At 62.3% G+C, this 55,983-nt stretch carries 53 protein-coding genes, 1 tRNA gene and 5 pseudogenes (1 of these 59 cut by a window edge); 31 read left to right on the top strand and 28 right to left on the bottom strand.

The genetic code is table 11. From position 1 onward, the window contains the following. Positions 1–180: the 3' portion of a dienelactone hydrolase family protein gene (locus tag QN219_RS28870; RefSeq protein WP_284003748.1), read on the top strand. 480 nt of this gene lie to the left of the window's left edge; 180 of the gene's 660 nt are visible here — the last part of the coding sequence; the start codon falls outside the window, past its left edge; it ends in the stop codon at positions 178–180. Between the two features lie 4 nt (positions 181–184). Beyond that, complete coding sequence (locus QN219_RS28865) at positions 185–850, top strand: phosphoribosyltransferase (RefSeq protein WP_284003747.1); 666 nt, start codon at positions 185–187, stop codon at positions 848–850. Between the two features lie 179 nt (positions 851–1,029). On the opposite strand, the gene QN219_RS28860 is transcribed toward QN219_RS28865, so the two are convergent. Further along, positions 1,030–2,208, bottom strand: a complete 1,179-nt coding sequence (locus QN219_RS28860; RefSeq protein ID WP_284003745.1) for an AI-2E family transporter — start codon at positions 2,206–2,208, stop codon at positions 1,030–1,032. 180 nt (positions 2,209–2,388) lie between these two features. Continuing rightward, positions 2,389–3,591 carry an MFS transporter gene (locus QN219_RS28855; protein ID WP_284003744.1) on the bottom strand — a complete coding sequence of 401 codons (1,203 nt, stop codon included), beginning with the start codon at positions 3,589–3,591 and terminating at the stop codon, positions 2,389–2,391. Between the two features lie 349 nt (positions 3,592–3,940). On the opposite strand from QN219_RS28855, the gene QN219_RS28850 reads away from it, so the two are divergent. Further along, complete coding sequence (locus tag QN219_RS28850; protein WP_284003742.1) at positions 3,941–5,641, top strand: long-chain fatty acid--CoA ligase; 1,701 nt, start codon at positions 3,941–3,943, stop codon at positions 5,639–5,641. A gap of 209 nt (positions 5,642–5,850) precedes the next feature. Further along, on the top strand, positions 5,851–7,476 hold the full coding sequence (pgi, locus tag QN219_RS28845; RefSeq protein ID WP_284003741.1) for a glucose-6-phosphate isomerase: 1,626 nt from the start codon (positions 5,851–5,853) through the stop codon (positions 7,474–7,476). A gap of 132 nt (positions 7,477–7,608) precedes the next feature. On the opposite strand, the gene QN219_RS28840 is transcribed toward pgi, so the two are convergent. The 7 genes and pseudogenes from QN219_RS28840 to QN219_RS28810 form a co-directional block, all read right to left on the bottom strand. Further along, the gene (locus QN219_RS28840) at positions 7,609–8,535 is read right to left on the bottom strand and encodes a carbohydrate kinase (protein ID WP_284003739.1); all 927 of its coding nucleotides are present in this window, start codon (positions 8,533–8,535) and stop codon (positions 7,609–7,611) included. An 81-nt stretch (positions 8,536–8,616) separates the two neighbouring features. Then, the gene (locus tag QN219_RS28835; protein ID WP_284003738.1) at positions 8,617–9,315 is read right to left on the bottom strand and encodes an orotate phosphoribosyltransferase; all 699 of its coding nucleotides are present in this window, start codon (positions 9,313–9,315) and stop codon (positions 8,617–8,619) included. An 82-nt stretch (positions 9,316–9,397) separates the two neighbouring features. Then, a complete protein-coding gene (gene pyrC / locus QN219_RS28830) occupies positions 9,398–10,435 on the bottom strand; it encodes a dihydroorotase (RefSeq protein ID WP_284003737.1) in 1,038 nt (345 codons plus the stop codon). Positions 10,436–10,584: 149 nt separating this feature from the next. After that, complete coding sequence (locus tag QN219_RS28825) at positions 10,585–11,205, bottom strand: nucleoside triphosphate hydrolase (protein ID WP_284003736.1); 621 nt, start codon at positions 11,203–11,205, stop codon at positions 10,585–10,587. Further along, the gene (locus tag QN219_RS28820) at positions 11,202–11,984 is read right to left on the bottom strand and encodes an ATP-binding cassette domain-containing protein (protein ID WP_284003734.1); all 783 of its coding nucleotides are present in this window, start codon (positions 11,982–11,984) and stop codon (positions 11,202–11,204) included. Before QN219_RS28820 ends, QN219_RS28825 begins: the two co-directional genes overlap by 4 nt. Beyond that, a complete protein-coding gene (locus QN219_RS28815; RefSeq protein ID WP_284003732.1) occupies positions 11,984–13,066 on the bottom strand; it encodes an ABC transporter permease in 1,083 nt (360 codons plus the stop codon). The genes QN219_RS28820 and QN219_RS28815 overlap by 1 nt, the downstream gene beginning before the upstream one ends. A 196-nt stretch (positions 13,067–13,262) precedes the next feature. Then, positions 13,263–14,288: pseudogene (locus QN219_RS28810) on the bottom strand (sugar ABC transporter substrate-binding protein). A 385-nt stretch (positions 14,289–14,673) separates the two neighbouring features. Between QN219_RS28810 and QN219_RS28805 the strand changes: the two are divergent. Both QN219_RS28805 and QN219_RS28800 read left to right on the top strand, forming a co-directional pair. Then, on the top strand, positions 14,674–15,906 hold the full coding sequence (locus QN219_RS28805) for an ROK family transcriptional regulator (protein ID WP_284003731.1): 1,233 nt from the start codon (positions 14,674–14,676) through the stop codon (positions 15,904–15,906). Beyond that, on the top strand, positions 15,906–16,334 hold the full coding sequence (locus QN219_RS28800; protein ID WP_284003730.1) for an RbsD/FucU family protein: 429 nt from the start codon (positions 15,906–15,908) through the stop codon (positions 16,332–16,334). Before QN219_RS28805 ends, QN219_RS28800 begins: the two co-directional genes overlap by 1 nt. 153 nt (positions 16,335–16,487) lie before the next feature. Here QN219_RS28800 and QN219_RS28795 read toward each other — a convergent pair whose 3' ends face one another. Beyond that, on the bottom strand, positions 16,488–16,928 hold the full coding sequence (locus QN219_RS28795) for a DoxX family protein (protein WP_284003729.1): 441 nt from the start codon (positions 16,926–16,928) through the stop codon (positions 16,488–16,490). A gap of 263 nt (positions 16,929–17,191) precedes the next feature. On the opposite strand from QN219_RS28795, the gene QN219_RS28790 reads away from it, so the two are divergent. Then, positions 17,192–17,896: a Crp/Fnr family transcriptional regulator gene (locus QN219_RS28790; RefSeq protein ID WP_173511040.1), complete on the top strand. Its 705-nt coding sequence runs from the start codon at positions 17,192–17,194 to the stop codon at positions 17,894–17,896. A 5-nt stretch (positions 17,897–17,901) separates the two neighbouring features. Then, entirely contained in the window at positions 17,902–19,779 is a 1,878-nt protein-coding gene (locus QN219_RS28785) for an adenylate/guanylate cyclase domain-containing protein (protein WP_284003727.1), read from the top strand. A 112-nt stretch (positions 19,780–19,891) separates the two neighbouring features. Here the strand turns inward: QN219_RS28785 and QN219_RS28780 are convergent, their stop codons facing one another. Then, positions 19,892–20,509: a FecR family protein gene (locus tag QN219_RS28780; protein WP_284003726.1), complete on the bottom strand. Its 618-nt coding sequence runs from the start codon at positions 20,507–20,509 to the stop codon at positions 19,892–19,894. Between the two features lie 218 nt (positions 20,510–20,727). On the opposite strand from QN219_RS28780, the pseudogene QN219_RS34070 reads away from it, so the two are divergent. Both QN219_RS34070 and QN219_RS34065 read left to right on the top strand, forming a co-directional pair. Next, a pseudogene (locus QN219_RS34070) lies at positions 20,728–21,273 on the top strand (sel1 repeat family protein); the annotation flags it as partial. Beyond that, positions 21,250–21,588: a tetratricopeptide repeat protein gene (locus QN219_RS34065; protein ID WP_309486638.1), complete on the top strand. Its 339-nt coding sequence runs from the start codon at positions 21,250–21,252 to the stop codon at positions 21,586–21,588. The pseudogene QN219_RS34070 and the gene QN219_RS34065, both read left to right, overlap by 24 nt. Before the next feature lie 48 nt (positions 21,589–21,636). Here QN219_RS34065 and QN219_RS28770 read toward each other — a convergent pair whose 3' ends face one another. Then, positions 21,637–22,671: a proline racemase family protein gene (locus QN219_RS28770; protein ID WP_284003724.1), complete on the bottom strand. Its 1,035-nt coding sequence runs from the start codon at positions 22,669–22,671 to the stop codon at positions 21,637–21,639. A gap of 239 nt (positions 22,672–22,910) precedes the next feature. Between QN219_RS28770 and QN219_RS28765 the strand changes: the two genes are divergently transcribed. The 10 genes from QN219_RS28765 to QN219_RS28725 all read left to right on the top strand — a co-directional run bounded on the left by QN219_RS28765 (position 22,911) and on the right by QN219_RS28725 (position 32,451). Next, positions 22,911–23,717, top strand: coding sequence for a phosphodiesterase (locus QN219_RS28765; RefSeq protein WP_284003722.1), 807 nt, complete (start codon positions 22,911–22,913; stop codon positions 23,715–23,717). Between the two features lie 40 nt (positions 23,718–23,757). Beyond that, positions 23,758–24,072: a YkgJ family cysteine cluster protein gene (locus tag QN219_RS28760; protein ID WP_284003720.1), complete on the top strand. Its 315-nt coding sequence runs from the start codon at positions 23,758–23,760 to the stop codon at positions 24,070–24,072. A 289-nt stretch (positions 24,073–24,361) separates the two neighbouring features. Then, positions 24,362–28,069 (top strand): trifunctional transcriptional regulator/proline dehydrogenase/L-glutamate gamma-semialdehyde dehydrogenase, encoded by a 3,708-nt coding sequence (gene putA / locus QN219_RS28755; protein ID WP_284003719.1) that lies wholly within the window; start codon positions 24,362–24,364, stop codon positions 28,067–28,069. A 212-nt stretch (positions 28,070–28,281) separates the two neighbouring features. Next, on the top strand, positions 28,282–28,866 hold the full coding sequence (locus tag QN219_RS28750) for a YigZ family protein (protein ID WP_284003718.1): 585 nt from the start codon (positions 28,282–28,284) through the stop codon (positions 28,864–28,866). Positions 28,867–28,931: 65 nt separating this feature from the next. After that, complete coding sequence (locus QN219_RS28745; protein WP_284003717.1) at positions 28,932–29,918, top strand: aldo/keto reductase; 987 nt, start codon at positions 28,932–28,934, stop codon at positions 29,916–29,918. A 47-nt stretch (positions 29,919–29,965) separates the two neighbouring features. Continuing rightward, positions 29,966–30,394, top strand: coding sequence for a DUF1810 domain-containing protein (locus tag QN219_RS28740; RefSeq protein ID WP_284003715.1), 429 nt, complete (start codon positions 29,966–29,968; stop codon positions 30,392–30,394). A 399-nt stretch (positions 30,395–30,793) separates the two neighbouring features. Beyond that, positions 30,794–31,471 carry an isoprenylcysteine carboxylmethyltransferase family protein gene (locus QN219_RS28735; protein WP_284003714.1) on the top strand — a complete coding sequence of 226 codons (678 nt, stop codon included), beginning with the start codon at positions 30,794–30,796 and terminating at the stop codon, positions 31,469–31,471. 34 nt (positions 31,472–31,505) lie between these two features. Next, entirely contained in the window at positions 31,506–31,640 is a 135-nt protein-coding gene (locus QN219_RS28730) for a hypothetical protein (protein ID WP_284003713.1), read from the top strand. Between the two features lie 20 nt (positions 31,641–31,660). After that, positions 31,661–31,891, top strand: a complete 231-nt coding sequence (locus QN219_RS34310; protein WP_405052280.1) for a class I SAM-dependent methyltransferase — start codon at positions 31,661–31,663, stop codon at positions 31,889–31,891. Positions 31,892–31,935: 44 nt separating this feature from the next. Next, positions 31,936–32,451, top strand: coding sequence for a hypothetical protein (locus QN219_RS28725; RefSeq protein WP_284003767.1), 516 nt, complete (start codon positions 31,936–31,938; stop codon positions 32,449–32,451). 483 nt (positions 32,452–32,934) lie between these two features. Here QN219_RS28725 and QN219_RS28720 read toward each other — a convergent pair. The 5 genes from QN219_RS28720 to QN219_RS28700 form a co-directional block, all read right to left on the bottom strand. After that, positions 32,935–33,011: transfer RNA gene (locus tag QN219_RS28720), tRNA-Arg, on the bottom strand. 158 nt (positions 33,012–33,169) lie between these two features. Next, complete coding sequence (locus tag QN219_RS28715; protein WP_284003766.1) at positions 33,170–34,651, bottom strand: HAMP domain-containing sensor histidine kinase; 1,482 nt, start codon at positions 34,649–34,651, stop codon at positions 33,170–33,172. A gap of 230 nt (positions 34,652–34,881) precedes the next feature. After that, positions 34,882–36,306, bottom strand: coding sequence for an FAD-dependent oxidoreductase (locus QN219_RS28710; protein ID WP_284003712.1), 1,425 nt, complete (start codon positions 36,304–36,306; stop codon positions 34,882–34,884). 16 nt (positions 36,307–36,322) lie between these two features. Beyond that, the gene (locus tag QN219_RS28705) at positions 36,323–37,120 is read right to left on the bottom strand and encodes a TVP38/TMEM64 family protein (protein WP_284003711.1); all 798 of its coding nucleotides are present in this window, start codon (positions 37,118–37,120) and stop codon (positions 36,323–36,325) included. 230 nt (positions 37,121–37,350) lie between these two features. Beyond that, complete coding sequence (locus tag QN219_RS28700) at positions 37,351–39,342, bottom strand: methyl-accepting chemotaxis protein (RefSeq protein ID WP_284003709.1); 1,992 nt, start codon at positions 39,340–39,342, stop codon at positions 37,351–37,353. A 465-nt stretch (positions 39,343–39,807) separates the two neighbouring features. Between QN219_RS28700 and rpmH the strand changes: the two genes are divergently transcribed. The 6 genes from rpmH to QN219_RS28670 all read left to right on the top strand — a co-directional run bounded on the left by rpmH (position 39,808) and on the right by QN219_RS28670 (position 44,647). Beyond that, complete coding sequence (rpmH, locus tag QN219_RS28695; protein ID WP_012706673.1) at positions 39,808–39,942, top strand: 50S ribosomal protein L34; 135 nt, start codon at positions 39,808–39,810, stop codon at positions 39,940–39,942. 21 nt (positions 39,943–39,963) lie between these two features. Continuing rightward, positions 39,964–40,362 carry a ribonuclease P protein component gene (gene rnpA, locus QN219_RS28690; protein WP_284003707.1) on the top strand — a complete coding sequence of 133 codons (399 nt, stop codon included), beginning with the start codon at positions 39,964–39,966 and terminating at the stop codon, positions 40,360–40,362. Then, positions 40,362–42,140: a membrane protein insertase YidC gene (gene yidC / locus QN219_RS28685; protein ID WP_284003706.1), complete on the top strand. Its 1,779-nt coding sequence runs from the start codon at positions 40,362–40,364 to the stop codon at positions 42,138–42,140. The genes rnpA and yidC overlap by 1 nt, the downstream gene beginning before the upstream one ends. A 155-nt stretch (positions 42,141–42,295) precedes the next feature. Then, complete coding sequence (locus QN219_RS28680) at positions 42,296–43,210, top strand: DMT family transporter (protein WP_284003705.1); 915 nt, start codon at positions 42,296–42,298, stop codon at positions 43,208–43,210. A gap of 100 nt (positions 43,211–43,310) precedes the next feature. Then, the gene (yihA, locus tag QN219_RS28675; RefSeq protein ID WP_173511060.1) at positions 43,311–43,967 is read left to right on the top strand and encodes a ribosome biogenesis GTP-binding protein YihA/YsxC; all 657 of its coding nucleotides are present in this window, start codon (positions 43,311–43,313) and stop codon (positions 43,965–43,967) included. Positions 43,968–44,107: 140 nt separating this feature from the next. Then, positions 44,108–44,647 carry a DUF1269 domain-containing protein gene (locus tag QN219_RS28670; RefSeq protein WP_284003703.1) on the top strand — a complete coding sequence of 180 codons (540 nt, stop codon included), beginning with the start codon at positions 44,108–44,110 and terminating at the stop codon, positions 44,645–44,647. Between the two features lie 80 nt (positions 44,648–44,727). Here QN219_RS28670 and msrB read toward each other — a convergent pair whose 3' ends face one another. The 4 genes from msrB to QN219_RS28650 form a co-directional block, all read right to left on the bottom strand. Then, positions 44,728–45,222 (bottom strand): peptide-methionine (R)-S-oxide reductase MsrB, encoded by a 495-nt coding sequence (gene msrB, locus QN219_RS28665; RefSeq protein ID WP_284003702.1) that lies wholly within the window; start codon positions 45,220–45,222, stop codon positions 44,728–44,730. Positions 45,223–45,388: 166 nt separating this feature from the next. Continuing rightward, positions 45,389–45,946: a fasciclin domain-containing protein gene (locus QN219_RS28660; protein WP_284003701.1), complete on the bottom strand. Its 558-nt coding sequence runs from the start codon at positions 45,944–45,946 to the stop codon at positions 45,389–45,391. Between the two features lie 196 nt (positions 45,947–46,142). Continuing rightward, complete coding sequence (locus QN219_RS28655; protein WP_284003700.1) at positions 46,143–46,856, bottom strand: anti-sigma factor domain-containing protein; 714 nt, start codon at positions 46,854–46,856, stop codon at positions 46,143–46,145. Then, entirely contained in the window at positions 46,853–47,392 is a 540-nt protein-coding gene (locus tag QN219_RS28650; protein ID WP_284003698.1) for a sigma-70 family RNA polymerase sigma factor, read from the bottom strand. Before QN219_RS28650 ends, QN219_RS28655 begins: the two co-directional genes overlap by 4 nt. A gap of 173 nt (positions 47,393–47,565) precedes the next feature. On the opposite strand from QN219_RS28650, the pseudogene argB reads away from it, so the two are divergent. Then, positions 47,566–48,369 (top strand): annotated as a pseudogene (gene argB, locus QN219_RS28645) (acetylglutamate kinase); the annotation flags it as partial. Here the strand turns inward: argB and QN219_RS34305 are convergent. The 5 genes and pseudogenes from QN219_RS34305 to QN219_RS28625 form a co-directional block, all read right to left on the bottom strand. Further along, positions 48,342–48,461 (bottom strand): annotated as a pseudogene (locus tag QN219_RS34305) (hypothetical protein); the annotation flags it as partial. The pseudogenes argB and QN219_RS34305 overlap by 28 nt on opposite strands. 13 nt (positions 48,462–48,474) lie before the next feature. After that, positions 48,475–49,251, bottom strand: a complete 777-nt coding sequence (locus tag QN219_RS28640) for an isocitrate lyase/phosphoenolpyruvate mutase family protein (RefSeq protein ID WP_284003695.1) — start codon at positions 49,249–49,251, stop codon at positions 48,475–48,477. Next, on the bottom strand, positions 49,248–50,327 hold the full coding sequence (locus tag QN219_RS28635) for a trifunctional transcriptional activator/DNA repair protein Ada/methylated-DNA--[protein]-cysteine S-methyltransferase (RefSeq protein WP_284003694.1): 1,080 nt from the start codon (positions 50,325–50,327) through the stop codon (positions 49,248–49,250). The genes QN219_RS28640 and QN219_RS28635 overlap by 4 nt, the downstream gene beginning before the upstream one ends. A gap of 64 nt (positions 50,328–50,391) precedes the next feature. Then, entirely contained in the window at positions 50,392–51,306 is a 915-nt protein-coding gene (locus tag QN219_RS28630; RefSeq protein WP_284003693.1) for an EamA family transporter, read from the bottom strand. A 60-nt stretch (positions 51,307–51,366) separates the two neighbouring features. Next, positions 51,367–52,158 carry a sterol desaturase family protein gene (locus tag QN219_RS28625; RefSeq protein WP_284003692.1) on the bottom strand — a complete coding sequence of 264 codons (792 nt, stop codon included), beginning with the start codon at positions 52,156–52,158 and terminating at the stop codon, positions 51,367–51,369. Positions 52,159–52,306: 148 nt separating this feature from the next. Here QN219_RS28625 and QN219_RS28620 point away from each other — a divergent pair, with 148 nt between their 5' ends. Further along, a complete protein-coding gene (locus QN219_RS28620; RefSeq protein WP_284003691.1) occupies positions 52,307–53,020 on the top strand; it encodes a pyrimidine 5'-nucleotidase in 714 nt (237 codons plus the stop codon). Positions 53,021–53,240: 220 nt separating this feature from the next. After that, positions 53,241–53,762 carry a hypothetical protein gene (locus QN219_RS28615; RefSeq protein WP_284003689.1) on the top strand — a complete coding sequence of 174 codons (522 nt, stop codon included), beginning with the start codon at positions 53,241–53,243 and terminating at the stop codon, positions 53,760–53,762. Positions 53,763–53,813: 51 nt separating this feature from the next. Here QN219_RS28615 and QN219_RS28610 read toward each other — a convergent pair whose 3' ends face one another. Beyond that, on the bottom strand, positions 53,814–54,713 hold the full coding sequence (locus QN219_RS28610; protein ID WP_283975349.1) for an LOG family protein: 900 nt from the start codon (positions 54,711–54,713) through the stop codon (positions 53,814–53,816). After that, positions 54,679–54,939 (bottom strand): hypothetical protein, encoded by a 261-nt coding sequence (locus QN219_RS28605; protein ID WP_284003687.1) that lies wholly within the window; start codon positions 54,937–54,939, stop codon positions 54,679–54,681. The genes QN219_RS28610 and QN219_RS28605 overlap by 35 nt, the downstream gene beginning before the upstream one ends. A gap of 81 nt (positions 54,940–55,020) precedes the next feature. Here QN219_RS28605 and dapD point away from each other — a divergent pair, with 81 nt between their 5' ends. Further along, positions 55,021–55,878 carry a 2,3,4,5-tetrahydropyridine-2,6-dicarboxylate N-succinyltransferase gene (gene dapD, locus QN219_RS28600; protein ID WP_284003686.1) on the top strand — a complete coding sequence of 286 codons (858 nt, stop codon included), beginning with the start codon at positions 55,021–55,023 and terminating at the stop codon, positions 55,876–55,878. A 4-nt stretch (positions 55,879–55,882) separates the two neighbouring features. Beyond that, positions 55,883–55,983, top strand: a pseudogene (locus QN219_RS28595) (DUF805 domain-containing protein); the annotation flags it as partial.

The following is a 55,983-nucleotide window of genomic DNA, read 5'->3' as shown; positions in this document are numbered from 1 at the left end:
GACGGGCCGGTGATCGACATGAACGAACGCGCCTTTGAGGTACTGACGTGCGAGAAGCGGCTCATCATTGTCGATGGTGCCGGCCACCTGTTCGACGAGCCTGGCACTATGGATCAGGTGATCCGGCATGCAACAGACTGGTTCCTGATCCATCTCGGCAGCACTCCAGGAAGGACATGAGATCATGGATTATCCCCCGCGGAAATTTGTAGATCGCCGGGATGCGGGACGGCAACTCGCAGACGTTCTGGCGAAATATGCCCAATCGGAGCCGTTGATCCTGGCATTGCCGCGCGGCGGCGTGCCCGTGGCTTTCGAGATAGCCAAAGCCTTGCATGCACCGCTCGAATTGGTTCTGGTGCGCAAAATCGGCGCGCCCGGACACTCCGAATATGGCATAGGCGCTGTGGTGGACGGCAATGATCCGCAATTCGTCTACAACGAGGACGCGATCCGCATCGTCAATCCTCCGGCTGGCTACATCGAGGCCGAGAGCCGCCGCCAACTCGCCGAGATCGAGCGGCGACGCGAGGTCTATCAAGGAAATCGGCCTCCGACACCAACCGAGGACCGCACGGTGATCGTCGTGGACGATGGCGTCGCGACGGGCGGCACTGTCAAGGTCGCACTGAAGGCGTTGCGCAAAGCGGGAACCGGCAAGATCATTCTTGCTGTTCCCGTGGCAGCCGGCGACGCCCTCGAACAACTCGAAGCGGAGGCCGACGAAGTCGTCTGTCTGCAAACACCGGATCCGTTCCGGGCTGTCGGCATCCACTATATCGACTTCGACCAGACATCGGACGACGAGGTCATCCGGCTTCTCGAAGAGGCTCGCGAAGGCGAGGCTTGAGCAAGTAGCAACGGCCGATCGTCACCCCCGCGCCGAAGGCGCCATCGCTGCGGTCCCTCGGCCCTTGGCGACGCCCGCCGGGCCGCTCCGACAACGTACTGCGTGGACGAGAACGACTGTCGGTATTTCGCTCGGCTGATTGCCGATCGTTCGTCTGGCTCGCAACCGGCCGGTAACGGTCACTTCACCGACACGTCGCCCCGCGAGATTTGGTTGACGGCCGGAGGGTCGGGCTGCGTGGTCACTTCGTGCAGCCATTCCCGCCAGATGGCGACGAGCAGCGCCATGAGCACGGGGCCGACGAACAGGCCGAGGAAGCCCATTGTCTTCACGCCGCCGATCAGACCGAAGAAGGTAGGCAGGAAAGGCAACTTGATCGGTCCGCCGACGAGTTTCGGCCTGAGCGTCTTGTCGACGATGAACAGCTCTGTCGTGCCCCAGGCGAAGAGCGCGACCCCCTGCACCGGCGAACCGCTCGCCACGAGATAGATTGACACCAGCGTGAAGCAGAGAGGCGCGCCACCGGGCACCATCGCCATGATGCCGGTGATGATACCGAGCGTCACCGGCGACGGGACGCCGGCCAGCCAGTAAGCGACGCCGAGAACGATACCTTCGCCGATTGCAATGATGCCCATGCCGGTTACCGTCGAACTGATGGTCAACGGCACGACTCGGGACAGACGCTCCCAGCGCATCGGAAAAATCCGCTCGCCGAAATGGTCGAGCTGCTTCGAAAAGGACTGGCCGTCGCGATAGACGAAGAACAGCGTGATCAGCATGAAGAGCAGCGTCAGGAAGGACTGGAAGGCGGAAGCGCCGATCACCAGCACGCCGCGATAGATATTGCCGATGTTGGAGCCGCTGACGAGTTGCACCAGTTCGCCCAGCGCACCCGGATGACCGACATATTTGACCCATTGCTCTCCGAGCCAGCTGCCAGCGGCCGGTATGGTCGTCAGCCAGGCGGGCACCGGCGCCCCGTTGGCATTGGTTTCGACCGCCCAGACGAGCCAATCGCGCACTTCGTCCACCGCATAGACCGCGGCGATCGAAATCGGCACCACGATGAAGGCAACCACGGCGACGATGGCGATCGTTGCCGCCAGCGTGCGGTTGCCGTCGACCGCCTGGAGCAGCCGACGGTAAATCGGCCAGCTCGCGAAGCCTATGACGACGGCGGCGAGCACCGGCACCACGAAGCCATGGAAGAAATAGACGCCTGCCAGCAGAACGAGGACGAGCAGCCAGCGGGCAGCCGAGATCGGCAGGACGAGGGCAGAGCGTGAATGGGCCGGCTGCCCGAAGAGCCTCGGCTCCGCGGGAAGGTTTTCTCGCTCACGATTGCCCAATTGCACCTGTCATCCTCCGTCTTTTAGAGACCTTACATCAAACCCCGGACCTTGCCAGCCCATCTGCTGCGTCGACGCTCAGTTTCCGATGGGTGGCGATGGCCGCGGACGTTAGCGGCGGGACATGACAGATAAATTTAGGCGTACTCAAGATCGTCGCGCGAAAATTCGGGTCTCTTCGCAAACTCATGCTGCCTGCCGCGCCCTGCCGTCGACAAGAACCGAGACGAAGAAGATGGCAAAACCGGCAAGACCGAGAACAGCACCGACCAGCCCCGTCGAGGTCCAGCCGTAGCCTGCAGCGATCGACACACCGCCGAGCCAGGCGCCGAGCGCATTGGCGAGGTTGAAGGCGGAGTGGCTGAGGGCTGCGGCCAACGTCTGCGCCTTGCCCGCCACGTCCAGCAAACGCGTCTGCACGCCGGGCACGACGGCGAAACCTCCGCCGATGAACAGCACGTTGACGATCGCCATCCACGGGTTCGTCATGGTGAAATAGAACAGGATGTAGGCGAAGATGTTGAAGGCGATTGCAATGCCGATCGCCGGCAGCAACGACCAGTCGGCGAGCCGCGAGCCGACGATGTTGCCGAGGATCATGCCCGCCCCGAAAACGGACAGCATGATCGGCACATTCCCAAGGGAGACGCCTGCGACTTCCGTCAGCGCCGGGGTGATGTAGCTGAAGACCGCGAACATGCCGCCGCAGCCGATGGCGCAAATGCCGAGCAGCAGCCAGACCTGCAACTTTCCGAGCGCGCCGAGTTCCCGAAGCGGCGTTGCCTGCGGGTCACCCTTGTCCCGCGGCACGTGGAGCCAGCTCAGGACCATGGTCAGCAGGCTGATGCCGCCGACGATGGCAAAGGCGGTCCTCCAGCCAAGCGCCTGGCCAAACCACGCGGCGAGCGGCGTGCCGAAGAGCGTGGCGATCGTCAGCCCCATCATCACCCGGCCGATCGCCCGCGCCCGCTGGTTAGGCGCGGCGAGGCCGGCGGCGACGAGCGCCGCAACACCGAAATAGGCGCCGTGCGGCAGCCCGGCGAGGAACCGCGCCGCGACCAGCGTGTGAAAATCCGGCGCCGCGGCGCTTGCAAAGTTGCCAAGAGCGAACAGTGCCATCAGGACGAGAAGAACGTGAAAGCGGGCGAAGCGGGCGGCAAGAACGGCAATCAACGGCGCACCGACCACCACACCCAACGCATAGGCGCTGATCACGGCGCCGGCTTTCGGTACCGAAACGACAACATCTTCGGCGACCTGAGGCAGCAGACCCATGATCGCAAATTCACCGGTACCGATACCGAACCCGCCGACTGCAAGCGCGATTTCTGCCGCCGACACCCTGCCGCGATGCGTGACAACGGTGGAGGGGAGGACGTCGTCGGACATGGAACAGCCTTGCTGCGGCACTTCAACCGCTGCTCGAAAATCGATATCTGGAAATGCCGCGAACGGCGTCGGCACCGACGATGCCGCAGGGAGGTGTTTATTGCGGTGCAATATAAATTGTTTGCCAGCTGCCGCAAGGATTTATGCTGCGGCGCATATCAAAATCTCGCGCCTTCTGCCGGTGCATGAAGCCGTTGCCATTGTTGACGTTTACGTCAAAGTCATATAAGCGGATTCACGGCTTGAAGAGACGCTGTAAAAGCTTCATCTTCGACGGAGAGGAAGATCGGGAGGGATTTTTCTTCGCCGTGAGCACGGCCGGTCAATGGCGACCAGAGGGAGAGAGATCATGGCGGAAGCAAGCACGCAGCAGGCGGGCTCCAATACAGGGAAAATCTGGCTCAAGTCCTATCCGCCAGGCGTGCCGGCCGAAATCGGCCCGTTGCCCTACCGCTCGATCGGCGAATTCTTCGATCATGCGGTGGCGCAATATTCCTGGCGCCCGGCCTTCACCTGCATGGGCAAGTCGCTCACCTTCGCCGCTCTCAACACGCATTCGGCCGCGGTCGGCGCATGGCTGCAATCGCTCGGCCTGGCCAAGGGTGATCGCGTCGCAGTGATGCTGCCGAACATCCTGCAGAATCCGGTCATCGTCTACGGCATCCTTCGTGCGGGCCTGACGGTGGTCAACGTCAATCCGCTCTATACGCCGCGCGAGCTCGAGCACCAGCTCGTCGATGCCGGCGCCAAGGCGATCTTCGTACTGGAGAACTTCGCGCACACGGTCGAGCAGGTCGTCGCCCGTACGGCGGTAAAACATGTGGTGGTCGCCAGCATGGGCGACATGCTCGGCGTCAAGGGAGCAGTCGTCAATCTCGTCGTGCGGCGCGTCAAGAAACTCGTGCCCGACTGGTCGATCCCGGGACATATCTCGTTCAAGACCGCACTTGCAAAGGGTGCAAAACTGAGCCTCACGAAACCCCATCTGGCGCCCTCCGATGTCGCCTTCCTGCAATATACCGGCGGCACCACCGGCGTCTCCAAGGGCGCCACCCTCACTCATTCCAACCTGCTGTCCAACATGGCGCAAATGGAGCTGTGGCTGGAAACCGCCTTCCGGCGCAAGGCGCGCCCGGAAAATCTCACCTTCATGTGCGCGCTGCCGCTCTATCATATTTTCGCGCTGACGGTGAATTCGCTGATGGGTCTCTCGACGGGCGGCAACAACATTCTCATCCCCAACCCGCGTGACATTCCCGCCTTCGTCAAGGAACTCGGCAAGTACCGGACGAACATCTTCCCCGGCCTCAACACGCTGTTCAACGCGCTGATGAACAACGCCGAATTCAAGAAGCTCGACTTTTCGTCGCTGGTGCTGACCTTTGGTGGCGGCATGGCCGTGCAGCGACCGGTCGCCGAGCGTTGGCTGGCGATGACCGGCTGCCCGATCCATGAAGGCTACGGCCTTTCCGAGACCTCTCCGGTCGCCACCGCGAACCGGCTCGATACAGGCGATTTCACCGGCACGATCGGCATGCCGCTCCCCTCCACCGAGGTCGAAATTCGGGACGAGGACGGCAACACGCTGCCCGTCGGCGACATCGGCGAAATCTGCATCCGCGGCCCACAGGTCATGGCCGGTTACTGGCAACGGCCGGACGAGACGGCCAGGGCGATCTCGCCGGACGGCTTTTTCCGCACCGGCGACATCGGTTTCATAAACTCCGAGGGGCTGACGAAAATCGTCGACCGCAAGAAGGACATGATTCTCGTTTCCGGCTTCAACGTCTTCCCGAACGAGATCGAGGAAGTCGCGGTAACCCACCCCGGCATCCTCGAATGCGCGGCCATCGGCGTCGCCGACCCACATTCCGGCGAGGCCGTGAAGCTTTTCGTCGTGCGCAAGGACCCAAACCTCACCGAAGAGGAAGTGAAGCGCCACTGCGCCGCCAACCTCACAAACTACAAGCGGCCGAGGCATGTGGAATTCCGCACCGAGTTGCCGAAGTCGAATGTCGGCAAGATCCTGCGCAAGGATTTGCGCGGCTAGCAGCAGCGTCGGCTCTGATTGCGCCTCCTCCTGACCTCTCCCCGCTCGCGGGGAGAAGGTGCCGGCAAGCGGCAACGGGCCTCATCGCGCGTGACGCAGCGAAGGCTCTCGCGCACGGCCTTTTTTCGCTGCAGCGCACACATGCCCTTGATTTACCGCAAACAAACCGACTAGCTATCGCAGCCAATTTCCGATGCAAGGAGCCTGCGATGAAAGCGCTTGTCGAACACCTGAAAGCCACTGCACGCGAGACCAATGCAACCGACATTCGCGCCGCCTTCGCGGCCGACCCGAACCGCTTCTCCCGCTTCAGCACGACGCTCGACGACCTACTCTTCGACTATTCGAAATGCGCGGTGAACGACCAGATTCTCGACGGCCTCGAAACGCTCGCCAAGGTGGCGAAGGTCGAAGAGAAGCGGGACGCCATGTTTCGCGGCGACATCATCAACATTACCGAGGGCCGCGCCGTGCTGCACACGGCGCTCAGGAACCGCAGCAACCGACCGGTCCTCGTTGACGGCAAGGACGTGATGCCCGACGTCAACGCGGTACTCGACGCGATGGGTGCCTTTGCCGATGGCATCCGTTCGGGTGCTTTGAAGGGCGCCACCGGCAAGGAGATCACCGACGTCATCAATATCGGCATCGGCGGCTCCGACCTCGGCCCAGTGATGGCGACGCTGGCGCTCGGCCCCTTCCACGATGGTCCGCGGCTGCATTTCGTTTCCAATATTGACGGCGCGCATATCGCCGACACGCTGAAGCTCGTCAATCCGGAAACCGCGCTCTTCATCGTTGCCTCGAAGACCTTCACCACCATCGAGACAATGACCAACGCGGCAACTGCCCGCGCCTTCATCGCCGACAAGCTCGGCGAAGCGGCGGTCGGGCATCACTTCGCCGCCGTCTCCACCGCGCTCGACAAGGTCGCCGCTTTCGGCATCGATCAGGCACGCGTCTTCGGCTTCTGGGACTGGGTCGGCGGGCGCTATTCGATCTGGTCCGCGATCGGCCTGCCGCTGATGATCGCGATCGGCAAGGAAAATTTCGGCCGCTTCCTCGATGGCGGCCATGCCATCGACGAGCATTTCCGCGACGCGCCGCTGCGCCAGAACATTCCGATGCTGCTCGGCCTGGTCGGCTTCTATCATCGCATCGTGCTCGGCTATCCATCGCGCGCGATCCTGCCCTACGATCAGCGCCTTGCGCGTTTCCCGGCCTATCTGCAGCAGCTCGACATGGAATCGAACGGCAAGGGCGTCACGATGGACAGCACGCCGGTCGAGTTCTCGACGGGGCCTGTGGTCTGGGGCGAACCGGGCACCAACGGCCAGCACGCCTTCTACCAGCTCATTCACCAAGGCACCGACATCATCCCCGCCGAGTTCATGATCGCGGCTAACGGCCATGAGAAGGAGCTGCGGCACCAGCATCAGCTGCTGATGGCAAACTGCCTGGCGCAGTCGGAAGCCTTGATGAAGGGCCGCACGCTTGCCGAAGCCAAGGCGCAGCTCGCGTCGAAGGGAATGGATGACGCCAAGGCCGACAAGATCGCCCCGCACCGGGTCTTCACCGGAAACCGGCCGTCTCTCACCTTCGTCTACGACCGGCTCGATCCCTTCGCGCTCGGCCGCCTGATCGCGCTCTACGAACATCGCGTCTTCGTCGAAGGTGCGCTCTTCAACATCAATTCCTTCGACCAATGGGGCGTCGAGCTCGGTAAGGAATTGGCCACCGGATTGCTGCCGGTGGTCGAAGGCAGGGAAAGCGCCGAAGGCCATGATTCATCGACCGCCGGCCTTGTTGCCGCGCTGTTGAAGGCGGTACGCTGAGCGAAAGCGGCGAACGCTACCCCCTCTGCCCTGCCGGGCAGAGGGGGTAGCGACGATTCCGGTCCCGATTTTCCGTGCTGCAATCAAACGCCGATCATATCGGCTGATAGCACAGCGCCGCAGGTATCAACGTCAAAGCCCGAGCTCATGCCGCCATGGCGGATTTGCGCCGGCGCGCGAAACGGTAACGGCCGCGGCCTTGGCGCCGAGCGCCAGAGCCTGACGGACTGCCGCGTCGCTGAGATTTGCCACGCTGTGCTTGGTCAGCAGGTTGTTGAGCTTCAACGACGCCAGCACGCCGGCATCGAACGTGTCTCCGGCACCGACCGTATCGACGACCGTCACCCGTTCACCGGCGACCTCGACCTTATGGTTCCTGGTATAACCAACCGCGCCATCGGCGCCCTTGGTGATCAGCACCAGCTTGGGGCCGCGCTTCAGCCATTCGGCAGCAAGCTCGTCATGGCTGCCTTCCATGCCGAACCAAGCGAGGTCCTCGTCGGAAAACTTGATGATGTCCGACATTGCCGCCAGGCGGTTCATGCGGCCGAGATGCGCCTCGCGATCCTTGATGAAGCCGGGGCGGATGTTCGGGTCGAAGGAGATCACGCGCTTTTCGTGCTCGCGCATCATCAAGGCTTCGTAAGTCGAGCCGCACGGTTCCGGAATGAGGCTGATCGCACCGAAATGCAGTGCTTCGCAGAAATCACCGAGCGCCGGGAGATGATCCTTGGTGATCATCCGTCCGGCGGTGTTCTCGTCGAAGAAGGCGTAGCTCGCGTGACCGTTGACAAGCTTCACGAAGGCAAGCGTCGTATGCAGCGGCAGGGTCGCGCAAGGGCCGAAATCGACGTTCGCGGCCTTGAGGGTCGCGCGCAGGATATCGCCGAACATGTCGTCGGAAAGGCCGGTGAAGAAGCCGGTCGGGATGCCGAGCCGCCCGAGCGCAATGGCGGTATTGAAGATCGCTCCGCCGGCATAGGGCGCAAAGGCGCCCTCCCCGGCCGCCGTGTCGCGCGGCAGCATGTCGATCAAGGCTTCCCCGCAGCAAACGATCATCGGCGTTCCTCCCCTGAGCTTTTTTCTTGACGGCTATTCAATCGATTTAAATCAGATTTCCGACCAATGCCAGTGGAAAGCTCACTGGGCTGCGAGCGTGCTGGCGCCGCCGTTGCGGCCGGACCAGGCGAGCGGAGCATCGAGAAACGCTTCGACTTCGTTCAGCGTCTTCTCGTCGAACAGCGCCTGCTCGCGGGCAACCGCGAGCACATTGCGCCAGGTGGCAATGAAGTGCAGGTCGACGCCCTTGGACTTCATGTTGCCGCGCGCTTCCGGGAAGATGTCGTAGTAGAAGAGCGCGATGCCGTGGTTGACCACGCCGCCGGCCGCGCGGATCGCATCGATGAACTTGAACATCGAACCGCCGGCGGTCGTCAGATCCTCGATGACCAGAACACGCGCCCCTTCCGGCATATGACCTTCGATCTGGGCATTGCGGCCATGGCCCTTCGGCGCCTTGCGCACATAGATCATCGGCAGACCGAGGCGCTCGGCAAGCATGGCGGCGAAGGGGATGCCGGCCGTCTCGCCGCCGGCGACCACGTCGAACTGCTCGAAGCCGGCCTCGCGGAGGATCGTCGCGGCGGCGAAATCCATCACCGCGGAGCGGATACGCGGATAGGAGATCAGCTTGCGGCAGTCGATATAGACGGGGCTCGCCATGCCGGAGGACAGCTTGTAGGGCTCGTCGGCACGAAAATGCACCGCCTTAATCTCCCAGAGCATTTTCGCGACCAGCTCGGCCATCACCGCCTTGTCGGTGAACGCGTTGGAAAACATCAATCTCTCCTTCCTGGCGTGACCCCGAAAAGCGGGAACCGGTTTTCGGACTCAGTCACACGGCAAAACAACCCCTCGTTAATCAGACGACGGCCCAATAAAGCGGGAACATCGGATCGAAAACGGTGACCGGGCCGGCCTCGGTCTCAACCTTGGCCGGATAGCGGACCGGCTGTTCCTGCTTGCGCAGCGTGATCGTTTCCTCGTTCACCGGCAGGCCGTACCAAGCGGGACCATTCAAGGATGCGAAGGCCTCCAGACGATCGAGCGCCCCCTCCTCTTCGAAGACATGGGCAAGGCAGCTCATGGTGTTGATCGCCGTATAGATGCCGGCGCAACCGCAGGCGCACTCCTTCAGCGGATCGACATGGGGCGCGGAATCGGTGCCGAGGAAAAAGCGTGCATCTCCGGACGTCGCCGCCGCACGCAGCGCCAGGCGGTGCTTCTCGCGCTTGGCGACCGGCAGGCAGTAGTAATGCGGCTTGATACCGCCGACGAGGATGGCGTTGCGATTGATGATCAGGTGGTGGGTCGTGATCGAGCCGGCGAGATTGGCTTTCGACGCGTTGATGTAGTCGACACCATCCTTGGTCGTTACGTGCTCCATAGTGACCCGAAGCTCGGGCAGGCGCCGGCGGAGCGGGTCGAGCACGGTTTCGATGAACACCGCTTCGCGGTCGAAGATGTCGACGTCGGCGGTCGTCACCTCGCCATGGACGCAGAGCGGCAAACCGATCTCGGCCATGCGCTCCAGCACCGGCATGGCTTTCTCGATGTCGCGAACGCCGCTGTGCGAGTTGGTCGTCGCTCCTGCCGGATAGAGCTTGACCGCCTTGACGAGGCCACGCCTGTGGCCGGCCTCGACGTCGTCCGGGTCGGTGCCCTCAGTCAGATAGAGCGTCATCAAAGGTTCGAATCGATCCTCCGTGGGAACGGCGGCGAGAATGCGTTCGCGATAGGCGGCCGCATCGGCGGTGGTCACGACCGGCGGCACCAGATTGGGCATGATGATGGCGCGGGCAAAGTGGCGGCTCGTGTCCGCTATCACGCCGCGCAGCATGCCGCCGTCGCGCAGGTGAAGGTGCCAATCGTCCGGGCGGCGGATAACGAGGTCTTGCATGGTCAGCGTTCTCCCGATGCTCGCGTCCGATCGGCGCGAGCGGCGCGCTGGCCGGTCGATGCACTCGATGAACGGGACTTCATGTGGTGAAACCGCGCCTCGATATCATCATTGCGCCGCAAAACACAATGGTGCACGAGGCCCATCCCTCAGAAATCCTGGATGACGAGGTCGGCCGACCGGCGGCTGCCTATAACGCGCCGGGCATTCGGGATGTCGTTGCCGAACGCCTTCACCCTCGCCGTCTCGTCGTCGTAGCCGTGATCGAACCAGCGTTTCAGCAATCGCTGCTCGACCACATCGAGGCCGGGATCGATGAAAATCGAAAGGTCGAAGGCCCCTTCGAGTCTGTTCCACGGCGCTTCGTCGAGCATAAGATAGTTGCCTTCGACGAGAACGATGCGCGTTTCCGGCGCGATCACCCGCGCAGAGGCGATTGCCAGCTCGCGCGAGCGGTCGAAGATCGGCACGAGGACTTCGCCGTCATTGGCGCCAACGGCAGCGAGCGTCGAAAGAAACGACCTGAAGTCGAAGGTTTCGGGCGCGCCCTTGCGGGCAAGCAGTCCCTTTTCTTCGAGAACGGCATTGTCCATGTGGAAGCCGTCCATCGGCAGTACCGCCGCCTTCTCGCCGACTTCCACGAGAACCTCGGCAAGCGCTTCAGCGAGCGTCGATTTGCCGGCGCCCGGTGGACCGGCTATGGCAACGATGAAACGGGCGGCGCCGGCCGCCCGCTTGAGGATCTCATCCCGCAGGGCATGCATGTTCATGCGGCAAGGGCCTCGCCTGGCGGCGCCTTGGCACCGGTCATGAAGGCCACCGCATCCGACATGGTATAGTCCTTCGGATTGATGACGCAGAGTCGCCGGCCGAGGCGGTGGATGTGGATCCGGTCCGCCACCTCGAAGACGTGCGGCATGTTATGCGAGATCAACACGATCGGCAGACCGCGGCGGCGAACGTCGAGGATCAGTTCCAGCACCCGCCGGCTTTCCTTGACGCCGAGCGCCGCCGTCGGTTCGTCCATGATCACCACTTTGGAACCGAAGGCTGCGGCGCGGGCGACGGCGACCCCCTGGCGCTGGCCACCCGACAGGGTCTCCACCGCCTGGTTGATGTTCTGGATCGTCATCAGGCCGAGTTCGGAGAGCTTTGCCCGCGCTTGTTTTTCCATGGCCGCGCGGTCCAGCGAGCGGAACCACTTGCCCATGATGCCCGGTTTACGAATCTCGCGGCCGAGAAACATGTTGTCGGCGATCGAGAGCGCCGGCGACAAGGCGAGGTTCTGATAGACGGTTTCGATGCCGGCTTTCCTGGCTTCCATCGGCGAGCGAAAATGCACGGGCTGGCCTTCGAGGCGGATCTCGCCCTCGTCGGGCGTGACGGCGCCGGAGATCGCCTTGATCATCGAGGACTTGCCGGCGCCGTTATCGCCGATCACAGCCAGGATTTCACCCGGGTAGAGATCGAAATCGGCGTGGTCGAGAGCGGTCACGCGACCGTAGCGCTTGACGAGACCGCGAGCGGTGAGAATGGGTTCCTGTGCCATCAGGCTGCTACCTTTCTGATCCACTGGTCGATTGCGACGGCGATGATGATCAGCAAGCCGATCAAGAGATAGGTCCATTGCGGATCCGTGCCCATGAGGCGAAGCCCCAAGGAGAAAACACCGACAATCAATGCGCCGAAGAGCATGCCAAGAATGGAGCCACGGCCGCCGAACAGCGAGATGCCGCCGATCACCACGGCGGTAATCGATTCGATATTCGCGAACTGACCCGCCGTCGGCGAGACGGAGCCGATGCGGCCGATCAGCGCCCAGCCTGCAAGCGCGCAGATGAGGCCGGACAGGGTGTAGATGGTGACGAGCATCTGCTTGACGTTGACGCCGGCCAGCTTCGCCGCTTCCGGGTCGTCACCGACTGCATAGACATAGCGTCCCCAGGCCGTGCGGTTCAGAACGTACCAGAGCAGGCCGACGAGAAGTACCATGACGATGACGCCATAGGTGAAGACGGCGTTGCCGATGCGGAAGTTCTGACCGAAGAACTGCAGGATCGGCGCGTTGGCGGAGATATCCTGGGCGCGGATCGTCTCGTTGGCGGAATAGAGGAAGTTGGAGGCGAGCACGATCTGCCACATGCCGAGCGTTACGATGAACGGCGGCAGCTTCATGCGTGCAACAAGCGTGCCGTTGATGAAGCCACAGAGCGCTCCGACACCGAGGCCGCAGAGGACGGACAGCGTGGGCGGCAGGCCGTAACGGAAGGTGAACTGACCCATGACCACCGACGACAGCACCATCATGGCGCCGACCGAGAGATCGATGCCGGCCGTCAGGATGACAAGCGTCTGCGCGGCGCCGACGATACCGACGATCGCCACCTGCTGCAGGATAAGCGTCAGCGTAAAGGCGGAAAAGAACTTGCCGCCAAGGATCGCGCCAAAGGTAATCAGCGACAGGACCAGCACGATCAGGGGAACGGCGGCCGGGCTTGAATGAAGGAAATGCTGCAGCTTCTGAAGCGGCGTCTTGTCGTGCGTATCGAAGGACGCCACCTCCGTCGAACTGTTGACCAGGACCTTTTCGAATTCCTGGGATGATTGTGCGGCTGTGTTTGGCTCGCCCATGGAGACTCCTCCCGTGAACCCCACTCCCAAGGGGGGTGCATTGCTGTCGTATGCGGCCCCGCCGATGATTTCGGCGAGTTTCAGCAACCTCTAAAAACTGTGCAGGTTTTCCGCGCCATGTCAAAGATCTCGGCGCTTATGCGAAGGGCGGCCGGGGCCGCCCTTCCCTGTACATGGTCACCGGATCGCCGGGCGATTAACCCCAGCACTTTTCCGTACCGACCTTGGTGTCGATCGACTCGACGCCTGAAACCGGCTTGTCGGTGACGAGCGAAACGCCGGTGTCGACGAAGTCCTTGCCCTCGGTCGGCTTCGGCTTTTCGCCGGTGTCTGCGAATTTCTTGATCGCCTCGATGCCGAGCGCGGCCATCATCAGCGGATATTGCTGCGACGTCGCGCCGATGACGCCGTCGGCCACGTTCTTGACGCCCGGTCAGCCACCATCGACGGAAACGATCAGCACGTCCTTTTCGCGGCCGACGGCTTTCAGCGCCTCATAGGCACCAGCGGCGGCCGGCTCGTTGATCGTGTGCACGACGTTGATGGTCGGATCCTTCTGCAGGAGGTTCTCCATAGCCGTACGACCACCCTCTTCGTTGCCGTTGGTGACGTCGTGGCCAACGATGCGCGGGTCGTCCTCGTCACCGATCTTGTTCGGATCCTTCGGATCGATGCCGAAGCCGATCATGAAGCCCTGGTCGCGCAACACGTCGACCGTCGGCTGCGACGGCGTCAGGTCGAGGAAGGCGACCTTGGCATCCTTGGCGGCGTCACCCAGCGTCGCGGCCGCCCACTGGCCGATCAGCTTGCCGGCGAGCAGGTTGTCCGTCGCGAAGGTCGCGTCAGCGGCATCGAGCGGCTCGAGTGGGGTGTCGAGCGCGATGACCAGCAAGCCGGCCTCACGAGCCTTCTGCACCTGTGGCACGATGCCCTTGGTGTCGGACGCCGTCAGCAGGATGCCCTTGGCACCATCGGCAATGCAGGTCTCGATTGCTGCGACCTGGCTTTCCGAATCACCGTCGATCTTGCCGGCATAGGATTTCAGCGTCATGCCGAGTTCCTGGGCCTTGGCGGTGGCACCTTCCTTCATCTTCACGAAAAAGGGATTGGTGTCGGTCTTGGTGATGAGGCAGGCGGAAACGTCGGCGGCTTGCGACGGCGAAGCGAAGACCACGCCAAGTGCGAGCGCACCGAATGCGGCAGAAAGAACTGTTTTCTTCATAAAACCCTCCCAAGGATGAAAAACGCCGGTGGACCGGCACAGGCATCGTCGCCGCAGCATTCTCCTCCTGCGGACGGCGCTTCCGAAGGTAAGTCAAACACCAAACTTTCTGGGTGTCAATAAATAAATCAAATTGAATTATTATTCCGTTGTGGCATTCTTAGGCTCGGGACGAGCTTGGAGGAACCCCGGACCGTCCGGCAAATTGACAGATCGACCTGAAGTGGAAACAACAGACTCGCGCCGAGCGAGCATCTACAGCGCCTCGCATCCGATCAGACGCGCAAGGGTCGCTGTAGAACTTTGAATTTGTAGCGTGATTTGCCCTCAAATCGGTTCCCGATTTAAGGAATCATGCAATGTGCCAACGGGAGGAGACGGTGGCATGTCGATAACACACGATTCCCGCGGGGGATCGACGCAACCGGATGTGGTCGACCCAAGCGGAGGAGCGAACCAGACACGCGTGCGCGCCTATAACGAACGGCTCGTCATGTCGCTGGTCCGCCGCCACGGCAGCCTCTCGAAAGCGGATATCGCCCGACGCTCCGGCCTCTCCGCGCAGACCGTCTCCGTCATCATGCGCGCGCTGGAACGCGATGGCCTCTTGATCCGCGGCGCTCCGGTACGTGGCCGCGTCGGCCAGCCCTCGATCCCGATGCGCCTCAATCCGGATGCGGTCTATTCGTTCGGCGTGAAGATCGGCCGCCGCAGCGCCGACTTGGTGCTGATGGATTTCGTCGGCAATATCCGGCTGCATCTGCACCAGATCCACACCTATCCGCTGCCCGAGGACCTCGTCGCCTTCATCATCGGCGGCATCGAGAAGCTCGAGCGGCAACTCGCGCCCGAGCAGCGCGCGCGCATCGCCGGCGTCGGCATTGCGACCCCCTTCGAGCTCTGGAACTGGGCCGAGGAAGTCGGCGCGCCGCGGGAGGAAATGGATCGGTGGCGTGATACGAACCTGCAGGCGGCCGTTGCCGCGCGGGTACCCCATGCGGTCTTTCTCCAGAACGACGGAACGAGCGCCTGTGGAGCGGAACTCGCCTTTGGCGTCGGCTCCAGCTATCCCGACTTCGTCTATTTCTACATCGGCTCGTTCATCGGCGGCGGTATCGTCCTCAACTCCGCCCTCTTTTCCGGACGGACCGGGACCGCCGGAGCGGTCGGCCCGTTGCCGGTCTCGGGCAAGGATGGCAAATCCACGCAATTGCTGAAGATCGCTTCGGTCTTCGTGCTTGAAAACCTGCTGCGCGAGCGCGGCATCGATCCGCAGCCGCTCTGGTATTCCGCAGATGACTGGATCGACTTCGGCGAACCGCTGGAGATCTGGATCCAGGACACGGCCGCGGCGCTTGCCCAAGCCGTGGTCTCCGCCGCCTCGATCATCGATTTCTCGGCGGCAGTCATCGATGGTGGTTTCCCGCCCTGGGTTCGGGCACGCATCCTTACGGCGACGCGCCGGGCGCTGCAAACGCTCGACCTGCAGGGCGTGACGGTTCCGGATCTTGTGGAAGGCGCCGTCGGAAGCCACGCCCGGGCGATCGGCGGTGCAAGCCTCCCGTTGTTTTCCCGTTATCTCTTGGACACTAATGTCCTCTTCAAGGAGCTTAGTTAATGCTGAAAGGAATAAACCCGCTGCTCGGCCCGGAACTTCTCTCGGCGTTGAGAGCAATGGGTCACGGCGACGAGATCGCGCTCGTCGACGGAAATTATCCTGGCCAGGAACACGCGCGTCGCCTGGTCCGCCTCGACGGACATGGCCTCATCCCGGTGCTCGATGCGATCCTGAGTGTTCTGCCGATCGACGATTTCGTACCCGAGGCGATCTTCCGCGCCACCGTCAAACAGGACAAGCACGCGCTCGACCCGGTGCATCGTGAAATCATCGAATGCTGCGGCAAGCATGAGCCGGCGCGCAACGTCGTGCCGCTGTTAGGCGCCGATTTCTATCCGCGCGTAAAGGCGGCACACACGGTGGTGCAGACCAGCGAGCCGCGCCTCTACGGCAACGTCATTCTGCGCAAGGGCGTCATTTACCCCTAGGTTCATTTCATCGTGTCATTGAAAGACACAGTTCCGGACGGAAAGCCGTTACGCACTTTTTCTGGAATTGCTCTAACGACACGCCACAACGCAAAGAACCCGCCGGAGCGGCCGGCGGGTTCTTCGCGTTTGTCGGAAACGTTCCCTCACGCCTTACGCGGTGGCGAGGACCTTTCCAGTGCGGGCGTCGAGCGAAAGGGCGCCCGGACCGAAGGCGGCGAGTACGAGGAAAGCACCGGCGATCGTGATGTTCTTCATCATCATGATCTGGTTGAAGACGGTCAGCAGGCCGTTGGCAGCCGGCGGAAAGTCCGGAACGTTGATGGCGCCGCCATGGAAGACGAAAGCGGTGACCAGGCAGAATGCGGCGAGCAGATAGGACGCAATGCGCGTCTGAAAGCCGACGACGATGGCGAGACCGGCAACGAGTTCAAACAGGCCGGCGAGATAGGCGAGCGCGGTTGCCGCCGGCCATCCGGCGCCGGTGATCATGCCGGCGGTTGCCGTGGGATCGGTCAGCTTGCCGAAACCCGACATGATGAAGATGATCGAAAGGAGGATGCGCCCAATAAGGACGATGACATTCTGAGACATGCGCGAGGCTCCTGATTGGAAATCTGTTAGAGGGAGAAATATCAGCATTTTCAAAAACATCTAGCTGCACAACCGGCGACAGATCGTTCACAATGCAGTGACAGACACGATTTATCGTCAACCGATGCTTTGAAATCACGCCTCTGCCGCCGCTTCCCACGGCCGCCGACCCCTTCCATACAGCTCTTTTTATGTTGCAACGACGGAAGGACTGGGCGAAGAATTTCAACGCGTTGCAAGGGGACGCGTACGGGGGAGATCTCATGACCGAAGTCAACAGGAGTCCCGCCTTCTGGCGATCCTTTCCGATTTTCGAGGAGTTCGACAAGGAGACGCTGACGGAACTCGCCGGCATCGCCACGTACCGGAAATGGCCTGCGGGCACGGTCATCTTCCAGCGCGGCGACGACGGCAACTACATGGTCGTCGTGGTGTCCGGCCGCATCAAGCTTTCGCTGTTCACGCCGCAGGGCCGCGAACTGATGCTGCGCCAGCATGAAGCCGGTTCGCTCTTCGGAGAAATGGCCTTGCTCGACGGACAGCCGCGGTCGGCCGATGCGACGGCGGTCACCGCAGCCGAAGGCTATGTGATCGGCAAGAAAGCCTTTCTCGATCTCATCACCCATAGGCCACAGATCGCCGAAGCGGTGATCCGCTTTCTCTGCGCGCAGCTTCGCGATACGACGGAGCGGCTGGAAACGATTGCGCTCTATGACCTCCATGCCCGCGTTGCCCGCTTCTTTCTTGCAACGCTCAAACAGATCCACGGTCAAGAGCTTCCGAGCAGCGCCAATCTGCGCCTGACCTTGAGCCAGACCGATATCGCCGCCATTCTCGGTGCGAGCCGGCCAAAGGTGAATCGCGCTATTCTGTCGCTCGAGGAATGCGGTGCGCTGAAACGCGCGGACGGCATCATTTGCTGTAATGTAGATAAACTGCTGAGCGTCGCCGATCCCGAGGAGGGCTAGGTCGGTTGAGCGCGCAACGCCGCCACTATCGCGTCACCCCGCTCTTCGGCGGGATCATCGCAAGCCTGGCGGCGGCGCTGCTTCTCTATCTCTACGGCGAAACCGTTTTCAAAACCCCACGCGAACTTTTCTTCGACAATCTCACGCAATGGGTGACCTCGCCGCGGTCGCCGGACATCATCGTGGTCGATATCGATCGCAAGGCCCATGAAGCGCTCGGCTCTGGAAACTGGGACCGGGCGGCCACGGCCGCTCTGATATCGCGGCTCTCCACGGCGGGAGCAAAGGTGATTGCGGTCGACTTCGTCTTCAGTACCGAATGCGAGCCCGACTCCGCCGGCAATGTCGCGCTTGCTTCCGCGATTGCAAATGCACCCGTCGTTCTGGGCTTTCTCGCCGCCGACCGTGCTCTGGAGCATCCACGCCCCGTTCCTCCGCTCGCCCTGCGACGCAGGCTTGCCGTTCCCGACCTGTGGTTTATCGCGGGGGCGGAAACGTCCTGCCCGGAATTCATGGACCGGTCCAGGGCGGCCACTGCCGGCTTTCTCGTCGGCGACGAAGACGCTCGCGTGCGACGGGCGCAGGCTTTTGCGATTCTCGGCAACGACGCATATCCGGCGCTCGGCATCGAAGCGGGAAGGCTCGCGGCCGGGAGCAGCACCCCGGTGCTCGGCGGCGAGCCTGCCTGGCTGCGGCTCGATCATGCAATCATCCCCCTCGACCGGGCCGGCAACCTGCGTTTCGTGGCAAGCTCGGAAGGTGCGATTGCCGCGCGCACGATCTCGGCCGCCGACGTCATGCCAAACACGGTCGGCAGAAGCCGTCTCGCGGGCAAACTGGTCTTTATCGGCAGCAGCATGCCAAGTCTCGGCGGGCTTAGACCCAGCGCCTCGATGCCGCTCGAGCCTTCGGTACAGATCCACGCCGACATCGCCAATGCCGTTATGACCGGCTTCGTTCCTTATCGGCATGACGGGCTGCCATTCGCCGAAGCCTTGTTCAGCCTGGCAGCCGGCACGATCGCAGCCTTTGGCGCGATCCGACTTCGGCCGCAAGCGACACTCGCCCTCGGTCTCCTCGCGCTGCTCTTCGTCGTTGCCAGCGCCGGCGCGATTTACGCGGCAACGGGCTGGCTCGTCGATGCAGTCGGCATCGGGGCAGCGCTGGTTTCAGTGCTCGTCGTAACGAGTGCGCTGCAACTTGCCCACGTACGCCGCGCGGAGGCGATCGCCCGGCAGAAATTTTCGCAATATCTGCCGCAGTCCGTCGTGGCGCGCTACATAGACCAGCCGAATGCCGGACGCGTCGCCGGCGAGGAGCGCATCGTCACCGCGCTCTTCACCGATATCGAGGGGTTCTCGACGCTGGCCCACAAGCTCGGCCCTCGCGAACTCGTGGCTCTGCTCGACATCTATTTCGCGGAAGTGAACGCGCTTGTCGCAGGCCATGGCGGCATGGTTGACAAGGTGGTCGGCGACGCGGTGCATGCGCTTTTCAACGCGCCGGAGGACCTCGACGATCACGTCAACAAGGCCATCGAATGCGCCGTGGCGATCCACGCATTAACCGAAGAGATGCGTCAGCGGCCGCAATTTGCGGAAAACGGTTTCGGCAGGACTCGGATCGGCGTCGAAACCGGGCCCGCGATCCTCGGCGAGGTGGGCGCCGGAGGCAAGCTCGACTACACCGCGCATGGCAACGCTGTGAACCTGGCCGCCAGGCTTCAGGACGCGAACAAATTCCTTGGAACGGCAATCTGCATCGGACCGGCAGCCGCGGCGCAAACGGGCACGCTTCTTCGGGCGCTTGGACGCCACGATATCCGCGGCTTCGGGCCGATGGAGCTTTTCACGGTCGCTGACCTGCCGTCCCAAGCAGAATGAGAGCCGGCCGTTAAGAGCATTTCATAGCTTCTTTGAACCAGTGAAATCCTCTAACTCCTTGAAACCATGCAATCCGGACGGAAAACCGTTCCACACCTTTCCTGGAATTACTTTACGTCAACCCGACGCTCGCATAGGCTTGCCGGATGCGGGCCTGCCCCCAATTCGTCGGTTCCGAGGGTGCGGCACCGGGCCGGTCGAAGTCGACGCCCTGGCCGGCCCTAACCGTGCGCGTCACACCACCACCCTCGACGGACACGGCACCGCGCTCCACGAAGACGGCGAAGGCCGCCCGGCTCGGGCCGCAAAAGAACTTCGTGCCGCGCACGCCGATCATCCCGAAAGCCGTGCGCACCGCCACGTCCATCTTGGAAAGCCCTTCCGGCCGATCGAAGACCATCCGGCCGAGACCGAGCTCCAGCGTGCCGCCCTGCTCGGCGATGAAACTGTCGATCAGGAGTTCCGTCTGCGGGCCGAGCAGGATGCGCGTTTCACTGAGCGCGAGATCGGCAAAGCTGTTGGTGCTCGTCAGGACATAGTCGTTGTCGAGAACCGAGGCGCCGACGGCCAACCGCGCCTCGTCCTCTCCCTGGCGACGGCGAACGTTGCCGCGAATCTTCTCGGCCTTGCCGACCACCGAATTGGTGGCCGCATTCCCCAATTGGCCGACAATGGCCGCCAGCATCAGGCAGCCGACAAAAACTCGCCTTTTCACATGTATCTGCCGCATCGGCCTTACCCGCTGCCTCTCGCAACGCTCCCTGTTCGAGCCTCCGGCGCCTCCGAGGATAACCGCACGCATCGGCGATGCAAGACGCATCTCTTCTTTGGCCGGCGCGGATGCTCACCCACACACTCGCCGTCAGGACCGGATCATCGCTGTTTCCCGAGGAACAGGTGTCGCATCGCGACGGCCCTTAAGATCACCGCAATACGAGGGAGACCATGATGGACAACCGGATCAATCAGAGCGTTTGCATCGCCAATGTTCTTCAGCTGGCGGTCATCGCGCTTCTTTCATTTGCTACTATCGCGCTTCCTGCGGCGCGTGCCGCCGGTCTGACTGCCGCCGAACAATGCGACCGGGAAGCGGGCAGCGAATTCGACCTGGAACGAAACAGATCGTTCCCGGCAGTCGACACGGAGGACATCCGGATCGGCATCGCGCTTTCTGCTTGCCGCGAGGCCTATAACCAGAATGGCAACGCGCGGGTGCAGTTCCAGCTCGCGCGCGTTCTCGACAGGGCTGGGCAGAAGATACAGTCGCGCCGAATTCTGGAGGAAGCCGCGCATAACGGCCATGCACTGGCCAGGGTGAATTACGGCGCCCTGCTCGCCGAGGCCGGGGAAGCGGAGACGGCATTCAACCTCTATCAGCAGGCGGCGGCGGCCGGGAACATCCTCGCCGCCTACAATCTCGGTGTCGCCTATCGCGATGGCGTCGGCACCGTCGCCGACGGCGCACTGGCAATCCGCTGGTTCGAACGAGCGTCGCTGGCCGGCGACGACGTCGCCGCGTTCAACCTGGCGGTAATGCTGGATGAAGGCACGGTCGTGCCGGAAGACAATCTTGGGGCGGCAAAATTCTACGGTCTCGCCGCCCAGCGCGGCAATGTCGATGCGATGGTCAATCTGGGCCTGATGTTCGAAAGCGGTGAAGGCGTGCGGCGCAATCCCGCCGCTGCACAGGAACTGTTCAGGCAGGCAGCCGACCGCGGCGATCCGCTTGGTCAGCAAAAGCTCGACCCGATCGCCACGGGCAGCGTCATTCACGCCGCCATGGTCGCAAAGATGGACCGGCCCAAATGACGACACGATCTCTGCGCGGCTCGTTGGAATCCACCGCGCGATCAGGTCTCAACGGATCTCGCCCGCCTGCGGCCCCCAGGTATCGGTCAGCGCAAAACCTTCGGCGAGCGGATCGAACGGATCGAGCGCCACCTGATGCAGACCGAACGTCCAGCCCCGGCCCGAGATGGTCGGAATGATTGCCGGTCTGCCGGCGACCGTCGTGACGCCTTCGAGCCCCACCTCGAATTCCGAGCCGATGATCGAACGTGATCTCAGGACGTCGCCGGGCTTCACTTGGCCGCGCGCATGCAGCGTCGCAAGATTTGCCGAACTGCCGGTGCCGCAAGGAGAGCGATCGACACGGCCCGGCCACATCGTCGTGCAGGTGCGGACCGTTCCACCCGCCTCGGTATCCCGGAACATCACATAGGCGACGCCACTGATTTCGGGGATTTCCGGGTGGACGACCGGGATCGTACGGTTGACGAGGTCCTTGAGCAGCATGCCGGCTTCAACGATCCGCCGCGCGTTCGCCTTTTCGATCGTCGTGCCGATCTGGCGGACGTCGACCAGCGCGTAGAAAACGCCGCCGAAACAGAGGTCCAGTTTGATGCGGCCCCATTCCGGCGTCTCGATCTCGACGTCCAACTCCTGCACGAAGGAGGGCACCATGGTGAGCTTCACCCTTTCGCACCGTCCGTCGCGGCAGGTGGCGGTCGCCTTGACGAGGCCCGCTGCAGTGTCGAGCATCACGACCGTTTCCGGCTCCTTCATCTCTATCATGCCGGATTCGAGCAGCGCGGTCGTCACGCAGATCGAATTGGATCCGGACATGGCATGGGCCTGATCCGCCTGGAGGATGATGAAGCCGGCATCCGCTTCCGGCCGCTTCGATGGCACGAGCAGGTTGACCGAGCCGATCGATCCGGAACGCGGCTCGAGGCAGAGGAACCGGCGCAGGCTGTCGTCGACCGTATTGATGTGGTTCAGCTGTTCGGCGACCGTGTTTCCCGGGATCTTCGGCACGCCGCCGATCGCCACCTTGCCGATCTCGCCCTCGCAATGAACGTCCAGCAACTGGATCGTGCGCTTCCATCTCATGACGTATCTCCGGATATCGCTCTTGCCGCCGCTTACCGCATTCAATCCGGTGGCAACGCTCGTCTGATATATCAGACCGGTGACGATGCATACAGCCTCCGCGTTTCGACCGCAAGACGGGCGACGACGCGGCCGGATTGCAGCCCCGCGTCGCCCGCTGTTAATTCACCCAAAGATGCCGCTTGACGGCAGTGCCCCCGCGCGGGAGCGTGAAAACCGGGAGCATCACTGGAACGCGCATGACGAAGTTCATCATCTTCACCGACCTGCACATGGTTCCCGAAGGCATGACGATCATCGGGCTCGATCCCTACCGGCGGCTCGCCAACGGGATCGCTCACGTCAACCGCTATCATGCCGATACGGACTGCGTGATTTTTGCAGGGGACCTTACGCACTGGGCCGACCGCCCGTCCTACGAACGGCTGAAGGCGCTCGTTGGCGAACTCGTCCCGCCGGCGGCGATGATGATTGGCAATCACGACCGGCGCGAGGTTTTCCTGGATGTTTTTTCCGACGCAGCAACAGACGAGAACGGCTTCGTCCAGCAGGCGATCGATTTCACCGATTGCCGCGCCGTTCTGCTCGACACGCTGTTTGCGCCGCCCTACGACTACCCCGTGAGCCATGCTGGCCACCTTTGCGAACGACGCCTTGCGTGGCTCGATCGGCAACTCGGCGGGGCCGGCGACCGGCCGGTGCTGATCTTCATGCACCATCCCCCGCATGTAACCGGCTTCACCGGCATCGACATGATCCGCCTGATCAACGGGCAGGAATTCTATGCCCTCGCGGAGCGCCACGGCAATGTGCGCCACATCATCGCCGGCCATGTTCATCGCACCATCAGCGGCTCGAGCCGCGGCATTCCGTTCTCGATCTTCAAGAGCCCGGTTCATCAGCAGCCTATGCCCTTCGATACGCCGGACGCTTCGCTCTCCGTCGACGAACCGGCGGCCTATGGCATCGTTCTCGTTACGGATGACGGCGTCCTCGTCCACACAGAGGACTACGAAATTGCCCGGCGCGATGCGGCGATGGCGTAACAGCCATTTCGACGCCACCGCCTTCGTGTTAGGCTGGGCCATGAGCCATTTCGTTTCATCCAGCCAGGATTTCGACTGCCAGAGTTGCGGCGCCTGTTGTGCCTATTCGGCCGATTGGCCGCGCTTTTCGCTGGAAACCGACGAAGAGCTCGACCGCATTCCGGCGGAATATGTCGCTGCCGACCTCGGCGGCATGCGTTGCGAGAACGATCGCTGCACGGCGCTTGACGGCACGCTTGGACGTTACGTCGCCTGCAAGATCTACGCTGTGCGACCGATCGTGTGCCGGACCTGCATGCCCGGTGATGACGAATGCCTGATGGCGCGCGCACGGCATTTCGGCGCTGCCGCCTGACTACAGCGCCGCGCGTCTTATCAGACGCGCAAAGGACGCTGTAGCGCTTTGCATTGCTGCGTGTTTTTTTCTTAAATCGGCTACGATTTAGGGAGAACATGCAGTAGGGATCATCCGGTACTCGCTGCGACACTCCGCATGTTCCTCCGTTTCGTGGCGGCCAGGTAGCGAAACATTCCGATGATGCCGGAATTTGCCGGATGGATGTTCGGCCGTATCAAGCGTATTTTCTGCCACGAAATCAGAGGCGCCAGGGCGCCTGTTACCGCTCCGTGGAGGACCGCGTTCGATGAGCCAGACCAAGCCTCAAAAATCCCCCCCATCTGCCGATGCAGCACCGGCGCCCTTTGCCGACTTCGCGCCGCCGGTCCGGCCGCAAAGCAAGCTCCGTCAGGCAATCACGGCTGCCTATCGTCGCCCGGAAACGGAGTGCCTGCCGGCGCTGATCGAGGCGGCGACGCTGCCCAAGGAAACCCGCGACGCCGCCGCCAAAACCGCCCGCAAGCTGATCGAAGCACTCCGCGCCAAGCACAAAGGCTCGGGCGTGGAAGGGCTCGTGCACGAATATTCGCTGTCGAGTCAGGAGGGCGTTGCGCTGATGTGCCTTGCGGAGGCGCTGCTGCGCATTCCCGATACGGCAACCCGAGACGCGCTGATCCGCGACAAGATCTCCGATGGCGACTGGAAGTCGCATCTGGGCGGCGGCCGCTCGCTCTTCGTCAACGCCGCGACCTGGGGTCTCGTCGTCACCGGCAAGCTGACCTCGACCGTCAACGACCGCAGCCTTGCCGCGGCGCTGACGCGGCTCATCGCCCGTTGCGGCGAACCGGTGATCCGCCGCGGCGTCGACATGGCGATGCGGATGATGGGCGAGCAGTTCGTCACCGGCGAGACGATCGACGAGGCGCTGCGCCGCTCGCGCGCGCTCGAACAGAAGGGCTTCCGTTATTCCTACGACATGCTTGGCGAGGCGGCGACGACGGCCGCCGACGCGGAACGCTATTACAAGGACTACGAAGCCGCGATCCATGCGATCGGCAGGGCTGCCGCGGGGCGCGGCATCTATGAAGGCCCCGGCATTTCGATCAAGCTGTCGGCACTCCATCCGCGCTATTCGCGCGCCCAGGCCGCGCGCGTCATGGGCGAACTGTTGCCGAAGGTGAAGGCGCTCGCGCTCATCGCCAAGAAATACGACATCGGCCTCAACATCGACGCTGAGGAAGCCGACCGGCTGGAGCTGTCACTCGACCTCCTCGAAGAGCTTTGCCTCGACTCCGATCTCTCCAGCTGGAACGGCATGGGCTTCGTCGTGCAGGCCTATGGCAAGCGCTGCCCCTTCGTCCTGGATTTCATCATCGATGTGGCACGCCGCTCGGGCCGACGCATCATGGTTCGACTGGTCAAGGGCGCCTATTGGGACGCCGAAATCAAGCGCGCGCAGCTCGACGGGCTTGAGGATTTCCCGGTCTTCACGCGCAAGATCCACACCGACGTTTCCTATGTCGCCTGCGCCCGCAAGCTGCTTTCGGCAACCGACGTGATCTTTCCGCAGTTCGCCACCCACAACGCACAGACGCTCGCCACCATCTACCACATGGCCGGCAAGGATTTTCAGGTTGGCAAATACGAGTTCCAGTGCCTGCATGGCATGGGCGAGCCGCTCTACGACGAGGTTGTCGGCCGCAACAATCTCGACCGCCCATGCCGCATCTATGCGCCGGTCGGCACGCATGAAACGCTGCTTGCCTATCTCGTCCGCCGCCTGCTCGAAAACGGCGCAAACTCCTCCTTCGTCAACCGCATTGCCGATCCGGAGGTCTCTGTCGACGAGCTCATTGCCGATCCGGTCGAGATCGTTCGTTCCATGCCGGTCATGGGAGCGAAACACGACCAGATCGCGTTGCCGGCCAAGCTCTTCGGAGAGGCTCGCACCAATTCCGCCGGCGTCGATCTCTCGAATGAGGCCAATCTCGCATCGCTGACCGAGGCATTGAAGGCGAGCGCGGCAACCGCCTGGACCTCCGTGCCGCAGCTCGCGACCGGCGCAGCCTCGGGCGAAACGCGCCCCGTCGTCAATCCCGGTGACCATCGCGACATCGTCGGTTCGGTGACGGAAACGTCGTACGACGATGCCAAGCGCGCGGCGCGTCTCGCTCGCGAGGCCGCCGAAGCGTGGGCCGCCGTTCCCCCAACCGAAAGGGCCGCCTGCCTTGACCGCGCAGCCGATCTGATGCAGGCGCGCATGCCGACACTGCTTGGGCTGATCGCCCGCGAGGCCGGCAAGTCCCTGCCGAATTCGATCGCCGAGGTGCGCGAGGCAATCGATTTCCTGCGTTACTACGCCGAACAGACCCGCCGCACGCTCGGCCCGGCCCACAGGCCGCTCGGCCCGATCGTCTGCATCAGTCCATGGAACTTCCCGCTGGCGATCTTCACCGGTCAGATCGCCGCCGCGCTCGTCGCGGGCAATCCGGTGCTTGCCAAACCGGCCGAGGAAACGTCGTTGATCGCGGCAGAAGGTGTGCGTCTCCTGCACGAGGGGGGCATTCCTGCCAATGTGCTGCAGCTCCTGCCCGGTGACGGCCGCGTCGGTGCCGCGCTGGTCGCCGCACCGGAGATCGCCGGCGTAATGTTCACCGGCTCGACCGAAGTCGCACGGCTCATTCAGGCGCAACTCGCCGACCGGCTTTCGCCTGCAGGACGGCCGATCCCGCTGATCGCCGAGACCGGCGGCCAGAACGCGATGATCGTCGATTCCTCCGCCCTTGCCGAGCAGGTCGTCGCAGACGTGATCGCCTCGGCCTTCGACAGCGCCGGCCAGCGCTGCTCGGCGCTGCGTGTGCTCTGCCTGCAGGAGGACATCGCCGATCGCACGCTCGCCATGCTGAAGGGAGCCCTGCATGAACTGAACATCGGCCGCACCGACCGTCTTGCCGTCGACGTCGGCCCAGTCATAACGGCCGAGGCGAAGGGCATCATCGAAAAGCACATCGACGCGATGCGCGGGCTTGGCCGCAAGGTTGAACAGATCGGTCTTGCGAGCGAAACGGATCTGGGCACCTTCGTGCCGCCGACGATCATCGAGCTTCAGAAACTCTCCGATCTCAAGCGTGAGGTCTTCGGACCGGTGCTGCACGTCATCCGTTACCACCGTGATGATCTCGATCGGCTGGTCGATGACATCAACGCGACCGGCTACGGCCTGACCTTCGGCCTCCACACCCGTCTCGACGAGACGATCGCGCATGTGACCAGCCGTGTGAAAGCCGGCAACCTCTATGTGAACCGCAACATCATCGGCGCCGTCGTCGGCGTGCAGCCCTTCGGCGGACGCGGCCTTTCGGGCACCGGTCCGAAGGCTGGCGGCCCGCTCTACCTCGGCCGGCTGGTGACGACCGCACCGGTGCCGCCGCAGCACAGCTCGGTGCACACGGACCCCGCCCTCTTCGACTTCGCCAAGTGGCTCGACGGCCGCGGCGCGAGGACCGGAGCGGAAGCGGCACGCAACGCAGGCAGCAGTTCGGCCCTCGGGCTGGAGCTCGAGCTGCCAGGTCCCGTCGGCGAGCGCAATCTCTACGCGCTGCACCCGCGCGGCCGGATCCTGCTCGTGCCGGAAACCGAGGCGGGTCTCTACCATCAGCTCGCCACGGCGCTCGCGACCGGCAACAGCGTCGTCATCGACGCCGCCTCCGGGCTGCAGCCCTCGCTTAAGAGCCTTCCGCAGAGTGTCTCCCTCCGCGTCTCCTGGTCGAAGGACTGGGCGGCCGACGGCCCCTTCGCCGGCGCCCTTGTTGAGGGAGACGCCGAGCGCATCCGCGACGTCAACAAGGCGATCGCCGCGCTCCCGGGTCCGCTGGTGCTCGTCCAGGCCGCGTCGAGCGAGGAGATCGCCCGCAATCCAGACGCCTATTGCCTGAACTGGCTGCTCGAAGAGGTTTCGACCTCGATCAACACTGCTGCCGCCGGCGGCAATGCCAGCCTTATGGCGATCGGCTGAGCCTGTGGCCCCTCCCCACAAGGGAGGGGTCGATCTGCCGCACCCAATCCGCTCGCTTTGATCGCCGTGGCAGGATCAAGTGTTTGGGCATGACATTCCACCGCAGCGCGCGCCAAAGCCCCTGCCCGTTGTGGGGAGGGGTTTGCGGCAATCCAGATAGATGACGAAACACCGCCGATCCGCTATCAGCGTCCCCAAAACGGAAGAAGCGGATGTTCACTCTCCATCGCATCGAGACCTCGACACAGGACATCAAGAAAAGCCGGTTCCTGGCGATCGCCGGTCCGATCGAGGATGAACAATCGGCAAAGGCCTTTCTCGCCGCCCATTCCGACCCCACCGCCAATCACAATTGCTGGGCCTGGCGCATCGGCCAGACCTATCGCTTCAATGACGACGGCGAGCCGAGCGGCGCGGCGGGCAAGCCGATCCTCGCGGCGATCGACGGCCAGTCGCTCGACCGCGTCGCGATCGTCGTCATCCGCTGGTTCGGCGGCGTCCTGCTTGGAAGCGGCGGGCTGATCCGCGCTTATGGCGGCACTGCGGCACTCTGCCTTCGGTCTGCTGAAAAAGTCGAACTCGTCGACACGCAGTGCGCCACGATCGTCTGCGACTTTGCGGATCTTGCCCTGATCAAAGCACGGCTAACGGCCCGCGGCGTAATGCTCGCCGGAGAAACATTCACGGATACAGGGGCGGTCCTGACGGCCGAGGTGCGGCGGGACGTCGCGACGGAGGTCGTTGCACTCGTCACCGATCTCAGTCGCGGCAAGGCGACCGTCTCGCTCGACGACTGAACTTCCATGCGAAACACAACCAGCATAGAAGTCACGCCGACGCAGAACACGACGAGGACATCGAAATGAAAACGCGAGTTTTGGGACGAACGGGTGCAACGATCTCGGAAATCGGCTTTGGCGCCTGGCAGATCGGCGGTGCCTGGGGCGACGTCAGCGAAGACGACGGCAAGCGCGCGCTTCACGCCGCGCTCGATAGCGGCGTCACCTTCATCGACACGGCGGACGTCTATGGCGACGGGCGTTCGGAAAAGATCATCTCTGCGGTGCTGAAGGAGTGCGGCGGTGAAAAGCCCTTCGTTGCCACCAAGGCCGGCCGCCGGCTCAATCCCCATGTCGCCGACGGCTATACGGCCGCCAATATCGAGGCCTTCATCGACCGCAGCCTGACGAATCTCGGTGTCGATACGCTCGATCTCGTGCAACTGCATTGTCCACCGACGGATGTCTACTACCGCCCCGACGTCTTCGGCGCGCTCGACCAGTTGATGGTCAAGGGCAAGATCCGCCACTATGGTGTCTCCGTCGAAAAGGTCGAGGAGGCGCTGAAGGCGATCGAATATTCGGGCGTCGCCACGGTTCAGATCATTTACAACATCTTCCGGCAGCGTCCGCAGGAACTCTTCTTCGCCCAGGCGCGGAAGAAGAATGTCGGCGTCATCGTGCGTGTTCCGCTCGCCTCCGGCCTGCTAACGGGGAAGATCGGCAAGGACACGGTCTTCGCCGCTGACGACCACCGCAATTTCAACCGCCACGGAGAAGCCTTCGATGTCGGAGAAACCTTCGCCGGCGTGCCTTTCGACGTCGCGCTCGAAGCGGTGGATGAACTGCGCGCGCTGGTGCCGGAAAATGTGCCGATGGCCCAGTTTGCCCTTCGCTGGATCCTGGAGCAGGCGGCCGTTTCCGTCGTCATTCCCGGTGCCCGCAACGAGGCGCAGGCGCAGTCGAACGCCGCGGCGAGCGCGCTGCCCGCGCTTGACGATAAGACCATGGCCGCGATCGCCGCGCTTTACGAGCGGCTGATCAAGGTTCATGTTCATCACAGATGGTAGGAAACGGCGCTCCGCAGAAGATGCGGGGTCTCGGAAGGAAGGCACCGATGCAAGAGGCCTTCGATCTGGAGCGCTTCGTGAAAGCGCAGGAAAGCACGTACCGTGCCGCACTGGCGGAACTCGCCGCCGGCGCCAAGCGAACCCATTGGATGTGGTTCATCTTTCCGCAGATTGCAGGCCTCGGCCAATCGCCGACGGCGCAATATTATGCCCTTGCCAACCTCGATGAGGCGCGTGCCTATCTGCGGCACCCGCTGCTTGGTCACCGCATCCTCGAATGCACGGAAGCGGTGAACTCTGTTCAGGGGCGATCCGCACTCGAGATTTTCGGCCGACCGGACGATCTCAAGTTTCGCTCGTCCATGACGCTCTTCGAGAGAGCCGCCCCGACGGTCGGCGCCTTCGCACGGGCGCTCGAGCGCTATTTCGACGGCCTGAGAGATCCGAGGACGCTCCAAATCCTCAACCGGGACTGAATTCCTAACCCGTCACTACAGAGACGTGACCGGCATCTGGGAAAGAACAAACAGGAGCAATGTCGCAAAGGCTGCCAGCCCGACAATGATCAGCATCAGTTCCTTCATCATATAGCGATACATAAAATCCTCCCACGGATGACGTCGGGAAGCATGCAACTTCATATGGGATCCGGATCACCGAACTTGAAGGCGCGCCCGCACACAACACCGTGAAATGCGGCCGCGGCTGCGTGCCTTCCAAGATCGACAAATGGTCACGCTGCCAAGCTAAACGCGCGAAGACGAGCTTCGATCGCTTGCACAATCAGAAAAAACGCGCAGCGACGGAGAGGTTGCGATCGGTGGTGGAATTACTATCTGTATAATTATCCTCGTCAGGTCGTGTGGAGCTTGCCCATGATCGCCAGGCTGACCCTGCAGACCCTCATTTGGTTTGCAATCATTGGAGTGGTGCTCTTTGCCTCCGCCGGAACGCTTGAGTGGCCGGCCGCGTGGGTCTTTCTCGCGGCGATGCTGGCGCTCTCCCTGATCGCCGGACTGTCGCTCGCCCGGCATGATCCCGCACTGCTCAAGGAAAGACTGTCGGCACCTATTCAGAAAGGGCAGCCTTTCGCGGACAAGGTGCTGACCACCGTCATCCTTCTGTTCCTGCTCGGCGCGTTTGCATTCATGGCACTCGACGCCGTACGGTTCGGTTGGTCGTCGGTTCCCGAGTGGGTACAGGTCGTCGGCGGCTCGGCGCTCCTGTTCTCGATCTGGTTCGACTACCGGACGTTCAGGGAAAACAGCTTCGCGGCACCTGTCGTGAAGATCCAGAGGGAACGAGCGCAAAGGGTGGTTACTACGGGACCATACCGCTACGTCCGCCATCCCCTCTACGCCGGCGCCCTCATCTTCATCACGGGCACCTCGCTGCTCCTCGGCTCCTGGTGGGGGCTGGGGGCGGTGCTCGTGCTCATCGCTTTGCTGGCCATGCGCATCGGCATCGAAGAAAAGGAGCTCCGGACCGGTCTTGCGGGATACGACGCCTATGCAGCGCGCGTGCGCTATCGCCTGATCCCCTATGTCTGGTAGCCTGCGCCTCAATCAGGCGCTACCGGAGGATGTCATGTCGGACTCTGCTAACGACGGGATCCTGCAGCACAACCGCGAAGCGTCGGCAATCTGGGGAGCAGGAGGCCGACACTACGACCTTGTCAGCCTCGCGATTTCGGGCGCGTTGGCGCCGCCGCCCAGCGATTGAGCCCGAAGCCCGGCGACGAAGTGCTCGACATTGCGACCGGCACCGGATGGAGCGCGCGCCATGCGCCAAGCTTCGGCGCAAAGGTGACGGCGATCGACATTTCAACGGATTTGATCGATGCGGCGCGCGGATTGTGGACCGGCGTCGAGCCGCCGATCGATTGCCAAGTCGGCGACGCGAGAACCTGCCCCTCGCGGATGAACACTTCGACAAGGTGCTCTCGACTTCCGGCGTGGACTTTGCCTCCTTAGGCTATCTACTAGTCGGAAGAAATTTAACGACAAGGGACACTGAAATGTTTGGAATCTCACCGATCGGTTGGGTGCACACGCTCGGCAGCTTGCCCGCCATCCCACTGGCTATCTATATGTTTGCTCGCTACGGACGGATTGTGCCTCGGTCAGCGCCCGGCGTCGCTTATTTCGTCTCAATGCTGATTGGCGGGGCATCGGCGTTCCTCGTCGCGCATCAGCCCGCGAGCTACGGCATTGGTGCGGCAACAATCCTGCTGCTGCTCGCCGGATACGGCATCGACCGTGTTTCGAGCGTTGGGCGTGCGGGCAAGTACCTCGAAACAATCCTCCTCAGCCTGACGACGTTTCTGCTGATGGTGCCGACCGTTTCCGAAACCCTGCGCCGTGTTCCAGACGGTCACCCCTTAGTTGCCGATCTGAACTCGCCCCTTCTCCTTGGGTCACAAGCCAGTCTGCTTGTCATTCTCATCGTTGGCTTGACAGCCCAGATCATCCATTTGCGCAAGCAAGGCAAGCTCGCGGCATTCGTCTCGCCAGCCGAGGGGTCGGCTGAATGATGTGGGCGGGCAGAGATGCGGCGACGCCGTTCAACACCGATGATCGACCGTCAATGGGGAGTGCCGATCTCGCTGTGGTCGCGCATTCCCTCACATCGCGATCCAGATACTCGCGCTCGGCAAATATCACCATGCCTTGAAGACGGCCGGCATCGCGGCATCGGGAGGGCGTGACCGCCTTCGCTAGGCGTATCGCGCCGGAAGAGGGCAAATGGGTTCGCCAGGATCTCGGTGAGCTTGCCTGACGTCTTGGCCGGAAATCGCCGCTTGGAGGCGCAAAGCTATCGCCCAAATGACGAATCTCGCGCTCTGCCTTGCGCAAAGACACGATATTCGAGCGTGAGCGATTCGAACTTTTCACCGCCGAAACGCCGTCGCTCCCACGATTTTTCGCCTCTTGGCCATCTACCGCGCTTCGCGGGAGCGTAGCCCTGACTGGGATCGCGGCAATTTTCGGCGTTAATGTAACGGAAATGAAAGACTTGGCGCACCCGAAGAGATTCGAACTCCTGACCCCCAGATTCGTAGTCTGGTGCTCTATCCAGCTGAGCTACGGGTGCTTGCCTGAAGCGGTGAGAACCGCTTGCGTGGCGATCCTCTACTGGGTCCTTTCGGCGATTGCAAGCGCCTTTCGGGAAAAAATTTCATTTTTGCGACAACCGTGGATGATGCGCTGGAGAGAGCTATCAGGGCGCGGCGAGGACCTAAGGGCGGAATATCAGGGCCGCGCCTTCGAACGGAAGGCGTCCAACGGCACCGGGCGATCGGGCAGTTCGATGCGGAACAGCGTGCCGGGCGTCGGCTTTTCCACGAGCGCTATCGTCCCGCCATGGGCGAGCACCAGTTCGCGGGCAATGGCAAGGCCAAGCCCCGTGCCGCCGGAGCGCGCCGAGCCGCGGAAGGCGGCAAAGAGGTTTTCGCGTGCCTTGGCTGGCATGCCCGGCCCGGTATCGTCCACCGAGATCGCAACCACGCTTCCCGTGCGGATGGCGGAAACGGAAACCATCTTGGCGCGGCCGTCCTCCGGCTCGTGTTGCGTCAACGCCTGCACGGCATTGCGGCAGAGATTGTGCACGACGCGAAAAAGCTGCTCGCTGTCCGCATCGACGACGACGTCGTCCCGAATCTGGATCTCGAAATCGATACCGCTCTGGCGGTCGATCGCCAGGAGCTCGGCAACATCCTCGACGAGTGGTCGCAGGGCGACAAAGCGACGGTGCGGCTCTGCCTCGGCCGTGCGCCCGTAGGAGAGCACCTCCTGCGTATAGCCGACGGCGCGATCGATCGTTCTCAGGAGCGTCGGCGCGAAACGTTTGACCACCGGATCATCAACGTCGGCGAGCCGGTCGGAAATGAGCTGCGCGGACGAGAGAATGTTGCGCATGTCATGGTTGATCTTCGAAACGGCGAGGCCGAGTTCGGCGAGGCTTTTCTGTTGCTTCAGGGTTTTCTGCAGTTCGCGCTGCATGCTCGCGAGATGCTGACCGGCGACCGCCAGTTCATCCCTGCCTTCCGGCGAAACGAGGAGGCGCTCCGGGTTGGACGGCTCGTCGGCGAACTCCTGCATGCTCGTCGTCATCCGCCTGATCGGCACGATCAGCATGCGATTGATGGCGAGAAAGATCAGTGCCGCCGTGATCAGCGAAATCACGATCGACAGAAGGAAGACGTTGCGCGAATAAACGAGCATCGCCTTGCGCAAGCCGGCATCCTTCATCACCAGCTCGATCGTCGCATCGCTTTCGCCGAGCGGACCATAAACCCGCACGATCCGGCTGCCGCCGAACAGCAGCGTATCGAATGCATCGCGTATCGCGCCGACAGGGGTAAAGTTGGCGATGTCGTATTCCCCGTCGATCGCCGGGGGCATGTCGACGCTGGCGATCATCCGCGACGCATCCTTGCGGCGAATGACGATGGCCTTGGTTCCCGTCGCCATCAGCGTGTCGCGTTGCACGGCACGCGGAAGCTCGACATTCTGCAGCCCGTCCACGGCGACGGCCGCGGCGGCCACGGTATTCAGCCGATCCTGAAGCCAACGGATCCGCATATTGGCGACCGACGGCACAAAGATCAGCACTTCCGCGAGCATGACGAAAGCCACCGTCAAAAGCAGCAACTTGCCGGAGAGCCCGCGAAGAAACCCGACGGCCGCTCGGGGCATCGCACTCGCATTGGCCGGACGCGCGTCTTCCACCATAACTCTAGAACATTCCCTGCAACTTACAGCGCCGCGCGTCCAATTGGACGCGCTAAGCTCGCTGAACACTTTGAACTGCTGCATGGTTTTCTCCTTGATCGATTCCGATTCAAGGAATCATGCAGTAGAGCGGATGAGGAAAACTGTGCGCGGTTTTTCGCCCCCATTCCGCTCCAACTCAATAGAATAGGCCACGATGACTTGGGTCGATTCGACCCAACCATCGTGGTCTAGCCGAAATACCGCAGCATTCCGATTACCGACCGGACGAGCGGACTTCGCGCCATGGGGGCATAATAGGAGATCGATGCCTGTTTTCCAATCTCGGACAAGGTCGGATACGGAGCCACATAGCCGCGAAAATGCTTGAGTGTCAGCCGATTGGCGATGGCAAACGCAAAGCCGTTGATCATCTCTCCGGCGCCGGGACCGGCGATCGCCGCCCCGATGATCCGTCCGCGCCGGCCGACCGTGATCTTGATCAGCCCTCGGTCGAGACCGTCGGTGCGGGCGCGATCATTTGCGGAAAAATCCCAGCGGACGACGTCGACCCGGCCGAACTTTTCCCGCGCCTCTGCCTCGCCAGGGCCGACCTGCGCAAGCTCCGGATCGGTAAACGTCACCCTCGGAACAATGTCGCGGTCTTCGCGCGCCGGCATTCGGAACAGGATCTGCTGCAGCACGAGCCGCGCATGGTAGCTCGCAACATGGGTGAACTGCAGGCCGCCTGCGGCATCGCCGATCGCATAGACGCGGCGATTGCTTGTACGCATGCCCGTGCCAACGGCAATCCCCTTCGCGTCGTGGCGAATACCGGCGGCGCCGAGGTCGAGAGAAGCATGGTTGGGGACACGGCCCGCGGCCAGCAAAAGATCGCTGCCATCGACCGCGAACCGCCCTTTCGCATTCTCGCAAAGCAGCCGGACGCCGCCCGCCTGCCGCTCGACCGACAGGATGGCGGTTTGCTCGTGTAGCACGGTGTCCTCGGCGCGGACCGCCTCCAGGACGATCGCTGCCAGTTCCGGATCGCTGCTCGAAAGCGCCTTGCCGGCCTCGACGACCGTCACGCGTGCCCCGATCCTGCGATATGCCTGCGCCATCTCCATGCCGACCGCTCCGGCGCCGACAATGACGAGGTGTTCCGGCAGCCGCTTCAGATCGAAGAGTGTCTCATTGGTAAGGTACGGCGCCTCCACCAGCCCTGGGATTGCGGGAATGGCCGGCGACGAGCCGGTGGCGATCACGAAGCGCCGCGCCCGGATGAGAAGGTCGCCGGCCGCGACCGTTCTGTCGTCGACGAACCGGGCCGTGTCGGCGATGACCTTCACGCCGAGGCTCTCGAAACGCTCGGCGGAATCATGCGGCGCGATTGCGCCGATGACCGCGTGGACCCGCGCCTGCAGTCGCTCGTAGTCGACGACCGGCTCGCCTGCTGCGATGCCGAATTCTCCCGCTGCTCGGATCGCCTGTGCATGTTTCCCGGCCGCAATCAGCGCCTTCGACGGCACGCAGCCAAAGTTCAGGCAATCCCCACCCATTCGGCCGCGCTCGACAAGGACGACCGGCACGCCGAAGGCCGCGGCACCCGCAGCCACGGACAGGCCTGCCGCACCGCCGCCGACCACGCAGATATCCGGATTGAGGATTTTCGCCACGCTGTCTTCCGCCCCGTCACACCGTCTTGCGGCGTGACTGTATTAGCTTGAACACCAGAGGCAATGCCGCGATGAGCGCAAGCGCCGCGAGCCCGAGCGAAATATCCCTCGTCGCAAAATCCGAAAGCGTAAGCTCGCCTCCGGACGCCGCCGAGCGGGCGATCACGTCATCGAGGCTGCGGCCGAGCCAAGCATAGGCGAGCGTGCCCGGCACGATGCCGATCAGCGTTGCTGCCGCGAAAGTGCGCAGCCTCACATCAAAGAACGCAGGCGCAATGTTGACGATGAAGAAGGGAAAAATCGGCGCCAGCCGCAAGATCAGGAGATAAAGGAACGCATTGCGCCGGAACCCATCCGCGAGCCGGTCCAGGAAGCGACCGGCGCGCGGCCGCAGGAGGTCCCCGAGGACCCCGCGCGCGGCAAGGAACAGAAGGCACGATCCGAGCGTCGCCGCCACGATCGCCATGGCTGCGCCGGTGATACAGCCGAACAGGAATCCGGAGAATATGGTCAGCACCGACGCAGCCGGGATCGAAAAGACGACCACTGCGACATAGACCGCAAAGAAAGCCGCGCCCGCTCGAAGCGGGTAGGCATCGACATAGGCGCTGAGGGTCTCGCGGTGGTGGACCAGCGCCGTCAACGAAAGATATTGCGGCAGGCCAAACGCGTAACAAGCGGCACCACCGACGAGCAGAAGAGCGAATGGCACGAACCGCCATGGCGAACGACGCGCCGCATGTCCAGCGTCGCTCCGCCCCGACGAAGGGTTCAGGGCTGCATCTTCTGCCCCGTTTCTGGCACCATGGCTCATGCGGCTTGCTTTCGGCGAGATCTACCCTTGAGTTAGAGGGAATCCGGACCCGGAACCAATAACGAATGGTCGCGCCGTCAAACGTCAACGTGAACGGTTCGCCCTGACAACTCACGTTGCCGTGAAAGTGGATAGCACGATCCGGCGAGGCCCGTTGCACCAAAGACTGTTTCTCGCGGAAAACGCCGAGGCTTTCCCGCGAGAATATCATGACATCGGATGCGAGAAGCTCAAAACTCCTCCCAATCGTCCCGTGCAGCGGCGGAACTGCCGCCGAAGGCTCGGGCGACGCTGCCCATCATCCGCCGGGCGGGCGATGCGACGGGACGACTTGTTTCCCTTGCAGGTGCAATCACACCGGCATCCCGGTCGACCTTGAAGTAGGCGATCAGGTTCGCAAGGTTGCCGGTTTCGGCCGAAAGCTTGTGCGTCGCCGCGTTCGCCTCTTCGACCATCGCGGCGTTGCGCTGCGTGACCTGGTCCATCTGGTTGACGGCAGTGCTAACCTCGGCAAGCCCTGTCGACTGCTCGCGCGCGGCCGTCGCGATCGAATGGATATGGTCGTTAATCTTCAGAACGCGCGTTTCGATCTCGCCGAGCGCGGACCCGGTCGCCTGCACGAGCTTGACTCCGGTCGCCACTTCGCTGCCCGACTTGGAAATGAGCGTCTTGATGTCCTTGGCTGCGCTGGCCGCCCGCTGGGCGAGTTCGCGGACCTCCTGTGCAACGACTGCGAAGCCCTTGCCGGCGTCACCCGCACGCGCCGCCTCGACGCCCGCATTGAGCGCCAGAAGGTTGGTCTGGAAGGCGATTTCATCGATGACGTTGGTGATCTGGCCGATCTCGCTTGAAGCCTGCTCGATGCGGCCCATGGCCTCGACCGCACTACGGACGACGGAGGCGGATTCGGCCGCGCTTTCCTTTGCCTCAGTGACCATGACCGACGCTTCCTGCGCCCTCTCGGTCGAGCTGCGAACGGCGGCGGTGATCTCGTCGAGCGCCGCCGAGGTCTCCTCGAGCGAGGCGGCCTGCTGCTCCGTGCGCTTCGACAGGTCGTCCGCCGCCGAGCGCAGTTCGGATGCGTTGCCATTGATCGAGTCCGTCGTGGTGCGAACCTCGCGCAAGGTTTTCTGCAAGGTGGTGAGCGTGTCGTTGACGTTCCTTTGCAGTTCCGCGAAGGCGCCCTGGAACTGGCCGTTCATGCTCTGCGTCAAGTCGCCGGCTGCAAGGCTTGCGATGACCCGCCGCGTTTCGGAAATCCCGCTGTCGACGCCGCCGACGAGTTCATTGACGCTCGCAGCAAAACGGTTGAGGTCGTCGTTGCCGTAGTCCTTGCTGATGCGTTTGGTGAAATCGCCCGCGGCGGCCGCTGAGACGACGATGCCGATGCTCGACTGGAGATCGGCGCTCTTTTCCCGCAACGCCGCTTCCTGCGCGTTGAGTTCACGCACCGCGAGCCCATTCTGCTTGAAGATGGCGACGGCGGCGGCCATGTCGCCGATCTCGTCCTTGCGTCCGGCGAAGGGCACATCCGCCGACAGATCACCCCCGGCAAGCTGCTTCATGGTGCCCGTCAGGTCGAGGATCGGCCGGCTGAGCTGATTGGTGCCGATGTAGAAGGCCGTACCGATGCCGGCGATCAGCCCGAGGCCGGCGATCCCGAGCACGATCAGAACAACCGAGCGTTCAAAAGCTGCGATCTCGTCCGTGATGGCCTGAAGCGATTCCAGATTGGCATCCACGACCACGTCTATCTCGGCCTGGAAAGCCTTGCGGTTGGCGCGATTGGCGTCGTTGTTGCCCTGCTCGTTGGCAGCCTGCGGCGAAACCTCTCGGCCGAGACGGGCCGTCTCGATGCGGAAGGTCTTGAACTCGTCAGCGCGCTCCGCCAGTGCATCGAAGGAAGAAAGGTTGTCGGCGGGAACCAGCGGACGCCAGTCTTGGAGCAGCGCGTCGATCTTGTCGAGATTCTTGAGGAGGCCCTCCGCGAAGGGCTTTGCTTTTTCGATTGTCGGTGCGGCGTAGATGCCGCGCGATTCCATGACGACGCCGGTCACCAGACGATTGAGCCGCTCGCCCTTGAACGCCCGGTCAGATGCGTTCTGGAATTGATGAAGCTTGTCGTTGTATTGCGACACGATCAGCAAAGACATGCCGGTAATGGCGATCGCCAGCAGACTCATGATGCCGACGATCAAGTATATTTTCCCGCGAATTTTCATTCCTGTCCCCAACGCCCGCAGACGTCGCCCCCTTGGTGCACGGTGCTCGCTGCACACACAAAGGGAATGCTAAAATGCGCGTGGTTAACGAAAACCATCACCGGTCCGGCCAACATCTGGCGAGGCTGAATTAGGTTTTTGTTCACAGATCTGCACTACAGCGCCCCGCGGCTTATCCGACGCGCAAAGGTTGCTGCACAATTGTGAGTTGCTGCATGATTTCGTCCTTAGATCGACCGGTTTGAGGGATCATGCAACAAGCTCAGCGCGCCAAAGGAACCGCTGTCAGGCCTGGCGTCGGATGATCGCGGGGATCGGGAATTGACTTTGCCGGACATTTGTCCTTATAAGCCGCGCACGTCCGGTCAAACCATCCTGCCCGCAAGGCGGAGCTGTGCCCGGTTACGTAAACGCTCTTGCACTTTGCAAACCCAAGAAGGGCCGCACACCGCGGTATTTAAATAAATGAAGCGTACCTACCAACCGTCCAAGCTTGTTCGCAAGCGCCGTCACGGCTTCCGTGCACGCATGTCCACCAAGGGTGGCCAGAAGGTCCTCGCAGCCCGCCGGGCTCGTGGCCGCAAGCGTCTCTCGGCGTAAGCCGAGTTTGCCCGAAACCTCATGTCCGGGCATATGACGTCAGATAAAGACAAAACGACTGTCGGGCGGCTGAAAAGCCGTCCGCAGTTCTTGGCCGTCAGAGCTGGAGAAAGCCGCAAAGGCCCGCTATTTCTCCTCGAAGTGCTCGACCGCAAGGATATGGAAGGTGACGCCCGCGTCGGCTTCACCGTTACCAAGAAGCACGGCAATGCCGTAGAGCGCAACCGAATGCGCCGACGCCTCAAAGAAGCAGTGCGGCTTTCAGCCGGGTTTGCAATGAAACCCGGACACGACTATGTGATTGTCGCCCGACGCGATCTGCTGCATGCCCCCTTCGACGCATTGGCCCGGGCGCTTTGCGATCGCATCGAAAACAAGCCGAAACAGAAGCGGCCTTCGGCCGGTTCCAGGAAACCATGATGGAAAACAACCGCAATTATTTCGTCGCGATTGCACTGTCCGTGCTGATCCTCGTCGCTTGGCAATTTTTCTATGTCAATCCGAGGATCGAAAAGGACCGCATCGCTGCGGAACAAGCCCAGCAGACGCAACAGGCTCAACCACAGGGCGGCACGCAGCAGGCGACCCCGGGGCAGGCGCTGCCCAGCGGCGCCGTTCCGGGCGAAAGCCGCGACCAGGCCGTCGCCAAGTCTGCACGCGTGGAAATCGACACGCCGGCGCTTGCGGGATCCATCAACCTGACCGGCGCGCGTTTCGACGATCTGAAGCTCAAGGGCTACCATGAGACGGTCAATCCGCAGAGCCCGGTCATTACCCTCTTCAGCCCGGCGGAAACCGCCGACGGCTATTTCACCGAGCTCGGTTATGTCGGCAACGACACGACCGGAACCATGCCCGGTCCGCAGACCGTGTGGACGCTTTCCGGCGGCGACAAGCTGACCGCATCCACGCCGGTGACGCTGACCTACACCAACGACAAGGGCATCACCTTCACCCGGACGATTTCCGTCGACGACCGTTACATGTTCCAGGTCGTCGACAGCATCAAGAACGGCGCCGCAGAGCCGGTTTCGCTCTCCGCCTACGGCCGCGTTACGCGCTTCAACAAGCCGACGACCCCGAGCATCTACGTGCTGCATGAGGGTTTCATCGGCGTGGCCGGCGACAACGGCCTGCAGGAATACGGCTATTCGAAGATCGAGGACGAGAAGTCGGTCGAGCCCGGCAAGGCCATCGGCGGCTGGCTCGGCATCACCGACAAGTACTGGGCGGCGGCGATCGTTCCGCCGCAGGCAACGGCCTTCGACACCCGTTTCTCCCACTTCACCGATGGCCGCGCGCGCTACCAGAGCGACTACAAGGCGGATGCGGTGACGATCGCTCCGGGCCAGACTTCAGAGGTGAAGAACCTGGTCTTTGCGGGCGCCAAGGAAGTGCCGGTCATCGACAATTACGAGGCTGCCTATTCCATCCCGCAATTCGATCTGATGATCGACTGGGGCTGGTTCTATTTCATCACCAAGCCGATGTTCAAAATGATGGACTACTTCTATCGGCTGTTCGGCAACTTCGGCATAGCGATCCTGATCACCACGATCGTCGTCAAGCTTCTCTTCTTCCCGCTCGCCAACAAGCAGTATGCGTCGATGGCGAACATGAAGAAAGTTCAACCGAAAATGGAGGAACTGAAGAAGAAATTCGGTGACGACCGCATGGGCCTGCAGCAGGCGATGATGCAGCTCTACAAGGAAGAGAAGATCAATCCGCTGGCTGGCTGCTGGCCGATTCTCCTGCAGATCCCGGTGTTCTTCGCGCTCTACAAGGTGATCTACGTCACCATCGAGATGCGCCATGCGCCGTTCTTCGGCTGGATCCAGGACCTGTCGGCACCCGATCCGACAACGATCTTCAACCTGTTCGGACTGCTGCCTTTCGACGTCCCTCTCTTCCTGCATCTCGGCGTCTGGCCGATCATCATGGGCATCACCATGTTCCTGCAGATGCGGATGAACCCGACACCGCCGGATCCGACGCAGGCAATGCTGTTCACCTGGATGCCGGTGGTTTTCACCTTCATGCTGGCGTCGTTCCCGGCCGGCCTCGTCATCTACTGGGCTTGGAACAACACGCTGTCGATCATCCAGCAGTCGATCATCATGAAGCGTCAGGGCGTGAAGATCGAGCTCATCGAGAACCTCAAATCCCTGTTCACGAAGAAACCCAAACCGGCGGAATAGCCGTTGGACGTCACACCGCTTCAAAGCCCTGGGTCGAACGATCCGGGGCTTTTTCTTTCCTCATTTCCGCTTTGCGACAACCGCCTGTCGCGAACGCCCGCGCCTGCAACCGGCAAGCAATCTATCGTCTGCCAGTTCCGATCCGGATTCCGTTCATGTCGCAACCGACCGTACTGCCGAAATCCGCCATGCCGGTGCAAGGCCGCGCAACCGGCATCGCGCTCGTTCTCGGCTCGGCGATCGTGTGGAGCTTCGGCGGCACGCTCGCGCGTTTTCTCGCAATCGACGACAGTTGGATTATCGTCTTCTGGCGGTCGATCTTCGCCGCGTTATTTCTGCTCGGCTTCATGCTTGTCCGCGACGGCGCTTCGAACATGACGCGGCTCTTCCGCGACATGGGCTGGCCGGGCGTCGCCGTCGGTTGCTGCTTCGCGACGGCATCCACGAGTTTCGTGCTCGCACTTGCCTACACGACCGTCGCCAATATCCTGCTCATTCAAGCGGGCGTTCCGCTTATTGCGGCCCTCATCGGCCGGGTCGTGTTCCGCGAAACTGTCTCATCACTCACCTGGCTCGCAATCGCCGCGGTCATCGCCGGCGTCCTGGTGATGGTTTCGGATTCGATTAGCGGCGCGGTCTCGCCGGTCGGGGATGCGCTTGCCCTGCTGATCGCATTCGCCTTCGCCTGCGCAACGGTCATCACCCGCCGCTATGCCGATGTCCGCATGACGCCGGCGGCCTGTCTTGGCACACTCATTGCCGCCACGATCGCGGCAACGCAGGCCTCGGGCTTTGCCGTCACTGCAGCCGAATTCGGAATCCTCATCGCTTTCGGGGCCTTGAATTTCGGCCTCGGCCTCGCCCTTTTCGTCACTGGTGCGAGGTTGCTTCCTTCGGCACTCGCGGCATTGCTTGGGACGGTCGAAACCGTGCTCGCGCCTCTCTGGGTCGCCGTCATCTACGACGAAATTCCCCGCGCGAGCACCATCGTCGGCGGGTCGATCGCGCTATTTGCCCTTTTTGCCTATCTCGCTATCGAACTCTGGCGGCAGCGCCGGTTGTTGCGCTGAGGCTTTCCATATGGCCGTGAAGCCAGTGCAAAGCCGGCCAACGCTTGACAAGTCGGACCAAAACATTGAAGCCGACCGGGCAACGAGGAAAAATCGAGCGATGACCGAGAAGAAGAAAAACCGGAACGATTCCTCCGCTTTCGGCCGCCCATGGATCTTTATTCGCGGCGTTCCTGCCATGAAGTTCCTGCCGCCCGAGGGTCCGCTGGAGATCGCCTTTGCCGGCCGCTCGAACGTCGGCAAATCGTCACTGATCAACGCCCTTGTCGGACAGAAGGGCCTCGCGCGCACATCGAACACGCCGGGCCGCACCCAAGAGCTCAACTATTTCGTGCCCGACGGCTATTCCGGCGAGGCCGGCGACCTGCCCCCGATGGCGCTCGTCGACATGCCCGGGTACGGCTACGCCCAGGCACCCAAGGAACAGGTCGATGCCTGGACCAAACTCGTCTTCGACTATCTGCGCGGCCGTTCGACGCTGAAGCGTGTCTACGTGCTGATCGACGCCCGTCACGGCATCAAGAAGAACGACGAAGAAGTGCTCGCGCTGCTCGACAAGGCCGCCGTTTCCTATCAGATCGTGCTCACCAAGACCGACAAGATCAAGGCGGCGGGCGTGCCTCGGCTGATCGCCGAAACAATCGAGAAGATCAAGAAACGTCCGGCCGCCTTTCCGGAGGTGCTATCGACCTCGTCGGAAAAGGGTGTCGGCATCGAGGAACTGCGCGCCGCGATCGATCTCGCGGTCACGCGCTGAGACCGGCGCATCTACCCGCGGACCAGCATATCCCACGACAAAGTCCTTGATCTTCGTCACTACCCCGACAGGCAAAGCGCTCTATCTTTGCGAGCGGCGGCATCCTTTTCGCCGGCCGGGCCAAGATCCAGGAGAGAGACATGTCCGATCTGATTGTCGTGGGTTTCGATTCGATGGAAGAGGCCGACAGGGTTCTCTTGAAGCTGAACAGCCTGAGCAAGGAATATCTGGTCGATCTCGAAGATGCTGTCGTCGTCGTGCGCGATGGCGAAGGCAAGGTGCATCTGAAGCAGAGCCTAAATCTCACTGCCGTCGGTGCGACCTCGGGCCTTCTTTCCGGTTCGCTCTGGGGTGGCCTCGTCGGCCTGCTTTTCCTCAATCCGCTCGCAGGCTTCGCGATCGGTGGCGCACTCGGTGCTGGCGCCGGGGCGCTTTCCGGCTCGCTCACCGACTACGGCATCGACGACGACTTCATCAAGTCGCTCGGCAGCACGATCCCGAACAGTTCCTCGGCGCTCTTCATTCTGGTGCGCAAGGTGCAACCGGAGAAGGTGCTGGCCGAATTTTCGGGCCTGCGCGGCCGTGTGCTGAAAACGTCGCTCTCGCCCGAGCAGGAGCAAAAGCTCCAGGCCGCACTCTCCGACGTGCAGACACCCTCGCCGCAGGCGGGCACGTTTTAAGCGTTTGCTCTTCGTCGTTCCCTAGCGGCGCCTCATACGCATCGGCCCTGCGCGTCACGGTCACGCGCACCGGCCGCTGGTCACGCGGCGGCCGGCGCAAATTTGAGCGCCAGTCCGTTGATGCAGTGCCGCTTGCCGGTCGGCGGCGGACCGTCGTCAAAAATGTGGCCGAGATGCCCGCCGCAGCGGCGGCAGTGGCATTCGGTCCTTGTCATGAACAGGGAATTGTCCTCGCGTGTGCCGACCGCGCCCGGGAGCGATTGCCAGAAGCTCGGCCAACCGGTACCGCTGTCATATTTGGCATCGGAGGAGTAAAGCGCCAGGTCACATCCCGCGCAGTGGAAAATCCCTTTGCGTTTCTCGTTATTCAGCGCGCTCGTGAAGGGCCGTTCCGTGTTCTCCTGCCGCAGGATGCTGTATTGCTCCGCTGTCAGGATCGCCCGCCACTCCTCGTCCGTCTTTACGACCTCGAAAGTTTCACTGTTGGCCGCGCGCGCGGCAGGCGCAAAGCCACGGGCGACCGTCGATGCGGCGAGTGCGGCGCCCGCCACCAGGAAATTGCGACGGTTCGTCATGAGAACCTCCCGTCCAAAGACGCATTTGCCGTTGATGCTCGTATTAGAGACTAGCGGACCGACGGAAGCGGGACAAAACAAAGTCCATCAAACCGCCGTGAGAGAGCCGCAGGCAGCAGAGCGCGAGTCGCCCGGGCGGCGGGTCGTTGCCCGCCGCCTGCGATTGTCAACCTTTCGGCAGCAGTACCTTGTTGATGACGTGAATGACGCCGTTCGACTGTTTCACATCGGCGATCGTCACCCAGGCCGTGCCACCAGTTTCATCGGTCAGTCCGATCTTGCCGCCGTCGGTCTTGGCCTTCAGGATGCAACCGCCGATCGTCTTGACGTCGTGTTCCCCGCCGTCGTCCTTGATCATCGCCGCGATCGTCGCCGACATCGCGTCGGCGGCGACGACATGGCAGGTCAGAACGGTCGTAAGCTTGTCCTTGTTCTCAGGCTTCAGCAGCGTGTCGACCGTGCCGGCCGGCAGCGCCTCGAAGGCCGCGTTCGTCGGTGCGAAGACGGTAAAGGGTCCCTTGCCCTGCAGGGTCGCGACGAGACCGGCCGCCTTCACGGCCGCAACCAGCGTCGTGTGGTCCTTCGAGTTGATGGCATTTTCGACGATATTCTTCTCGGCATACATCGGCGCGCCACCCACCATCGGGTTCTCGGCGTAGGCGGCGACCGCACCTGTCGTGAACATGGAGGCGACGAGTGCCGAACGGATCACAAACCTGAACATCTCTCTCTTCCTTCCTGTTGCGCTTGCCCGCTGAGACGACCTTGAAAGGGTCCGCTCGGGCGATTGCTGTTCCTCCCAGGGAACATTGACAAGCAACGGGAGGCGCGGAGAAAGAGTTTCAGGCGGCGCGCTCTGCTTCTATCCATCTGAAAGACGACGTCTTTTTGCTGGAAGCGCTGCAGGCGCCAGCGTCTGCCTAGAGATGGCGAGCCTTGCCGGAGGCAATGACGGGACCCGTCGGTAAGCCGGTCGGCGAGCCGCCAAGCGGCTCGACACTGACGGCAAGGGTCGCGTCCTCGATGAACTTCGTCCGCATTTCGGGCGGCACCAGGAGTTCGCCTTCGCCGGACTGCGGCAGTACTCCCAGCGAGATCGCCGGATTGCTGCCCTCGATCAGCCAGAGTTCGAGAGACTTCTCCTCCGGCTGCCGCGCCGCCACCGGCGTCAGCTTCAGACTGCCGGATGTCCTGTCGAAACGGGCAACCAGATTGATGGTATTGCCTTCGCCGGAAAGCTCCGCCACCAGCGGCTGACTTTGCGGCTCGCTGAAGAGGCCAGCCATCGACGCGCCCATGATCGCGACGGCAGCAAGCGAAGCGATGGCGAGGCTGCGCCAGAGAAGAAGCGAGTTCCAGAAGCCGACCGGAGGAGCGGCCACCGGAGCAGGCGGAAAAATGCTGCGCTCCACGGCAGCAAGCACATGGGCTGGCGGCCTAACCGCTTCATAGGCATCATCGAAGGAGGCGAGATTGTGCTGCCAGCGATCGACCATGGCGGCGAAATTCCGGTCCGATGCCATGCGCGCCTCGACCTTGCGGCGGTCCTCCGCCGACAGAACGCCGAGCACATATTCCCCGGCGATCACTTCATCGCGGCGAAAATCTCCGCTCTCGGGATTCTGCGTCGTCATCGCTCCATGCACTCTCTCAGCTTCAGGAGGCTGCGTCTCAACCAGGTCCGCATCGTATTGAGCGGTACCGCGAACATCTCGGCCAGTTCCTGGTAGCTCAATCCTTCGACATAGGCTCGGCGCACCGCCTCGGCGCGATCCTTCTCGAGCTCCTCCATGCAGGCGTCGATCCGCCTGCCTTCCGACCGGACTGCTGCCGATCGTTCCGGATCTGGAGCAGGATCAGCCAAATCATAGGCCTCGTCAATCGCGTTTGCGACGGGTTTTCGCGCTCGGATGTGGTCGATCGCATGGTTGCGTGCGATTGCCGTGAGCCAGGACATCGGACTCGCCTGCCCGGTCGCGAAACGGTCGGCGCGTTGCCATACCTTGACGTAGATTTCCTGTAGCGCTTCTTCCGCTTCGCTGTGATCCTTGAGAATACGAAGACAAACGCCGAAAAGTTTGGGACTCGTCTGGCGATAGAGCGCCACAAAGGCATCGCGGTCTCTCAGGGCCACGCGGCCAAGCAGCGCGGAGATCTCCTCATCAGCCATGACGATTGCGCCCCTCACGGCATCAAAGCATCACCATAGGATAGAGAGACCGCCAGAACCAGCAGGAGTGTCATTACGGCTTTATGTTGCCCGCCGATCATTCCATCCTTTCGGAACTTGCGTTTTCGCCATGAAAGGCTCTAAACAGCACCCGATATTTTCGAGGATCCGCCATGTCCGCATCAGAAAGTGAAATCCAGGCACGCCTGCTCACACAAGCGCTGCCCTACATGCAGCGCTACGAGAACAAGACGATCGTCGTCAAATATGGCGGCCATGCCATGGGCAATCCGGAACTGGGGCGCGCGTTCGCCAGCGATATCGCGCTTCTGAAACAGTCCGGTGTCAACCCGATCGTCGTGCATGGGGGCGGGCCGCAGATCGGCGCCATGCTGACAAAGATGGGCATCGAATCGAAATTCGAAGGCGGCTTGCGCGTCACCGACGAGAAGACCGTCGAGATCGTCGAGATGGTGCTTGCCGGCTCGATCAACAAGGAAATCGTCGCCCTCATCAACCAGACCGGCGAGTGGGCGATCGGCCTTTGCGGCAAGGACGGCAACATGGTCTTCGCCGAAAAGGCGAAGAAGACCATTCGCGACCCCGACTCCAACATCGAACGCGTTCTCGATCTCGGCTTCGTCGGCGACGTGGTCGAGGTGGACCGCACCCTGATCGACCTGCTCGCGCGCTCGGAGATGATTCCGGTGATTGCACCGGTGGCGCCCGGCCGCGACGGCCACACCTACAATATCAACGCCGACACCTTCGCCGGCGCCATTGCCGGTGCGCTCAACGCGACCCGCCTGCTCTTCCTCACCGACGTTCCGGGCGTGCTCAACAAGCAGGGTGAACTGATCAAGGAACTGTCGGTGGCGCAGGCGCGCGCGCTGATCGCCGACGGCACGGTTTCCGGCGGCATGATCCCGAAGGTCGAGACCTGCATCGACGCGATCAAGGCCGGTGTGCAGGGCGTGGTCATTCTCAACGGCAAGACCGCCCATTCGGTCCTGCTCGAGATCTTCACCGAGCACGGCGCGGGCACGCTGATCGTGCCGTGATCTGCCATAAGAGTGCCGTGGTTACCTGGCGGCGTTCTTGTAGATCTTCTCGGCCTCACCACGCAGCCGCTCGATCATGGCGCGATAGGGGAACGGTCCGTAGCTGACCCGGCCGACACCTGCCGCCGCGAGCGTAGCGAGGTCCGGCGCGCCCGGCTTCATCATCGCGTTCACCGGCAGCGGCGAGGCCGCACAAATCCTGCCGATCAGGCCCGCATCGGCCAATCCCGGCACGAAGAAGCCGCTGGCGCCGGCTTCGGCATAGGCTTTGCCGCGCGCGATTGCCTCGTCGAGCAGCCCTGCATGGCGTGCTGCATCGCTCTCCTGAAGGAAAAGATCGGTACGGGCATTGATGAACAGCGCTGTGCCGCGACGCTCCGCCATCTCGCGGATAGCTCGGATGCGTGTGGCCTGCTTGTCGATGGCATGGACACCGCCCTTGCCGACCACCTGGTCCTCGAAATTGATGCCGATCGCGCCGGCATCGAGCAACTGAGCGACGTTCGCCGCCCCCTGGGCCGCGTCCTCCGCATAGGCGCCTTCGAAGTCCACCGAAAGAGGCAGATCCGTCGCGCCGACGATCAGCCGAACGATTTCGAGCAGCAGTGCGAGCGGTATCTTTTCGCCGTCGCCGAAGCCCTGCGCCGCCGCAACCGACCAGCTTCCGGTGGCAAGCGCCTTTGCACCGGCTTCGGCTACGCAACGGGCGCTGCCCGCATCCCAGATATTGTACAGAACGACCGGGTCGCCCTTGCGATGCAGCGCTGCAAAGGCAAGCGCCTTTTCCTGTTGATTCATCCGACATCCTCCGCAAACAATCCAACTGGTTTCATTTTTCCTTCGTGCCGCAGCAGCCATTGCTTTCGCCGAAGACCGCCGCCGTAGCCGGTCAGCGATCCGTCCGCGCCGATGCAACGGTGGCAAGGGATGACGATCGCGATACAGTTGGCGCCATTTGCCTTGGCGACTGCACGCACCGCCTGGAGGGTGGCGACCTCCCGCGCGATATCGCTGTAGGATCGCGTCTCGCCCAACGGTATTTCCAAAAGCTTTGCCCAGACCTGTCGCTCGAAGGCGCTCCCGTCGAGCGCCAGAGGCGTGCGGAAATCGCCTGATTCTCCGGAAAAATAGGCCTTCAGTTCCGCCTCGATCTGGTCGATCGGCGGCGTCCTGCCCCGTGCGACCGCGGACCGCGTCTTGCGCTTGAGGCTTTCCATTTCGGTTTGCAAGGCTTTGCGGTCGTGGAATTCGAGCAGATGAAGATGCGTCTTGTCGGCGACCGCAACCATTGGGCCGAGCGGCGTTTCAATCGTATCGGCAAATAGCAACTGGCGACCCTGCGACAAGGCCGGCGCCTCCCCTATCAGCTTCGCGAAAGCGGTACGAAAGCCGCTCGGCGAGTCATAACCGGCATCGATCTGTGCTTCAATAACGCTTGCGCCGGCCGAAAGCTGACGGGCGGCCTCGCCCATCCGCCGCTGACGGGCGAGGTCGAGAAAGGTAACCCCAAACGCCCGCTTGAAGGCGCGACGCACGGTCGATGGATCGAACCCGTGCAGGACGAGATCGTCCTCCGTCCAGCGACGATCCGGAGAACCATCGAGCAATTCAAGAAGGTCGTTGACCAGCGGCTGCTTCTCAGAAGGCTGGCCCAGCGGGCGACATCGCTCGCAGGGGCGAAAACCGGAATTGATGCAAGCGGCGATGCTGTCGAAAAACAGCGTGTTTTCCCGCTTCGGCTTGCGGGCAGGACAGGAGAGCCGGCAGAAGATGCCGGTGCTCTTGACGCAGACGAAGGCCTGGCCCTCGTAATCCGCGCTTCGGGCCAGAAGCGCGTCGTAAAGGATATCGTCGTTCGGCAGATCGAAAAGCATGGCGCAGTTGTAGCACTCGACGGACGACTCGTCCGCCGAAATTCGGGCGTCTATTTCGGGCGCCCTAGAGAACGACCAGCATCACGACGCCGAGCACGATCAACAGGCAGCCGAGCAATTCGAGGCGGTTGATCCACTCGCGGAAGACGAAGAAGGACGAGGCGAAGGTGAAGAGCATTTCGACCTGCGCCACCACCTTGACGATCGCCGCCTGCTGCAAGGTCATCGCCATGAACCAGCCGAACGACGCCGAGGCGCCGACAAAGCCGACGACGAAGGCCGGCCTCCATGCCGCACCGATGCGGTGCAACTCCTCCGGCTCGCGGACGGTGATCCAGACGAGCATTACGACCGTCTGCAGCAGGATGACGAAGCCTAGCGTGAAACTCGCCTGCATCATGTAATCCGGCGCAGGCAGGCTGGGCGCAAGCGCCAGCGAGGCGGATCGATAGGAAACGGCCGAGAGACCGAAGAACGTGCCGGACATGAGGCCTATCGCGGCGGTGCGGCTGAAAACGGAGGTCAGCAAAGACCGCGCGCTGAGCTTGGTGCGGGCAACGGAAATAAGCATGACGCCGACCACCGAAATGGCAATCGCGACCAGCGCGCCCTGGCTCGCTTTCTCGTCCAGGAAAATCAGGCCGAAGAGAGCTGCCTGCGCCGGTTCGGTGCGAGAATAGGCCGTACCGACGGCAAAGTTGCGAAAGGAGAAGAGGTGGACGAGCAGGAAGGTCGCAGCGATCTGCGCCAGCCCGCCGATAACTGCCCATTGAAAAAACGTGGCGTTCGGAACCGGCAAGGGATGCGCGGCGAAACGCCAGAGGACCACGAGATAGAAGAGCGCGAACGGCAGGCCGAAGCCAAAGCGCACGAAGGTCGCGCCGGTGGTGCCCATGACACCCTTCAGATGCTTCTGCATGGCGGAGCGGACGTTCTGAAGGAAGGCCGCCGTGACGGTGATAAGGACCCAGGTTTCCATGGCTGCGAGCTAGCACGCAGGTCCAGACATTGCCAAGAACTCCGTACAGCCATCGGTGTTTCAATCCGACTTTTCCTGAACCTCCGCCGGGTAAATGGCCCGACTGAATTTGAGCGCCGGCCCCTCCTGCTCGAATGTCTTCACGCGATCGTCGTAGTTCGGCGAGAGTGTGCCCAGCACGCGATCCCAGAACGAGAAATAGTTGCCGTAATTGTACCGGAAACCCGAATGATGCTGATCATGGAAGGTGGTGCACAACAGGGGGGACGGATAACGTGCTGTCGATGAGGCGAAATACTCGAATCCACAGTGCCCGAACATGCCGTTGAAATGTTCGAACAGTCTTTGGCCGATGAGAATCGTCGGCGGAAACGGGACGGCGAAAACGATCACCGCTGAAAAACCCTGCAATAGAAAGTTGTCGAAAACATCCTCCGAATAGGTGCTCCAGATCGTCGGTGCGATACTTTTATGGTGGAGTGCGTGCAGGGGGTAGAGCCATTTGGTGTGCAGCAGCCGGTGCATGAAATAGAACCAGGTATCGTAGAGGAACAGGCACAGGACAAAGAGCGGCACCGCCGCCCACCAGTTGAAGGCCCAGGGCGCCGGCGCCCAGCCCTTCTGCTGGGCGTACAGGCCGATTGCCAGCGGCAGACTGGCGCTGAACATCGAGGCCAGGCTCTGGCGGATTTCTGCCTTGCGGCGCCTGTCGGAACCGCGTCCCTTCTGAATCCTTCGCTCAGGATTGCGATCGTTGACCCAGGTCAGGCCGTGGCCAAGGGCGAAATAGGTAACGACAGTCGTAGCGTAGAATCCGAACAGAAACAGCAGATAGAACAGTTCGTCCGACATTGGCACCTGCAGCCCCGAGCCAAAACCGCGCCAGCCGAAAGATGCCATGCCGTTTTGGCAAGTCAAAGTGGAAATGTGTGCGTCGGCAGGACAGCCCGGGGCGCATTTTCTGGTTTGCCGCCGCCCATACCCGTGTCATAACCCGGCCATGAAAAAGCTCGACCGCCTCCCGACCCATGCCGAGTTCGCCCATGTCACAGACTGGGTCTTCGACCTCGACAACACGCTCTATCCGCATCACGTCAATCTCTTCGCACAGATCGACCGCAACATGACTGCCTATGTCGCCGAGCTCCTGTCGCTCGAGCCGGCGGAAGCGAAGAAGCTGCAGAAGGAATATTATCGCGATCACGGCACGACCCTGCAGGGGCTGATGATCCATCACGGCGTCGATCCGAACGACTTCCTGCAGCGGGCGCATGCGATCGACTACAGCGTGGTTCCAGCCGATCCCGCGCTCGGCGAGGCGATCAAGGCGCTGCCTGGCCGCAAGTTCATCTTTACCAATGGCAGCGTCCACCATGCAGAGATGACGGCGCGCGCGCTCGGTATTCTCGACCATTTCGACGACATCTTCGACATCGTCGCCGCCAGTTTCGTCCCGAAGCCCGCGGGCGATACCTACGACAAGTTCATGAGCCTTCACCGCGTCGACACCCGCAACGCGGTGATGTTCGAGGATCTGCCGCGCAATCTCCTGGTCCCGAAGGCACTCGGGATGAAGACGGTGCTGCTCGTGCCGCAAAATCTCGAATACGAGTTCGCCGAAGCGTGGGAGACATCGAGCGACGCGGACGAACAGATCGACTACGTCACCGAAAATCTGGCCGGGTTCCTGCGGCGGGTTGTGGCGCCAGCCTGACGCAACACAATTCAACCAAGGAAAAACCGCTTTTCCGCTACTGCATGCTGCTTAAATCGTAGGATCTAAGGAAACATGCAGCTATCAAAGTACTACAGCGTCCTTTGCGCGTCTGATAAGACGCGCGGCGCTGTAGAGACTTAAATTACCAAAGTTTAACTGGTGCCGGCGTCGCGCGTGCCTATCCTTCAGTCGGGATTACTGATCGAAAGGCAGCATGATGCGCAACAGGACTTTCATTCTCGGCGCCACCGTCCTCGCGGTGGCAGCGACCGGACTTTCGGCACCGTCGTTTGCCGCAAAGGCCAAGCTTACGCCCGAACAGCGCGCCGAGCGCATGATCAAGCGTCTCGACACAAGCGGCGATTCCAAGGTTTCGCTCCAGGAACTTCAGGCGCGGATATCGGCCAATTTCAAGAGCTTCGACGCCAATGGCAATGGTGAGATCAGCCGCGAAGAGATCGAGGCAAAGCGCCAGGCATTCCGCGAGGCGCGCAAGACCTGGCGCGAAGCCCGGGCCAAGACCGGCGCCGAGCGCGGCGAGGCGATCGCCAAGCTCCGGGAGATGCGCCCCGCGATGCTGCCAGGCATGCGACCGCGCGCTTTCGCCCGCGTCGATGCAGACGGCAATGGATCGCTGAGCGCAACGGAAGTGACAGGTGCCGCGGAGAGGATGTTCAAGCGCCGAGACCGGAACGGCGACGGCTTGATCGACGCGGCCGATTTTACCAGAAAAGTGTGAGGCGACTCGTCTCGCCCTCTCCGGACCGAGGAGGGGCGAGACGCATCTAGGCTAGCGCCGGCCCGATGCCATCGGGATCGATCGCGGGTCGACCGTTTCGTAGAAGCCGGCAATGATCTCCCAGGCCTCTTCCGCGGTCTCGACGAAATGAACGAGATCGACATCGTTCGGCGCAATCGTGCCGAACTCGGCCAAGGCCTCGAAATTGATGATGGTGCGCCAGAACTTTTCACCGAAGAGGATAAGCGGCACCAGGGCCAGACGGCCCGTCTGCATCAGGGTCAGCGTTTCGAACAATTCGTCGAGCGTGCCGAAGCCACCCGGAAACACCGTCACCGCCTTCGCGCGCAGCAGGAAGTGCATCTTGCGGATCGCAAAATAGTGGAAATTGAACGACAAGTCCGGCGTCACGAAGCGGTTCGGCGCCTGCTCGTGCGGCAGGACGATGTTGAGGCCGATCGAAGGGGCGCCGGCATCCGCCGCGCCGCGGTTTCCCGCCTCCATCACCCCCGGGCCGCCGCCGGTGACAATGACATATTCCTTGTGGCCGAGCTTGGCGGACTGCTCCGAACAGATCCGCGCGAATTTGCGTGCTTCGTCGTAATAGATCGATGCCGCTTCGAGGTTCTTCCGCTGCGTATCGTTCTTGGCCGCCCAGGCCTCGCCGCCCGGCTCGGGAATGCGCGCGCCGCCGAACATCACCACGGTCGAATTGATTCCCCGCTCCTCGAGCATCATTTCCGTCTTCAAGAGCTCGAGCTGCAGGCGCACCGGTCTCAATTCTTCGCGGCAGAGAAAATCATCATCGACATAGGCAAGACGATAGGTCGGCGAAGCCGACTGCGGCGTCAGCGGCACGGTCGAGGCGCGCAGCCTGCTCTGTGCGCTGTCTGCCAGCGGATCCCAGACCCCATCCTTACGGCGCAGGTTGCGCTTCTTCATACGTGCCATATTTCATCTTCCCGTCGCGTTTCGGACAGACGGCATCTCGTCCGGACGCGCCTTGTCGTGTTTCCTCGGTCATAGAGGCGTCCCTACTGCCGGAAACATCGAAGCTTGCCAAGTCCTGCTGAGAGGTCGGAGCCGAAAAGCGCTTCAACTTTTCAGAATCACGCGCCGCAGCGCAGCGCGTCATCGAGACGCGCAAAGACCCCTGCGGCACTTTGAATTGCTGCATGACTTTGTCCTTTAATCGGTTCCGATTTAAGGAATTATGCAGTAGAGCTTGCACGACAACCGCCGAACTTAAGGAATTCCGATGACGACCCACAACCTCGCCTCCCTGTCGCAGACCATCGAGACCGCCTTCGACGATCGCGAAGCCGTCAGCACCGGCACCCGCGGAGCGGTCCGCGAAGCCGTCGAAGCGGCGCTGAACCTGCTCGACAGCGGCAAGGTACGCGTCGCCGAGCGCGGCGAGGACGGCACCTGGACCGTCAATCAATGGCTGAAGAAGGCCGTTCTTCTCTCCTTCCGGCTGAACCCGATGGAACTCGTCAGAGGCGGCCCCGGCGAGTCGGTCTGGTGGGACAAGGTTGCCTCCAAGTTCGACGGCTGGAGCGTCAACGAATTCGAGAAGGCCGGGTTCCGCGCCGTGCCGAACTGCGTCGTCCGCCGCTCGGCCTATATCGCGCCGAACGCTATCCTGATGCCGTCATTCGTCAATCTCGGCGCCTATGTCGGCGAAGGCACGATGGTCGACACCTGGGCGACCGTCGGTTCCTGCGCCCAGATCGGCAAGAATGTGCACCTTTCAGGCGGCGTCGGCATCGGCGGCGTGCTGGAGCCGATGCAGGCGGGACCGACGATCATCGAGGACAATTGCTTCATCGGCGCGCGCTCGGAGGTTGTCGAGGGCTGCATCGTCCGCGAGGGTTCGGTCCTCGGCATGGGCGTCTTCATCGGCAAGTCGACTAAGATCGTCGACCGCGCGACGGGCGAAGTGACATACGGCGAAGTGCCGCCCTATTCCGTCGTCGTTGCGGGCTCGATGCCGTCGAGCTCGACCATGGCAAACGGCCAGCCTGCCCCGAACCTCTATTGCGCGGTCATCGTCAAGCGCGTCGACGAGAAGACGCGCGCCAAGACCGGCATCAACGAATTGCTCAGAGACTGACGTCATGGCCGAGGAGGGGCAGCAGCCGAGCATGACCTGGCTGTTCTTCAGCCCTTCCGGCCGCATCGGCCGCCTGCCTTTCTTCCTTTCCTGGCTCTTCTGGTT

Source organism: Sinorhizobium sp. 8-89, from assembly GCF_030124325.1.
Taxonomy (GTDB): domain Bacteria; phylum Pseudomonadota; class Alphaproteobacteria; order Rhizobiales; family Rhizobiaceae; genus Sinorhizobium.
Note: the sequence above shows the minus strand (reverse complement) of the source record. Positions and strands in the feature narration are given on the sequence as shown.

Coding starts and splice junctions, on each gene's coding strand:
- QN219_RS28865 (WP_284003747.1), top strand. CDS start 185: ATGGATTATCCCCCGCGGAAATTTGTAGATCGCCGGGATGCGGGACGG.
- QN219_RS28855 (WP_284003744.1), bottom strand. CDS start 3,591: ATGTCCGACGACGTCCTCCCCTCCACCGTTGTCACGCATCGCGGCAGG.
- QN219_RS28850 (WP_284003742.1), top strand. CDS start 3,941: ATGGCGGAAGCAAGCACGCAGCAGGCGGGCTCCAATACAGGGAAAATC.
- pgi (WP_284003741.1), top strand. CDS start 5,851: ATGAAAGCGCTTGTCGAACACCTGAAAGCCACTGCACGCGAGACCAAT.
- QN219_RS28840 (WP_284003739.1), bottom strand. CDS start 8,535: ATGATCGTTTGCTGCGGGGAAGCCTTGATCGACATGCTGCCGCGCGAC.
- QN219_RS28835 (WP_284003738.1), bottom strand. CDS start 9,315: ATGTTTTCCAACGCGTTCACCGACAAGGCGGTGATGGCCGAGCTGGTC.
- pyrC (WP_284003737.1), bottom strand. CDS start 10,435: ATGCAAGACCTCGTTATCCGCCGCCCGGACGATTGGCACCTTCACCTG.
- QN219_RS28825 (WP_284003736.1), bottom strand. CDS start 11,205: ATGAACATGCATGCCCTGCGGGATGAGATCCTCAAGCGGGCGGCCGGC.
- QN219_RS28820 (WP_284003734.1), bottom strand. CDS start 11,984: ATGGCACAGGAACCCATTCTCACCGCTCGCGGTCTCGTCAAGCGCTAC.
- QN219_RS28815 (WP_284003732.1), bottom strand. CDS start 13,066: ATGGGCGAGCCAAACACAGCCGCACAATCATCCCAGGAATTCGAAAAG.
- QN219_RS28805 (WP_284003731.1), top strand. CDS start 14,674: ATGTCGATAACACACGATTCCCGCGGGGGATCGACGCAACCGGATGTG.
- QN219_RS28800 (WP_284003730.1), top strand. CDS start 15,906: ATGCTGAAAGGAATAAACCCGCTGCTCGGCCCGGAACTTCTCTCGGCG.
- QN219_RS28795 (WP_284003729.1), bottom strand. CDS start 16,928: ATGTCTCAGAATGTCATCGTCCTTATTGGGCGCATCCTCCTTTCGATC.
- QN219_RS28790 (WP_173511040.1), top strand. CDS start 17,192: ATGACCGAAGTCAACAGGAGTCCCGCCTTCTGGCGATCCTTTCCGATT.
- QN219_RS28780 (WP_284003726.1), bottom strand. CDS start 20,509: ATGCGGCAGATACATGTGAAAAGGCGAGTTTTTGTCGGCTGCCTGATG.
- QN219_RS28770 (WP_284003724.1), bottom strand. CDS start 22,671: ATGAGATGGAAGCGCACGATCCAGTTGCTGGACGTTCATTGCGAGGGC.
- QN219_RS28765 (WP_284003722.1), top strand. CDS start 22,911: ATGACGAAGTTCATCATCTTCACCGACCTGCACATGGTTCCCGAAGGC.
- QN219_RS28760 (WP_284003720.1), top strand. CDS start 23,758: ATGAGCCATTTCGTTTCATCCAGCCAGGATTTCGACTGCCAGAGTTGC.
- putA (WP_284003719.1), top strand. CDS start 24,362: ATGAGCCAGACCAAGCCTCAAAAATCCCCCCCATCTGCCGATGCAGCA.
- QN219_RS28750 (WP_284003718.1), top strand. CDS start 28,282: ATGTTCACTCTCCATCGCATCGAGACCTCGACACAGGACATCAAGAAA.
- QN219_RS28745 (WP_284003717.1), top strand. CDS start 28,932: ATGAAAACGCGAGTTTTGGGACGAACGGGTGCAACGATCTCGGAAATC.
- QN219_RS28740 (WP_284003715.1), top strand. CDS start 29,966: ATGCAAGAGGCCTTCGATCTGGAGCGCTTCGTGAAAGCGCAGGAAAGC.
- QN219_RS28735 (WP_284003714.1), top strand. CDS start 30,794: ATGATCGCCAGGCTGACCCTGCAGACCCTCATTTGGTTTGCAATCATT.
- QN219_RS28730 (WP_284003713.1), top strand. CDS start 31,506: ATGTCGGACTCTGCTAACGACGGGATCCTGCAGCACAACCGCGAAGCG.
- QN219_RS28725 (WP_284003767.1), top strand. CDS start 31,936: ATGTTTGGAATCTCACCGATCGGTTGGGTGCACACGCTCGGCAGCTTG.
- QN219_RS28715 (WP_284003766.1), bottom strand. CDS start 34,651: ATGGTGGAAGACGCGCGTCCGGCCAATGCGAGTGCGATGCCCCGAGCG.
- QN219_RS28705 (WP_284003711.1), bottom strand. CDS start 37,120: ATGAGCCATGGTGCCAGAAACGGGGCAGAAGATGCAGCCCTGAACCCT.
- QN219_RS28700 (WP_284003709.1), bottom strand. CDS start 39,342: ATGAAAATTCGCGGGAAAATATACTTGATCGTCGGCATCATGAGTCTG.
- rpmH (WP_012706673.1), top strand. CDS start 39,808: ATGAAGCGTACCTACCAACCGTCCAAGCTTGTTCGCAAGCGCCGTCAC.
- rnpA (WP_284003707.1), top strand. CDS start 39,964: ATGTCCGGGCATATGACGTCAGATAAAGACAAAACGACTGTCGGGCGG.
- yidC (WP_284003706.1), top strand. CDS start 40,362: ATGGAAAACAACCGCAATTATTTCGTCGCGATTGCACTGTCCGTGCTG.
- QN219_RS28680 (WP_284003705.1), top strand. CDS start 42,296: ATGTCGCAACCGACCGTACTGCCGAAATCCGCCATGCCGGTGCAAGGC.
- yihA (WP_173511060.1), top strand. CDS start 43,311: ATGACCGAGAAGAAGAAAAACCGGAACGATTCCTCCGCTTTCGGCCGC.
- QN219_RS28670 (WP_284003703.1), top strand. CDS start 44,108: ATGTCCGATCTGATTGTCGTGGGTTTCGATTCGATGGAAGAGGCCGAC.
- msrB (WP_284003702.1), bottom strand. CDS start 45,222: ATGACGAACCGTCGCAATTTCCTGGTGGCGGGCGCCGCACTCGCCGCA.
- QN219_RS28660 (WP_284003701.1), bottom strand. CDS start 45,946: ATGTTCAGGTTTGTGATCCGTTCGGCACTCGTCGCCTCCATGTTCACG.
- QN219_RS28655 (WP_284003700.1), bottom strand. CDS start 46,856: ATGACGACGCAGAATCCCGAGAGCGGAGATTTTCGCCGCGATGAAGTG.
- QN219_RS28650 (WP_284003698.1), bottom strand. CDS start 47,392: ATGGCTGATGAGGAGATCTCCGCGCTGCTTGGCCGCGTGGCCCTGAGA.
- QN219_RS28640 (WP_284003695.1), bottom strand. CDS start 49,251: ATGAATCAACAGGAAAAGGCGCTTGCCTTTGCAGCGCTGCATCGCAAG.
- QN219_RS28635 (WP_284003694.1), bottom strand. CDS start 50,327: ATGCTTTTCGATCTGCCGAACGACGATATCCTTTACGACGCGCTTCTG.
- QN219_RS28630 (WP_284003693.1), bottom strand. CDS start 51,306: ATGGAAACCTGGGTCCTTATCACCGTCACGGCGGCCTTCCTTCAGAAC.
- QN219_RS28625 (WP_284003692.1), bottom strand. CDS start 52,158: ATGTCGGACGAACTGTTCTATCTGCTGTTTCTGTTCGGATTCTACGCT.
- QN219_RS28620 (WP_284003691.1), top strand. CDS start 52,307: ATGAAAAAGCTCGACCGCCTCCCGACCCATGCCGAGTTCGCCCATGTC.
- QN219_RS28615 (WP_284003689.1), top strand. CDS start 53,241: ATGCGCAACAGGACTTTCATTCTCGGCGCCACCGTCCTCGCGGTGGCA.
- QN219_RS28610 (WP_283975349.1), bottom strand. CDS start 54,713: ATGGCACGTATGAAGAAGCGCAACCTGCGCCGTAAGGATGGGGTCTGG.
- QN219_RS28605 (WP_284003687.1), bottom strand. CDS start 54,939: ATGCAGCAATTCAAAGTGCCGCAGGGGTCTTTGCGCGTCTCGATGACG.
- dapD (WP_284003686.1), top strand. CDS start 55,021: ATGACGACCCACAACCTCGCCTCCCTGTCGCAGACCATCGAGACCGCC.